The organism is Planobispora longispora, assembly GCF_016863135.1.
In the GTDB taxonomy this organism is placed as follows: domain Bacteria; phylum Actinomycetota; class Actinomycetes; order Streptosporangiales; family Streptosporangiaceae; genus Planobispora; species Planobispora longispora.
Genome location: NZ_BOOH01000064.1, coordinates 57,445 through 99,112 on the forward strand (window position 1 = coordinate 57,445; position 41,668 = coordinate 99,112).

20 protein-coding genes and 2 tRNA genes (1 of these 22 cut by a window edge) are annotated in these 41,668 nt (G+C 75.3%); 7 read left to right on the forward strand and 15 right to left on the reverse strand.

Going from position 1 to position 41,668, the window contains the following annotated elements:
* Window positions 1–103: the 5' portion of a TRAP transporter fused permease subunit gene (locus tag Plo01_RS35845; RefSeq protein WP_203895224.1), read on the reverse strand. It extends 1,973 nt beyond the left edge of the window; the window shows 103 of its 2,076 coding nt (coding positions 1–103); its start codon is at window positions 101–103; its stop codon lies off the left edge, out of view.
* Between the two features lie 167 nt (window positions 104–270).
* Window positions 271–1,395: a tRNA dihydrouridine synthase DusB gene (dusB, locus tag Plo01_RS35850; RefSeq protein ID WP_203895225.1), complete on the reverse strand. Its 1,125-nt coding sequence runs from the start codon at window positions 1,393–1,395 to the stop codon at window positions 271–273.
* A 159-nt stretch (window positions 1,396–1,554) separates the two neighbouring features.
* On the opposite strand from dusB, the gene Plo01_RS35855 reads away from it, so the two are divergent.
* Window positions 1,555–1,626, forward strand: a tRNA-Gly gene (locus tag Plo01_RS35855).
* Window positions 1,627–1,640: 14 nt separating this feature from the next.
* A tRNA-Val gene (locus Plo01_RS35860) sits at window positions 1,641–1,715 on the forward strand.
* 224 nt (window positions 1,716–1,939) lie between these two features.
* On the opposite strand, the gene Plo01_RS35865 is transcribed toward Plo01_RS35860, so the two are convergent.
* The gene (locus tag Plo01_RS35865; protein ID WP_203895226.1) at window positions 1,940–2,167 is read right to left on the reverse strand and encodes a hypothetical protein; all 228 of its coding nucleotides are present in this window, start codon (window positions 2,165–2,167) and stop codon (window positions 1,940–1,942) included.
* 282 nt (window positions 2,168–2,449) lie between these two features.
* Here Plo01_RS35865 and Plo01_RS35870 point away from each other — a divergent pair, with 282 nt between their 5' ends.
* On the forward strand, window positions 2,450–3,562 hold the full coding sequence (locus tag Plo01_RS35870; protein ID WP_203895227.1) for an ABC transporter substrate-binding protein: 1,113 nt from the start codon (window positions 2,450–2,452) through the stop codon (window positions 3,560–3,562).
* Window positions 3,563–3,681: 119 nt separating this feature from the next.
* On the forward strand, window positions 3,682–4,038 hold the full coding sequence (locus Plo01_RS35875) for a nuclear transport factor 2 family protein (RefSeq protein WP_203895228.1): 357 nt from the start codon (window positions 3,682–3,684) through the stop codon (window positions 4,036–4,038).
* Window positions 4,039–4,138: 100 nt separating this feature from the next.
* Here the strand turns inward: Plo01_RS35875 and Plo01_RS35880 are convergent, their stop codons facing one another.
* Window positions 4,139–4,801, reverse strand: coding sequence for a hypothetical protein (locus Plo01_RS35880; RefSeq protein ID WP_203895229.1), 663 nt, complete (start codon window positions 4,799–4,801; stop codon window positions 4,139–4,141).
* A gap of 191 nt (window positions 4,802–4,992) precedes the next feature.
* Between Plo01_RS35880 and Plo01_RS35885 the strand changes: the two genes are divergently transcribed.
* Window positions 4,993–5,778 carry an SDR family NAD(P)-dependent oxidoreductase gene (locus tag Plo01_RS35885; RefSeq protein WP_239317717.1) on the forward strand — a complete coding sequence of 262 codons (786 nt, stop codon included), beginning with the start codon at window positions 4,993–4,995 and terminating at the stop codon, window positions 5,776–5,778.
* 41 nt (window positions 5,779–5,819) lie between these two features.
* Here the strand turns inward: Plo01_RS35885 and Plo01_RS35890 are convergent, their stop codons facing one another.
* A complete protein-coding gene (locus Plo01_RS35890) occupies window positions 5,820–6,371 on the reverse strand; it encodes a DUF6886 family protein (RefSeq protein ID WP_203895230.1) in 552 nt (183 codons plus the stop codon).
* An 86-nt stretch (window positions 6,372–6,457) separates the two neighbouring features.
* Between Plo01_RS35890 and Plo01_RS35895 the strand changes: the two genes are divergently transcribed.
* Together Plo01_RS35895 and Plo01_RS35900 are read left to right on the forward strand one after the other, a co-directional pair.
* Window positions 6,458–7,063 carry a DUF4291 domain-containing protein gene (locus Plo01_RS35895; protein ID WP_203895231.1) on the forward strand — a complete coding sequence of 202 codons (606 nt, stop codon included), beginning with the start codon at window positions 6,458–6,460 and terminating at the stop codon, window positions 7,061–7,063.
* A gap of 70 nt (window positions 7,064–7,133) precedes the next feature.
* A complete protein-coding gene (locus Plo01_RS35900; RefSeq protein WP_203895232.1) occupies window positions 7,134–7,613 on the forward strand; it encodes an ATP-binding protein in 480 nt (159 codons plus the stop codon).
* Window positions 7,614–7,660: 47 nt separating this feature from the next.
* Here the strand turns inward: Plo01_RS35900 and Plo01_RS35905 are convergent, their stop codons facing one another.
* The 10 genes from Plo01_RS35905 to Plo01_RS35950 form a co-directional block, all read right to left on the reverse strand.
* Window positions 7,661–8,539 (reverse strand): ABC transporter permease, encoded by an 879-nt coding sequence (locus tag Plo01_RS35905; RefSeq protein WP_203895233.1) that lies wholly within the window; start codon window positions 8,537–8,539, stop codon window positions 7,661–7,663.
* Window positions 8,532–9,371, reverse strand: a complete 840-nt coding sequence (locus Plo01_RS35910) for an ABC transporter ATP-binding protein (RefSeq protein WP_203895234.1) — start codon at window positions 9,369–9,371, stop codon at window positions 8,532–8,534. The genes Plo01_RS35905 and Plo01_RS35910 overlap by 8 nt, the downstream gene beginning before the upstream one ends.
* Complete coding sequence (locus Plo01_RS35915; protein WP_203895235.1) at window positions 9,368–10,657, reverse strand: Zn-dependent hydrolase; 1,290 nt, start codon at window positions 10,655–10,657, stop codon at window positions 9,368–9,370. The genes Plo01_RS35910 and Plo01_RS35915 overlap by 4 nt, the downstream gene beginning before the upstream one ends.
* Window positions 10,654–11,646, reverse strand: coding sequence for an ornithine carbamoyltransferase (locus tag Plo01_RS35920; protein WP_203895236.1), 993 nt, complete (start codon window positions 11,644–11,646; stop codon window positions 10,654–10,656). Before Plo01_RS35920 ends, Plo01_RS35915 begins: the two co-directional genes overlap by 4 nt.
* Window positions 11,633–18,997, reverse strand: coding sequence for a non-ribosomal peptide synthetase (locus Plo01_RS35925; RefSeq protein WP_203895237.1), 7,365 nt, complete (start codon window positions 18,995–18,997; stop codon window positions 11,633–11,635). The genes Plo01_RS35920 and Plo01_RS35925 overlap by 14 nt, the downstream gene beginning before the upstream one ends.
* Window positions 18,994–22,281, reverse strand: coding sequence for a non-ribosomal peptide synthetase (locus Plo01_RS35930; protein WP_203895238.1), 3,288 nt, complete (start codon window positions 22,279–22,281; stop codon window positions 18,994–18,996). The genes Plo01_RS35925 and Plo01_RS35930 overlap by 4 nt, the downstream gene beginning before the upstream one ends.
* Window positions 22,278–32,204 (reverse strand): non-ribosomal peptide synthetase, encoded by a 9,927-nt coding sequence (locus tag Plo01_RS35935; protein WP_203895239.1) that lies wholly within the window; start codon window positions 32,202–32,204, stop codon window positions 22,278–22,280. Before Plo01_RS35935 ends, Plo01_RS35930 begins: the two co-directional genes overlap by 4 nt.
* On the reverse strand, window positions 32,194–38,631 hold the full coding sequence (locus Plo01_RS35940; protein ID WP_203895240.1) for a non-ribosomal peptide synthetase: 6,438 nt from the start codon (window positions 38,629–38,631) through the stop codon (window positions 32,194–32,196). The genes Plo01_RS35935 and Plo01_RS35940 overlap by 11 nt, the downstream gene beginning before the upstream one ends.
* Window positions 38,628–39,440, reverse strand: a complete 813-nt coding sequence (locus Plo01_RS35945) for a thioesterase II family protein (protein ID WP_203895241.1) — start codon at window positions 39,438–39,440, stop codon at window positions 38,628–38,630. Before Plo01_RS35945 ends, Plo01_RS35940 begins: the two co-directional genes overlap by 4 nt.
* Window positions 39,433–41,668: non-ribosomal peptide synthetase (locus Plo01_RS35950; protein ID WP_203895242.1), on the reverse strand; the 2,236-nt coding region annotated here is incomplete at its 5' end. The genes Plo01_RS35950 and Plo01_RS35945, both read right to left, overlap by 8 nt.

The window sequence follows — 41,668 nt, forward strand, 5'->3', positions numbered from 1 at the left end:
CCCTGGAGAGCGTGCCGGACAGGTGCCGGGCGGGCCGCTCGGCGTCGAACTCCGCGATGAGCGCCTCGGGTGAGGGCGGAGGTGCCGCTGTGGTGCCCGTCAAACGCCGCTCCCCGGATGAGCCGCCATGTCGTTGACGGCACCGTATCCGGGTGGTTGACGCGGCTTCGTCAGAAAAAGATCACAGTATCATCACTATGATCGTTTCCAGGCTCGCGGGGTCGCCGCCCGCGGCGTCTCCCGCCGCGTCTCCCCGCCCGCGGCTTCCCGTCAGCCGCCCGAGGTGTCGAGCTCGGCGTCCGCGCAGGGCACGGCGAGGTCGTAGGGGTCGTCCAGCCAGCCGGCGGGCAGGTGCACGCGGTCCCGGGCGTGGGTCTTGCCGCGCGGGGTGTCCGTCACCCCGTCCGGCCAGGGCTGCGCGGCGTCCAGCTCGGCCAGGCCCCCGCGCAGCTCGGCGAGGGTGTTCGAGGTGGCCAGGCGGCGGCGCAGGTCGGCGCCGGCGACGAAGCCCTTGAGGTACCAGCCGACGTGCTTGCGGAAGTCGGCCACGGCGTGCTGCTCGCTGCCGAAGCTCTCGGCCAGCAGCGTGGCGTGCCGGTCCATGGTCGCGGCGACCTCGCCCAGCGACGGCCGGGCCCGCTCGGCGCTCCCCTCGCACACGGCGGCCAGGTCGCGGAAGAGCCAGGGGCGGCCCAGGCAGCCCCGGCCCACCACGACCCCGTCGCACCCGGTCGACTCCATCATCCGCAGCGCGTCGTCGGCGCTCCAGATGTCACCGTTGCCGAGCACCGGGATCTCGGTGACCGCCTCCTTCAGCCGCGCGATCGCCTCCCAGTCGGCCGTCCCGCCGTAGTGCTGGATCGCGGTGCGGCCGTGCAGCGCGACCGCGGCGATCCCCTCCTCCACGGCGATCCGCCCGGCGTCCAGGTAGGTCAGGTGGTCGTCGTCGATGCCCTTGCGCATCTTCATGGTCACCGGGAGCGTCCCGGCGTTGCGCACGGCCTCGCGCAGGATGGCGCGGAGCAGGTTCCGCTTGTACGGCAGCGCGGACCCGCCGCCGCGCCGGGTCACCTTGGGCACCGGGCAGCCGAAGTTGAGGTCGACGTGGTCGGCCAGGCCCTCCTCGGCGACCATCCGCACGGCCCGGCCGACGGTGACCGGGTCGACCCCGTACAGCTGGATGCTCCGGAACTTCTCCTCCGGCGCGAAGCGGATCATCTTGAGGGTCTTGGCGTTCCGCTCCACCAGCGCCCGCGTCGTGATCATCTCGCAGACGAACAGCCCGCCGCCCTGCTCCCGGCAGAGCGTGCGGAAGGGCGCGTTGGTGATCCCCGCCATGGGCGCGAGGACGACCGGCGGCCAGACCTCCAGCGAACCCAGCTTCAACGACTCCACCCGGAGTTTCTACCGCACCCGGCCGAGTGGGACGAACCGGTTCCCGGTGACGGGACCGGCGCGGGGAGACGCGCAGGGGAAGGCGCGGTTACACACCTGGCCGGAAAACCCGCTAGAGTTCTCTCGTCGCCGCGGGGCGGAAACGCCCGGCGGAAACACGCGGAAGTGGCTCAGGGGTAGAGCATCACCTTGCCAAGGTGAGGGTCGCGGGTTCGAATCCCGTCTTCCGCTCTGGATTCACCCGAGGACGATTAGCTCAGCGGGAGAGCGCTTCCCTGACACGGAAGAGGTCACAGGTTCAATCCCTGTATCGTCCACCACGCTCCAGGACAGGCCAGGCCCGACCTGGTCGGACAGGAGACGAAGCCCCAGCTCGCGGTCTTGATCGTGAGACTGGGGCTTTTGTTGTTCCTGATCGTTCCGGGGTGCCGCCGGCACCGGTGCCGGCGTCGCGCCGGCCCGGAACGCATTCGGCGCGGCGGCCCGGCTGCTGCGACCCGCCGAGTCCGAACCGCTCCCGTGGGAGCGGGCGATCGTGCGCGCCTCATCGCCCTTGTAGTCCCTGCTTCCCGCGCGCCTGCGTCCCGGGTGGCAGGGGGACGCCCTCCGGCACGGGCTCGGCGGGCGTCGCGGGAACCGTGGCCCGCTCGGCGGACAGCCGCACGCGGCCGGCGGAGTAGGTCCCGCCCGGCGCGGTCCCCGTCTTCTGGACCCCTGTGCTGCCGCACGCCGCGAGCATCAACACCAGAGCGACGACCCAACTCCGTCTCATACCCCTGAAACGATCACCTTCGGCGCGCGGTTCAGGCGGTGGGGAAGAACTTGAGACGGGCGGGTGGCGCCGCGACGGTGTCCGGCGGGGCATCGCGCATAGGTTCGGCGCCGCGACGGTGTCCGGCAGGGCGTCACGCACGGGCTCGGCGCCGCGGTCAGCGATCATGGGACGGGGCGCCGGAGGCAGCCGTTCCCGGCTCGGCTACTCTCGGCGCCACCGACGTTCATTCTGTGATTCGGGCGAGCCGCGGCCGAATCGTCACCCGGGAGACGCCACCGCATGAGTACGCCGCCATCGCCGTCCGGAGCGGAGCGGACCGACGGACCGTCCGTCCGGATCGGCGCTCTCGTTCCGCTGACCCGGCCCGGCTGGGTCCAGGCGGGCCGGCACCTGCTCGCCGGACTCGAGCTGGCCGTCCGCGAGGTCAACGACGCCGGCGGGATCGCCGGAAGGCCGCTCGAACTGGTGGTCCGGGACACCGCGGCCGATCCGCAGCGGGCCGTGGCGGCCGTGGACGAATTGGCCCGCCTGGGCGTGGCCGCCTTGGCCGGGGAGTATCACAGCGTCGTCGCCCGCGCCGCCGCCGCCCGGGCCGACGCCCTCGGCCTGCCGTTCCTGTGCTCGTCGGCGGTTCTCGACGCCCTCACCGAACAGCCGACGGAATGGGTCGCGCGCCTCGCCCCGGCGCAGTCCCACGGCTGGCGGATCTACGCCGACTTCCTCCTCGGCGCCGGTCACAGCCGAATCGCCGTGGCGACCGCGCCGAGTGTCTACTGGGCCTCCGGAGCCGGCATCCTGCGGGACCGCCTCGCTCCGCACGGCGGCGTCGTCATCGAACTCGACACGAGCACGCTCACCCCCGCGGCCGTGTGCGACGAACTCGCGGGAAACGGCGCGACGGCCCTCCTCCTCCTGGTCGGCCACCCGGAGCCGGCGGTGTCGATCGTCGAGTCCGTCCGCCGCGACCGGCGCCTCGCCGAGATCATGATCGGCGCTCCGGCCGGGCAGCCGGAGCTGGCCGAATGGGCGACGTCACTGGGCGCCGACGGCGCCGCGATCCCGTTCCTGCGCTACCTGCCCGAGCGCCTGAGCCCACTCGGCGCGCGAGTCGGGACGGCCCTGCGTGAGCGGCTGGCCGAAGCGCCCTCCTTCGTCGCCTTCGAGGGCTACGACACGATCGCCGTCCTGGCCGACGTGCTGCGCTCTCACGGCATGGACCGGGCGCGCACGGCCGGATCCTGGCCGCGCGTCGCGGTCGAGGGCACCCGCGGGCGGATCCGGTTCTCCCGCGTGCCGGGCGTCGGCGTCTGGCAATGGGCCTGGCCCCCGGTCCAGGTCGTCGACCGGGATCCGGCGGAACATGATCGTTTCCGGGTCCTGCACGCCGGCTGAGGGAGCGCGGGGGCCGTGGCGATCGTGACCGCCCGGCTTGCGCCGTACGGGCCTCCTGCCGGGTCCTGTTACGCCGTACGGACTTCCTTCCGGGGCCCGTTTCGGATAAACCGGGTCCCATGACGGATCACAACCGTGTGAGCGCGTGGATCGACGGATACGTCAAAGCGTGGAACTCCAACGATCCGGAGCACATCGGCGACCTGTTCACCGAGGACGCCGAGTACTACACCGCCCCCTTCGACCCGCCGTGGCGCGGCCGCGACCAGATCGTCTCCCACTGGCTGGAGCGGAAGGACGAGCCCGGCGAGACCGCCTTCGAGTGGTCGCCGGTGAGCGTCACCGCCGAGGTGGCGATCATCCAGGGGACCACCGCCTATCCGGACCTCACCTACAGCAACCTGTGGGTGATCCGGCTCGGCTCCGACGGCCGCTGCCGCGAGTTCACCGAGTGGTGGATGCAGCACCCCTCGTAGGGCCGCATGCGACCGGCCCCCTTCGCCCGCTCCCCGAACCCCGCCGGAACCGTTCCGGACGGGCGGGCACGTCGTCGGGCCCGCCCGTCCGGCCGGTGGCTCAGTCGGCGATGTAGCTGATGGAGTGGACCTCGTAACCGGTGGTCTTCGACCCGCGGACGTGCATGAACATGGCGCCGCCCTCGTAGGAGTAGGCGCAGGAGTAGCCCTTGGGCTCCTTCGAGCAGCCCTGGAAGGTGTAGGCCACGCCCTTCGGGTCGAACTTCACCTGGAACAGCTTGTTCACCACGCCCGTGCGGGCGACCTCCAGGCCCTGGTAGCGGTCGTTGCGCGTCCAGGCCGAGAACAGGTGCGCGGCGACGGAGGACGGCTTGGTGAGGTGGCGCGACCGGTAGACCTTGGTCACCTTCGACCCGGACACGACCATCGCGAAGCCGTCGAGCCCGCCGGGCACGTTCACGCTCGTGTGCACGAACCGGCAGACGTTGCCGGAGCATCCGGCGAACTTGTCCGGAGCGCGGTAGACGTAGGCGAAGACGGCCTTCACCGCGGACGGGGTCGCCACCTTGGCGGCGGCGTGACGGTCTCCCCGCACCCACGCGCCGAACAGCTTCTTGGACACCTTGGCCGGCGTCGGCGCGGCGGCGGCGAGGTCCTGCGCCTGGGCCGGGGCGGCCGTCTGGGCGGAGGCGGGGAGGGACGGGAACATCAGCGCGGCGCTCGCCGCGACCGCGGCACCACCGAGAACAAGTCGTCTGGTCACGTCTGGAACGTTAGAGGCCGCGGCTTGCACACGGGTTATCCCCCGCTTGCAGCGCCGTACGGCCCCGCCTCGCCGGGCTCGCCGCCCCGGCCGCGGGACGGCGGAGACGAGGCCGCGGCCGCTCCCGTCCGCCGCCGCGCGCCCGTAGGTTGTAACGGCGACGAAGACGATCATCCGGCGTGGAGGTGACCGTGGGCCGTTCCTACGTGGTGACGGGCGGAGGACGAGGCATCGGCAGGGCGGTGGCGGAGCGGCTGCTCGGCGACGCCGGGACCGGCGGCGTGGTCGCGATCGAACGCGACCCGGACGCCTTGGCCTGGGTGAGGGACCATCCCGCGGGGTCCCGCGTCAGGACCGTGATCGGTGACGCCTCGGACGAGGCCGTCGCCGAACGCGCCGCCGACGCCGCGCAGGAGGCGGGCGTCCTCACCGGCTGGGTCAACAACGCCGCGGTGTTCCGGGACGCCTCGGTCCACTCGGACTCCACGCGCGTTCTGCTCGACCTCGTCTCGGCCAATCTCGCCCCCGCCCTCACCGGCTGCGCGACGGCGGTCCGCCGTTTCCTGGCGGCGGGGACGGGCGGGGCGATCGTCAACGTGTCCTCGCACCAGGCCCGCCGGGCGGTTCCGGGCTGCACGCCGTACGTGACGGCCAAGGCCGCGATCGAGGGGCTGACCCGCGCGCTCGCCGTCGAGTACGGTCCCCGCGGCGTCCGCGTCAACGCGGTCGCTCCGGGCTCGGTCCGCACCGAACGCTACGACGAGTTCCTGGCCGGGCAGGACGCCGGCACCGCCGCGCGGATCGAGCGGGAGATGAGCCTGCTGCACCCGCTCGGCCGGGTGGCCCGCGCCGACGAGGTCGCCGCCGCGATCGTCCACCTGCTCTCCGAGGACGCGGGCTTCATCAACGGCGCGACCGTCCCGGTCGACGGCGGCCGTTCGGTGCTCGCCCGCGATCCCGAGGCCCACGACTCATGACCCGGTGAGACTCATGACCCCGGTGAGGAGGCGTCGGCCCCTCACCGGCGGGCCGTCTCCCGTCTCGGGAGGGCGTTGCGCAGGCGGATGCCGCTCCAGCCCAGGGAGCTCGCGGTCACCGCGTCCCAGAACTCCCACAGGTTGTCCAGGAGCCTCAGCTGGATCCCGGCCCGCTCGTGCAGCCCGAGCAGGTCGCCGACCGGTTCGGCGGGGCCGAGCGGCTCGACGGGCTCGGTGGCGACCATGGCGTGCGGCACCGGCTCGCCGATGGGGGCGAACTTCTCCGCGGGCAGGCGGTAGGCGTACAGGCGCACGTTCAGGAACGCCTCCAGCCAGCCGTACTCGATCGCGTGGACCCGCCGCCCGCAGCCGGGCCCGATGATCCGTTCCCGGTCGGCGTCCGTCGTCTCCGGGACGGTCCAGGCCATGGCGCGCGGGCACTGACGGGGGAACCAGTAGTCGGGGCAGCGGCCGGCGTCCACCGCCCACACGTACGCCTCGGAGCGCTGCGCCGTGGCCGCCACGTGCGGGACGAACCGGGTGATCGTCGCGTCCTCGGAGAAGTGCAGCACCTGGCCGGGTTCGGGTCGCATGGTCCCGTGTCTACCACCTTCCCCCGGCTTCCCCCGGCGCGTTAATCCGTTGCCCGGCCGCAGGCCCGTTCGCCACGCTGGCTGCCATGAACGTGCCCTACCGGCAGATCCGCGCCGCCTACACGGAGAACTCGATCACCGTCTACCAGGCCTACGATCCGGCCATCGCCGGACCGGCCGCCGCGGCCCAGCGGTTCGTCCCGCCGTTCAAGCGGGAGCGGATGACCTGGATCAAGCCGTCGTTCCTGTGGATGATGTACCGCTGCGGCTGGGCTGCCAAGCCCGGCCAGGAGCGCGTGCTGGCCGTCGAGATCACCCGGGAGGGCTTCGAGTGGGCCCTGGCCCGCTCCTGCCTGAGCCACCACGGCGGCGACGGCGGCGACCGGGACGAATGGGCGCGGCGGCTGCGGCGGAGCCCGGTCCGCGTCCAGTGGGACCCGGAGCGCGACCTGGGCCTGAACGCCCTGCCCCACCGGTCCGTCCAGATCGGGCTGTCGGGCGAGGCCGTCGACCGCTACGTCGGCGACTGGATCGTCTCGATCACCGACGTCACCGCCCTGGCGCACGAGGTCCATGCGGCCGTCCGGGCTCGTGACCGCGAGCGCGCACGAGATCTGCTCCCGGTCGAGCGGCCCTATCCCCTCCCCGTTCCCGTCGCCCGGACCGTCCAGGCCACCGTCGACGCCCCCTGACGTGCGCGCCCCGCCCGGGAAGGAGGGCCCTCCTCTCCGGACGGCCGGCCCCGCCTGCTGGAATGACGGGATGGGAGTCCTGGAGGTGGCGGTCCTCATCGGGCTGCAGGGATCGGGTAAGAGCACCTTCTACCACCGGGTGCTCGCGGCGACGCACGTCCATGTCAGCAAGGACGACTTCCCCAGGGCGCGCCGGCGCCAGGAACGCCAGCTCCGCCTGATCCACGAGGCGCTGGACGAGGGCCTCGACGTCGCGGTGGACAACACCAACCCGTCGGCCGAGGAGTGGCGGCCGCTCATCGAGGCCGCCAGGGGGCACGGGGCACGGGTGATCGCCTACTGGTTCCCGCCGGACGTGCCCGGCTCGCTGGAGCGCAACGCCGCGCGGCAGGGCCGGGCCCGGGTGCCCGAGGTGGGCGTCTTCGCCACCCTCGGACGCCTGTGCCGCCCGCTCCTGGCCGACGGCTTCGACGTGCTGTTCAGCGTCGGCTTCGACGGCCGCGGCGGCTTCGCGGTACGGCGGGAGGCGGAACGGCCCTCGGCGCGCTGAGGGATGCCCAGCCGGCGGTCCTGCCCCGGCGTCCGCCGGAGAGCGGATCACTTCGTGCGGTTGTCCTTCCAGCGGAAGGTGAGCAGGCACAGGACCAGGCCTCCGACGGTCCAGGCGGCGAGGACGAGGGCGACCCTGCCGAGTTCGTAGCCGCCGGTGAGTTCCAGGACGGCGGCCTCCTCGCCGAGGAAGATCGAGCGCATGCCCTGGCAGAGCCACTTGAGGGGGAAGACGGCCGAGAGGTTGAGCAGCCAGTCGGGCAGGTCGGTGTGCGGGATGAACGCCCCGGAGATGAACTGCAGCACCACGAACGGCAGCGTGATGACGGCGGTCGCGCTGCGCGCCGAGCGGGGCACGCTGCTGGCGGCGATGCCCAGCATCGTCATGGAGGCCAGGCCCAGGACGAAGACCCAGATGAAGGTCAGCCACGGGCCGATCGCGGAGGGCAGCTCCAGGTCGAAGAAGGCGACGCCGATGCCGAGCAGGATGGCGATCTGGATGACGGCCACGATGAACACGCTGCCCACCTTGCCGATGAAGTACGCGCTCGGCGGCATCGGGGTGGAGACCAGCCGCCGCAGGCCGCCCAGGTCACGCTCGACGGCGATCGAGATGCCGAGGTTCTGGAAGCTGACGGCCATGATGCCGGTGCCGATCAGCCCGGCCGCGTAGACCTGGGAGACCGTCACGTCGAGCCCGCGGTACCGGGTGGTGAAGATCGAGGCCAGGATGACCAGCATCACGACGGCGATGGAGAAGACGAAGGCGATCTGGTCCTTCTCGCGGAAGAACATCCGCGTCTCCAGGCCGGTGCGCACCAGCCCGAGCCGCAGGGCCCGGCCCGGTTCGGCACGGGCGAACCGGGCGGGCGCGGGCCGCGGCGGGGGCTCCTCCGTCACGGAGGGCAGGGTGACGTTCTCACTCATCGTCGGCTCCGATCAGCTTCAGGTAGACGTCTTCGAGGGTGGGCCGGGTGACGGTGAGCCCGGAGACCTCCCCCGACTTCGCGTACAGGTCGGCGACGGCCTTGGCCGGGGTGTCGGTCTCGATCGTGTGCAGGCCGTCCTCGCCCACCCACTGGACGGTGCTGACCGCGGTGGCCCGGCCGCCGAGCGTCTTGGGCGAGCCCTCAGCGACGATCTTCCCTCGGGCGATGACGGCGATCCGCCCGGCGAGCGTCTCGACCTCGTCCAGGTAGTGGCTGGTGAGCAGGATCGTGGTGCCCTCGGCGGCGAGGCCGCGGATGAGGTCGGCGAACCTGCGCCGGGCCTCGGGGTCGAGGCCCGTGGTCGGCTCGTCGAGGAACAGCAGGTCGGGATCTCCGATGATGCCGAGCGCGACGTCGAGCCTGCGGCGCTGTCCGCCGGACAGGGCGTGCACCCGCTTGCCCGCCTGCTCGGTCAGCTCGACCTGCTCGATGACCTGGCCGGGATCGCGCGGGCGCCGGTAGTAGCGTGCGAAGTTCCCGATGATCTCGGCGACGGTCAGCTCGGGGGTGTCGGCGGTGCTCTGCCACACGACGCCGATCCGGTCCCGCCACGAGTTGGGAGCCTTCCCCGGGTCCATGCCGAGCACGTCGACCTCGCCCGAGTCGCGGCCGCGGTAGCCTTCCAGGATCTCCACGGTCGTCGTCTTGCCGGCGCCGTTCGGTCCCAGCAGGCCGAACACCTCGCCCCGCTGGATGTCGAGGTCGATGCCGTCGACGGCGACGACGTCGCCGTAGCGCTTGTGCAGTCCCCTCACCCGCACAGCCGTCATGATCGTTCTCCTCTCGCTAGGTCGGATGTCACGAGCCGTGTGCCTCCGCCGTACCACCAGGCGACCACCGCGTCGAGCAGCGCCTGGCAGCCCAGGACGAGCTGGCGGTCGGGGGTGTGCTCGGCCGGGGCGTGGCTGATCCCGCCCGTGCTCGGCACGAAGAGCATGGCGGTGGGGACGTGCCCGCTGAGCACCCCGGCGTCGTGGCCGGCGAGGCTCACCAGGTTCGTCACCGGTACGCCGAGGCCGCGGCACGCCCCGTCGAGCAGCTCGCGCAGGCCGGGGTCGAACCGGGATTCCGGCTTGCGCGACAGCGGCGCCACGGCGGCCGCGCACCGCTCGTCCCGCGCGGCGGCCTCGGCGTGCCCGGCCAGTCGCGCGGCGGCCAGGTCGAGGGCGGCGCGGGTGGCCGCGCGGAACTCGACGACCAGCCGCGCCTCGCCGGGCACGACGTTCGGGGCGCCGGGCAGCACGTCGACGCAGCCCACGTTGGCCACCATGCCGGGATCGGTCGCGGCGGCGATGTCCCGGACGGCGACCAGGACGCGGGCGGCGGCCCGGGCGGCGTCGGCGCGCCGGGCCATCGGAGTCGTGCCCGCGTGGTTGGTCTCACCGGTGAGGACGACGGTGTGCCGGTCGATGCCGACGATTCCGTCGACCACGGCCAGGTCGATGCCGGCCTGCTCCATCCGGGGGCCCTGCTCGATGTGCGGTTCGAGGAAGGCGGCGATGTCGGCGATGTGGTCGCCGGCGCAGAACGCGGTGGAGCCGACGAGTCCTCCGTCGGAGGTGGGTGAGGCGCCCTCCTCGTCCCAGAAGCTGACGATCTCCAGCGCGCGGGCGGCCGGGTGGTCGTTCTCGCGCAGGGTGCGCAGCACTTCCAGTGCGGCCAGCACGCCGTACGCGCCGTCGAGGCGGCCTCCGCCGGGGACGGTGTCGGTGTGCGACCCGGCGAGCAGCCACGGGCCCGTGCCGCCGGGAGCCCGGCCGAAGACGTTGCCGACGGTGTCGCGCCAGGTGAAGCAGCCCGCCCCGGCGATGCGCGCGCCCAGCCAGTCGCGGGCGGCCAGGTCGGCGGGTGACCCGGCCACCCGGTCGACGCCGCCGTCCGGCCGGCCGCCGATCGCCGCCAGCCGCGCGATGTCGGCGAGCAGCCGCTCGCCGCGCACGGCCACACCGGGACCGGCGCGGCCGTCGGGGCGGTCCGGGCGGTCCGGGCGGTCCGGGCGGTCCGGGCGGTCCGGGCGGTCCGGGTGGCCGGGGCGACCGCCACCGCCCGCGGTCACCACCGGGCACCGCCCGCCGCCCACTCCAGCACGGCCATGGCGCTGTACAGCTTGTTCTCCGCCTGCTCGAAGGCGACGCTGCGGGGGCCGTCCAGCACCCCGGCGGTCACCTCCTCCCCCCTGTGGGCCGGCAGGTCGTGCAGGAAGAGGGCGTCCGGGTAGCGGTCCATCAGCGTCTCGTTCACCTGGAAGGGCGCGAACGCCGCACGCCAGTCGGGGTCGGGCTTGGTGGTCCCGGTGGTCTGCCAGCGGGTGGTGTAGACGACGTCGACCCGCTGCGGGAGCCGGGCCATGTCGTGCCGTTCGACGAGCAGGGCTCCGCCGGCGGCGCCGTACTCCTCGGCCTTGAGCGCGGTGGCGGGCGGCAGGCCGTAGCCGGGGGGTGTGCGCAGGTGCAGCTCGGTGCCCGGGTAGCGGGTGAGCGCGAGGGACAGCGCGGCGGCGGTGTTGTTGCCCTCGCCGACGTACAGGACGCGCAGGCCCGGGAGCGCGCCGAACCTGGCGCGCATGGTGGTGAGGTCGGCGAGCGCCTGGGTGGGATGCTCCTCGGCGCTCATCGCGTTGACGACCGCCATCCGCCGCTGCGCGGCCAGCGCCGCCATCTCGGCGACGGGTCCGGCCGTCCGGACGACGAGGACGTCCAGCATGCCGCTGAGCACGCGGCCGGTGTCCTCGATCGTCTCGCCGGTGTTCAGCTGCAGGTCCCCGGGGCCGTAGGCGATGAGGCCGGCGCCGAGCCGGAGGGCGGCGCTGGAGAACGCCGTCCGGGTCCGGGTCGAGGTGCGGGTGAAGTAGACACCCGCGACCCGGCCGTGCAGGGTGCCGGCGAGCGCCGGGTCACCGGCCCTCACCTGGGCGGCGATGGCGCAGCCGCGCTCCACGAGGCGGTCGAGGTCGGCGGCGGTGAGATCGGCGAGGGTCAGCAGGTGCCGGGCGGTCCCGGAATCGTGCCGCGCGGCACGTGCCGCGACGCCGTCAGCGGACGTCATGGGTGATCACCTCGTTGGCGATTCGGGCGAGCGTGTCGACGTAGGGGGGGTTGAACACCCCGCGATGGGTGCAGCCGAGGCGTCTGACGGTGAGCCCGCCGCCCGCCAGCTCCCGCCAGCGGTCGAGGTAGACCGGGTACGGCTGGTGACCGGTGACGCTGTGCCGTCCCCCGGCGCAGTCGTCGCTGGCCACCAGGACGACGGGCACGGGCAGGGGGGCGAACCGGTAGGCGGCGGTCGCCCGGTCGAGTGTCCGCCACAGGCTGAGCTCGGCGCCGAGCGCCGCGAAGTCGTCCTGGGAGGCCGTGACGCCGAGGTCGGACAGCAGCCGCCTGGCGCGGTAGCCGGTCATCGCGCGCGCCAGCCGGTTCCCTCCCGGCTCGCGCAGCAGCTCTTCGAGCAGGTCGAAGGTCTCCTCACCGACGTCGCTGCCGGGGATGTCGGACATCGGGTCGGCCAGCGTGAGCCGGGCGGGCGGGCGGCCGAGCGCGGTCAGGCGGGCGGCCATCTCCCACGCGATCACACTGCCCGACGACCAGGCGAACAGGTGGTGGCGCCGCGCGGGGGGCAGCTGCGCGACGTAGTGCCCGGCCAGCGTCCCGATGTCGGCTGCCGCTTCCAGGCCCGGTACGGCGAACGCCGCCACCGGCGTCTCCATCCGTTCGGCCAGCGGCAGGTACCAGTGTGAGCTGCCCCCGGCCGGGTGGACGGCGATCAGCGGCTCACGGGCGCCGCCGCGCAGCCAGAACAGCGATGCCTGATCGGCGCCCGCGGTGTCGATGCGGTGGCCGATCGCGCGCACGGTGCGGAGTTCGAGGATGTCGGCGGCGCGCAGCGGGAGGCCGCGTTCGGCGGCCAGGCCCACCACGCGGAGCATGAGCAGCGAGTGGCCGCCCAGGTCGAAGAAGTCGTCCTCGGCGTCGATCTCCTCCCGGCCGAACGCCGAGCGCCAGATCTCGGCGATGCCGATCTCGGTCGGGGTGGCGGGCGGGCTGGGCTCGCGGGTGCGGGCGGGCGGCTCCGGCGCGGGCAGCGCGGCCCGGTCGAGTTTGCCCCCCGCGGTCACCGGCACGGCGGCGATCTCCACGATCCGCCACGGCACCAGCGGCGCGGGCAGCCGTTCACGCAACCACGCGAGCAGGCCGTCCTCGGCGAACGGCTGTTCTCCCGGTACGGCGTACGCCACCAGGCGGCCGTCCGAGGGGATCACCACGGCGTCGAGGACGGCCGGGTGGGCGGCCAGGACGGCGGCGGTCTCGCCGGGCTCCACGCGGTGGCCACGGATCTTGACCTGGTCGTCGAGCCGGCCCAGGAGGTCGAGGTCGCCGGAGTCCAGGACGCGGCCCGCGTCGCCGGAGCGGTACATGCGCGAGCCGGGCGGGCCGTAGGGGTCGGGGACGAACCGCTCGGCGGTGAGCGCGGGGCGGCCGCGGTAGCCGCGGGCCACGCCGGTTCCGGCGATCATGACCTCGCCGGGCACGCCGGCCGGCCTCGGTTCGAACCACCGGTCCAGGACGCGGACCTCGGCTCCGGGCATCGCCCGGCCGACCGGCACCCGCTCCCCCGGCGGGTCGCCCTGCGGGTCCACCGGGTGGACCGCGCAGGCGACGGTGGCCTCCGTGGGGCCGTACTCGTTGACGACCGTCGTGCCCGGGGCGGCGGCCAGCCAGCGGCGGGCCAGCGCGGCCGTCAGGGTCTCGCCGCCGACGATCCAGGTTCCCGCCACGTCCCGGGCGGGCGGCGCGGCCTCCCGCGGCCAGGTGCGGGAGAGCGCATCCAGGTGGGACGGGGTCAGCTTGACGAAGCCGTACGGGCCGCCGTCGGCGATCAGGCGGCCGAGGTCGGCCAGGTCGGCGTGCTCGGGCAGCAGATGGACGCGGTCTCCGGTCATCAGCGGCGCGAACAGCGCGGTGACCGCGAGGTCGTAGGCGGACGAGGCGAGCAGCGGCGAACTGCCGCGCCCCGCGGCGTGCCGGAGATATCCGGACAGGTTGCGGTGGGTGACCTCCACCCCCTTGGGGCGGCCGGTCGATCCCGATGTGTAGACGACGTAGGCGAGGGTGTCGGGATCGACCGCGGCGGGCCGGACGGCGGGCGCGTCCGTCCAGTCGGCCGGGGTGATCACGGTGACGTCCGGCGGCGCCGTGCCGGGGATCCCGGGGAGGACGGGGCTGTCGGTGACGAGGATCGCGGCGCGGGCGTCGGCCAGCAGATCGGTGATCCGGCGATCCGGCCAGGAAGGATCCAGCGGGAGGTAGGCGGCGCCGCTGTACCAGACGCCGAGCAGCGCGACGATCAGATCCGGCCCCCGGGCCAGCCGTACCCCGACGACGTGCTCCGGCCCCGCCCCCGCCTCGGCCAGCCGCCCGGCCGCCTGCCGCGCCAGCCGGTCGAGCCCGCCGAAGGTGAGGGGCGGACCGGCGCCGGTCACGGCGACGGCGCTCGGCGCCTCCCCGGCCCGGGCCGCGATCGTCCCGGGCGCCGAGAGCCGTTCCGGGTGGGCGGCGGCCGGGTGGGCGGCGCCCCCGGGAGGCTTCGCGGCGGCGGGCGGGGCGAAGGCGCCGCCGGCGGGCAGGGCGAGGGCGTCACCGGCGGGGTCGGCCGCCATGGAGTCGATGACCAGGCGGTACATCTCGGCCAGGCGGGCGGCCGAGCGCCGGCTGATGGCGCGGCGGTGGGTGGTCAGGGTGAGGGTGCCGCCGAGGGTGACGACCACCAGCGGGAACTCGTTGTCCCCCTCGCCGACGTTCTCCGTGACGTCCACGACCTCGGTGTCCACGATGTGGAAGTCGAGGTAGTTGAAGAACGCGGGCAGCAGGTCTCCCCCGCCGCCCCAGCGCCGGCGCATCTCGGGCAGCGGGAAGCGCCGGTGCGGCCACAGCGCGACCTCGGTGGCGAAGACCTCCCGGACGAGGTCGCGCCAGGTGCTCGCGCGCAGCTCGAACGGGAACGGCACCATGTTCAGGAACATCCCGGTCACCCGGTCGGCCCCGGCGGCCTCCGGGCGGGCGTCGCACAGCAGCCCGGTGTGGAAGGCCTCGTCTCCGGTGAACGTGCTGAGCACCTTCAGATGCGCCGCGAGCAGCACGCTCTTGAGCGGCACCCCGGCAGCCGAGGCCAGCCGCAGCAGCCCCTCGTACGCGCCGAGGAGGTCGATGTGGATCCTGTCGACCTCGCCGGTCGCGGCGGGGTCGCCCCAGTCGTCCGGCACGGCCCAGCGCTCGTGCCGGCCGAGCACGTCCGCCCAGTACGCCCGGTCCTCCGGCGAGTCGAGCGCGGCCAGTTCGGCGGCCACGAAGTCGGCGTGCCGTACGGCGGCCGGAGCGGGGGCGGGGGCGGGGGCGGGCGGGAGTCCCCGGACGGCGGCGCGGTAGTCGTCGAGCAGCTCCATCAGGAGCCGGTGGTGGCTCCAGCCTTCGATGATGACGTGGTGGAGGGTCGTCCACAGCCGCCAGCGGTCGTCCGCCTCGATCTGGACGTGCAGCCGCATCAGCGGAGCCGCGGCCAGGTCGAAGAACCGGTCGCGCTCGGCGGCCACCCGGCGCTCGACCGCCGCCGCGATCTCCTCCGGGGTGCGTCCCCGGAGGTCCTCGACCTCGATCGGGAGCTCGGCGTCGTTCAGGACGATCTGGATCGGGACGGAGTAGGCGGCCAGGTCGACGCAGGTGCGCAGGTTCTCGTGCCGCCGGACGGCCGCCGCGGCGGCCGCACGCAGGGCGTCCTCGTCGAAGGGCCGGTCGTCCCGGACGACGAACCCGAAGACGTCGTGGTAGTACCCCCGCTCCGGATGCAGGAGCGTCTGGTAGACCATTCCCGCCTGGATCTGCGACAGCGGGTAGGCGTCGGCCGTGCCGGCCGGGAGCCCGGCCACGTCGGCGGCGGGCAGCAGCGCGAACGGCGCGACCGGCGGGGCCTGCTCGGCGGCCGGGCGCTCGTCGGCGAGCGCCGCCAGCCGGGCCGGTGTCCGGCGTTCGAACAGGTCCCGCACGCTCACGTCGAACCCGGCCGCCCGGAGATCCCCCACGAGCGCGACGGCGCGCAGCGAGTCTCCGCCCATCTCGAAGAAGTCCTCGTCGACGCCGACGCCCGCGCCGGATCCGGCGCGCCCCAGGGCCCGGGACCAGCCCTCGATCATCAGCGCCTCGGTCCGCGTCCGGGGGGCGCCCCGGGGCCCGGCCGGCGCCTCCGCGGGGGCCGCGTCGGGCAGGGCCCGCCGGTCGAGCTTGCCGTTCGGCGTGAGGGGCAGCCCGTCCACCCGGACCCAGAGGCCGGGGACCATGTACGCGGGCAGCGTCCCGGCGCAGTGCGCCCGCAGCCCGGCGGTGTCGAGCACGGCGCCGGCGCCGTCCGCGGCCACGTACGCCACCAGGCGGCCGTCGCGGACGGCGACCGCCGCCTCGCGGACGGCGGGGTGGCGGTTCAGGACGGATTCGACCTCGCCGGGCTCGACGCGGTGGCCGCGCAGGGTGATCTGATCGTCGAGCCGGCCGAGGAACTCCAGGGTGCCGTCGGCACGGGTCCTGGCCCGGTCGCCGGAGCGGTACATGCGCGAGCCGGGCGGGCCGTACGGGTCGGGGACGAACCGCTCGGCGGTCAGGGCGGGACGGCCGAGATAACCGCGGGCGACGCCCCCGCCGCCGACGTGGATCTCCCCCGCGACGCCGGGCGGGGCCGGGTCGCCGTAGCAGTCGAGGACGACCACGCCGAGGTCGTCCAGCGGGCGGCCGATGCGGCTGCCCTCCCCGTCCTCGGCCGCTCCGACGCGGTGGGCCGTGACGTGGACGGTGGTCTCGGTGATGCCGTACATGTTGACGAGTTCGGGACCGTCCGGGCCGAACCGGTCGAACCACGGCGCGAGCGAGGCGGTGACGAGGCGTTCGCCGCCGAAGACGACGAGGCGGAGCGCGAGCCCGGCCAGCCGGGGGTCGTCCCGCCCCGCGGCGGCCACCAGCCCGGAGAAGGCGGACGGCGTCTGGTTGAGCACGGTGACGCGTTCGGCGCACAGCAGGTCGAGGAACTCCTCCGGCGAGCGCGAGACGTCGTGGGGGACGACGACGACCCGGCCTCCGGCCGCCAGCGCGCCCCAGATCTCCCACACCGAGAAGTCGAACGCCGCCGAGTGGAAGCACGTCCACACGTCGTCCGCGCCGAACCGGAACCCCTGCTCGGTCGCCGCGAGCAGCCGGGCCAGGTTCCGGTGCGTGACCGCGACCCCCTTCGGCCGCCCGGTCGACCCCGACGTGTAGATCACGTACGCGAGCCCGTCCAGGTCGGTGTCCCGGGGCGGCGGCCCGGCCCGGCCCGTCGCCCGCCCTCCCGCCCCTTCCTCCGGCCCGCTCACCCTTTCCTCCGGCCCGCCGGTCAGCAGCAGCCGTACGCCGCCGGGACCGCCGGCCGGGTCCGCGGCCACCCCCTCGAATCGCCCGGCCAGGCCGGCGTCCGTGATGAGGGCGGTCGCGCCGGAGTCCGAGAGGATGTCGTGGAGGCGGGCGTCCGGGTGGGCCGGGTCGAGGGGGACGTAGGCGCCGCCCGCCTTCCAGACGGCCAGGTGCGCGGGCACGAGGCCGGGGCCGCGCGGCAGGCAGACGGCCACCCGCTGTTCGGGTCCCACCCCGGCGTCCCGCAGCCGCCACGCGAGCCGGTCGGCCTCCCGGTCGAGATCGGCGTATGTCAGCGCGACCCGGCCGTCGCCCGCGCCGGACGCGGAGGAGGCCGGGGGTCCGGCCCCCGCCCCGTGCCCGGCCGCCGGTCCCGCGGGGACTCCGTCGGTCCACGCGGTCAGGGCGATGTCGGCGGGGTGCGACCGGGCCCGGCGCTCCACCCGGTCGACGACCGGTTCCACCCCCGCCCACGCCTCCGGGGGGACGATCACCGGATCGTCCGGGCCGGTGAGGGCGAGCGCCGAGATCGGGCGGGCGGGGCCGGCGGCCACCGCGTCCAGGACGCGGCGCAGGTGGACGACGAGACGTTCGGCCGTCTCGCGGTCGAACAGCGCGGTCGCGTAGTCGAGCACGCCGGACAGGCCGCCGGCCGCGGTCTCCTCGAAGTGCAGGTTGAGGTCGAATTTGGCGACCGCGCTGCGCGTCGTCAGCGTCTCGGCGGTCAGCACGCCGTAGTCGCCCTCGCCGGACTCCTCGTTGTGCAGGCCGAACATCACCTGGAAGAGCGGGTTGCGCGACATGTCGCGGTCGGGCTCGAGGTCGTCGACGAGCCGTTCGAACGGCAGTTCCTGGTGGTCGAGCGCGTCGAGGACGGCCGTCCTGGTCTGGCCGAGCAGCGCGGCGAACGACGGGTCGCCGCGCCAGGTCCCGCGGATGACCAGCGTGTTCACCGTGAACCCGATCATCCTTTCCAGCTCGGGCAGGGTGCGGCCGGCGACCGGGGTGCCGACCGCGATGTCCCGCTGGCCGGTGTATCGCGACAGCAGCACCTGGAACGCGGTGAGCAGCACCATGAACAGGGTCGCCTGGTGGTCGCGGCCGGCCTGGCGCAGCCGTTCGGTGAGGCCGGGCGGCACGGTGAACTCCACCTTCGCGCCGGCCCAATCCCGGACGGCGGGCCGCGGCCGGTCGGTGGGCAGGTCGAGGGCGGGCAGCCCGGCCAGCCGGGTGTGCCAGTAGGCCAGCTCGCGGTCGAGCAGCGGCCCGCCCGCCAGGCGTTCGCGCTGCCAGACGGCGTAGTCGCCGTACTGGACGGGCAGCGGCGGCAGGGCGGCGGCCGGGTCGGGCTCGCCGAGGGCGTACCCCAGGTAGAGGGCGGGCCACTCCGCGTCGATGACGCCGAGCGACCAGCCGTCGAAGGCGATGTGGTGGTAGACGGTGATCATGACGTGGTCGCCGGGGCCGAGGGTGCCGAGCCAGACGCGCACCGGCCACTCCCGGTCGAGCGCGAACGGCGTGCCCGCCTCGCGCTCGAAGACCTCCAGGGCCGCCGCGAGCCGCCCGTCCCGGGGCAGTCCGGTCAGGTCGGCCTCCCGTACGGCCAGGGGCGCCGCCTCGTCGACGACCTGAGCGGGGGTGCCGTCCACGACGACGTAGCGGGTCCGCAGGATCTCGTGCCGGGCCACCGTGGCGTCCCAGGCGCGCCGGACGGCGGCGGTGTCCAGGGTGCCGCGCAGCCGCATGGCCATCGGCACGAGGTACTCGGGGCTGTCCGGGTCGAGCTGGTGCAGCAGCCACAGCCGGAGCTGCCCGAAGGACAGCGGCAGCGGGCCCGACCGGTCGGCGGCGGGGATTCCCCGCCGTCGCCGCCTGGCGCCGGCGAGCCGCCGCCTGATCAGGTCCTCCCGCAACGCGGCGGTGTCCCGCGCGGGACTCTCCGCGGCGGTGTGACCGGAATCGGGGACGCTCATGCCTGCTCCTCGCCGTAGGCGAGCAGCTCGGCGCGGGTCATCTCCTGGATCTCGGCGCGCACGGCGGCCTCGACCGCGGCGGCGAGGGCGGCGACCGTCGGTCCGGCGAAGAACGTGCGGAAGGGGACGTCGACGTCGAAGCTGTCGCGGATGCCGCCGATCATCCGGATGGCGCTGACCGAGTCGCCTCCCGCGGCGAAGAAGTCGTCGTGCGCGCCGGGCGGGTCTCCGCCCAGGATCTCGGTCCACAGTTCGGCGACGATCTCCTCGGTCTCCGTGTCCGGGGCCCGGTACTCGGCGGCCCGGACGGGGTCGGGGTCGGGCAGCGCGGCCGTGTCGAGCTTGCCGTGCGGGGTCAGCGGGAGGGCCTCCAGCGTGACGAACGCGGCGGGGACCATGTACTCGGGCAGTTTCCCCCTGCAGTGCGCGAGCAGTTCCTCGAAGGTCGTCTCCCCCACCGCGTACGCGACCAGCCGGACCCCGCCGGGCTGCTCGCGCGGCACGACGGCGGCGTCCCGGACCCGCGGGTGGCCGCGGAGCACCGCGGCGATCTCGCCCGGCTCGATGCGGTAGCCGCGGATCTTGACCTGGTCGTCGATCCGGCCGCGGAACTCCAGCACGCCGCCGGAGAGCACGGCGAGGTCGCCCGTCCGGTAGAGGCGTCCGCCGCCGGGCGCGGGCACGAAGCGTTCGGCGGTCAGTCCCGGGCTGCCCAGGTAGCCGCGGGCGAGGTACGGCCCGGCGACGCACAGTTCGCCCTCGATCCCCGGAGGGACCGGCTGCAGTTCCTCGTCCACGACGTGGACGACGACCCCGGGGATCGGCGTCCCCACCGGGACGACGCCGTCGGCCGGATCCGGGGGGTCGTCCACGGGGTGGCGCAGGCAGCCGACGGTCGCCTCGGTCGGACCGTACTCGTTCACGATCGGCGTGCTCGTGTCGAGCTCCCACCACGACCGCACGTGCGCGTACGGCAGCGCCTGGCCGCCCGCGACGAACAGCCCGGTCAGCCGCGCGGCGTCGGCGGGACCGAGCTGGTGGCAGAGCAGCTCCAGGTGGGAAGGGGTGAGGTCGATGAACGCGTGCGGCGCGGTGTCGGCGAGCGCCCGGCCGAGGGCGGCCAGGTCGAGGTCGTCGGGCAGCATCGTGACCTGCCTGCCGGTGACGAGCGGCGGGTACAGCGCCGGCACCGAGATGTCGAACGCGACCGACAGGAACAGCGGCACGCCCCCGTCGCCCCGCAGGTAGGCCGCCGCGTGCTCGGTGTACCCGGCGAGCGACCCGTGGCTGACCATGACCCCCTTGGGCCGCCCGGTCGAACCGGACGTGTAGATCACGTATGCGAGGGAGTCGGGGTCGAGCGGCCTCCGGCCGCCGGTGGCCGGATTCCCGGCGCCGGTCTCCGGCCCCGCGTCCCGCCCGGCGTCCGCCGCCGAAGCCGTTTCCGCACCCTCCTCCGTGCCCTCATCCGCGCCCGCCATGACGCCGGGCATCGAGACGACGTCCAGGCCGGGCGTGCCCGTGAGGTCGTCGGTGATCGGCTCGGCCAGGACGACGGCCGCGCCCGCGTCGGCGAGCATCAGCCTCCGGCGCTCGACCGGGAAGGCCGGATCGAGCGGCACGTACGCGGCCCCCGCCTTCCAGCAGCCGAGCATGGCGGGCAGCAGGTGCTCGTGCCGCAGCAGGTTGACGCCGACGACGCTCTCCGGCCCGGCCCCGCGCCCGCGCAGCACGCGGGCGACCCGCTCGGCGCGGGCGTCCAGCTCGGCGTAGGTGGTCGTGCCGCCGCTGAAGGCGACGGCGGTGGCGGCCGGCGTCGCGCGCGCCTGGGCCTCGAAGGCGTCGAGCACGAGCGGCGCGTCCGGCGCGGGCCGTCCCTCGACCACGCTGGCCTCGTCGAAGACGTCCGCCAGGGCGACCTTCGTCGCGGGGTCGGCGGCGACGAGTTCGAGCAGGCGGACGTAGCGGGCGGCCATCCCGGCGACGGTCGCGCGGTCGAAGATCTGGGTGGCGAACTCCAGACGGCCGAGCAGCGTCCCGTCGGCCACGTCCTCCACGTAGCCGCTGAGGTCGAACTTGGCGACCGGCGAGTCCGGCACGACCTGGGTGGCGGCCAGCTCGTCCAGGCCGACCCTGAGCGAGTCGTCGGTCTGGGAGCCGAACATGACGTCGAACAGGGGCATCCTGGACGGGTCGCGTTCGGGCTGCAGCTCCTCGACGAGCTGCTCGAACGGCAGGTCCTGGTTGTCCAGCGCGCCCAGCACCGCCGTCCTGGTCAGGCCGACGAGCGCGTGGAAGTCGGCGTCCGGCCGCCAGTTCGTCCGGACGACGAGGGTGTTGACGAGGAAGCCGACCATCCGGTCGACCTCGGGCCGCGTGCGCCCGCAGACGACCGTGCCGACGACCACGTCGCGGGTGCCGCAGTAGCGGCCGATCAGCGCCTGGAAGGCGGCCAGCAGCACCATGTACAGGGTGGCGTCGTGCTCCTCGGCGATCGCCCGGAGGCGTTCGGCGACATCGGCCCGGACATGGAACGGGACCGTGCCGCCGGTGCCGCCGCGCATCGGCGGCCGCGGCCGGTCCAGCGGCAACCGCAGCCGGGGCAGGCCGTCGAGCCGGTCCCGCCAGTAGCCGAGGATCTGCTCGCGCAGCTCGCCGGTGAGCCGCTCGCGCTGCCAGACGGCGTAGTCGGCGTACTGGACGGGCAGCTCGGGCAGGTCGGCGGGGACCCCGGCCGCGAGGGCGGTGTAGACGGTGCCGAACTCCTCGCCCAGGACCCCGTTGGACCAGGCGTCGCAGGCGATGTGGTGCAGCACGACGACGAGCAGGTGGTCGCCCGCGGGGAGGCGGGCCAGCCGGACGCGCACCGGCCACTCGCGGTCGAGCGCGAACGGCTCCCCGGACGCCTCCTCCGCCCACCGCAGGGCGGCGTCCTCGGTCAGCTCGCGGAACTCGAAGTCGATCGCGCCGGTGTCGTCGATGACCTGCATCGGCTCGTCGCCGACCACGACGTACCGGGTCCGCAGGGCCTCGTGCCGGTCGACGAGGGCCTGCCACGCGCCGCGCACCAGCTCGGGGTCGAGTGACGGCGGCATCCGCATCACAGTGGGCACCAGGTACTCGCCGCCGTCGGGGTCGAGCCGCTCCAGCACCCACAGCCTGCGCTGCCCGAACGACGGCGGCAGCGGGCCGCCGCGCGGCGCGCGCGGGATCGTCGCCCGGCGTCCCGACCGGATGCCGGCGAGTCTGGCCTGGACCAGTTCCTCACGGAGGATGTCTGTCATGAGGACCTGCCTCTCTGCCGCCGCGCCTCGTCCGCGACCTCGGTGTCGGTGAGCCCGGCGACCTCCGCGCGGATCGCCTCCTCCACCGTGCGGGCGAGCCCGGCGACGGTGGGATGTTCGAACACGGTCCGGAACGTCAGTTCCACCTCGAAGACCTCCTGCAGCCTGGCCAGCAGCCGGACCGCGAGGATGGAGTGGCCGCCGAGCCGGAAGAAGTCGTCGTGCACCCCGAACTCGTCGGTGCCGAGCAGCTCGGTCCAGACCTCGGCGAGCAGGCGCTCCGCGGCGGTGGCCGGGGGCGTGCGGACCGCGGCGGCGGCCGGCGCCGGCAACGCCCTCTTGTCGACCTTCCCGTTGGCGGTCAGCGGGACGGCGCCGATCGTCACCACCCGCCAGGGCACGAGCTGTCCCGGCAGCCTCTCCCGCAGCCACCCGATCAGCTCGTCCTCGTCCACCGCCCGCCCGCCCGCCCCGTCGGCTGCGCCGTGAGCGGCCGGACCGCCGGCGTCCGCCCCGTCCGCCTCCGCCGCCGGCACGGCGTAGCCCACGAGGCGGCCGTCGGCGGGGACGACGACGGCTTCGGCCACCGCCGGGTGGGCGGCCAGGACGGCGGCGACCTCGCCGGGCTCCACGCGATGGCCGCGGATCTTCACCTGGTCGTCCACCCGGCCGAGCAGGTCCAGGTCGCCGGAGTCCAGGACGCGGCCGAGGTCGCCGCTGCGGTACATGCGCGACCCGGGCGGGCCGAAGGGGTCGGGGACGAAGCGCTCGGCGGTCGGCCCCGGCCTGCCCCGGTAACCGCGGGCGACGCCCGCGCCACCGATCATGACCTCGCCCGGCGTGCCCGCCGGGCAGGGGTCGAGCCAGGGATCGAGGACGTACACGGCCGCTCCCGCGACCGTCCGTCCGGCCGGGACGCGCGTCTCCGCGGCCGTCCCGGCGGCCGGCGCCCGGGAGGACTCGGTCCGGCCGGCCGCGTCCCGGGAGCCGGGATCCCCGCCTCCGGCGATGTGGGCGGTGCAGGCGACGGTCGTCTCGGTCGGGCCGTACTCGTTGACGATCCGGGCCCGCCCGCCCGCGTCCGGCCAGCGCGCGGCGAGCGACGCCCGCAGGGCCTCGCCGCCGACCACCAGGTGCGCCGCCTCCGGAACCGCGCCCGGGAGGGAGGAGAGCATCGCCTCCAGATGTCCCGGCGTCATCTTCACGAACCCGTACGGCCCCGACTGCGCCAGCAGCCGTCCGAGCCCGGCCAGGTCGAGGTCGGGCGGGAGCACGCGCACCCGCCCCCCGGCCACGAGCGGCGCGAACAGCGCGGTGACCGTCATGTCGTAGGCCGCCGACGAGAACACCGCCGACCCGCGGGAGGCGTCGTATCGCCGCGCCGCGTCCAGCAGGTAGGCCCCCAGCGCCCGGTGCGGCACCTCCACCCCCTTCGGCGCCCCGGTCGAGCCCGACGTGTAGATCACATACGCGACGGAGTCGGGATCGACGGCGACCGGTTCGGCCTCCGCCGCGTGCGCGCAGTCGGCCGGGGTGAGGACGGTGACGCCGGGCGGGCCGTCCGCGCCGGAGTCGGTGAGCAGGACGCGGCTCCCGGCGTCGGCCAGGAGGGCGGCCCGGCGCGGCGCGGGCCAGCCGGGTTCGAGCGGGAGGTAGGCCGCTCCCGCGTACCAGACGCCGAGGAGCGCGGACAGCAGCCCGGGACCGCGCTCGACGCACACGCCGACGACGTCCTCCGGCCCGGCCCCCGACTCCCGCAGCCGCGCGGCGATCCGCCGGGCGGCCCGGTCGAGCTCGCCGTACGTGAGACGCCCGGTGACCGGTCCGGCCGCCGGGCCCGACACGGCCACGGCGTCGGGTGTCCGGCGGGCGTGCGCGGCGATCGCCTCCGGGGCGGAGGTCCAGGGATCCGGGAGCGCGTCCGCGAGGGCCGGCGGTCCGGCGGCGAGGACCGCGGGCGTCTCCGCCGGGACCGCGAGCCGGGAGAGCGGGGCGGCCGGGTCGGCGGCGATCTCCTCCAGCAGTCCCAGGAACCTGCCGGTCAGCCGCTCGATCGTCCTCCGGTCGAAGATCGCGGTGCCGTACTCGAAGATCCCGGTCAGCGTGTCGCCGTACTCGTCGAGGTGCAGGCTCAGATCGAACTTGGCGACCTCGCCGTCCAGCACGACAGGCGCGGCGGAGAGCGAGGGCCCGGAGCCGTCCTGCCGGGGGTCGCCCGGGCCGGTGGGCGCCGCCCCCGGATCCGGCGGGCCGCCGTCCGCGGTGGAGGTCCACATCGCGCGGGTGGAGGCGTGGTCGAGGGCGTACATGACCTCGAAGAGGGGGGTGCGGGACAGGTCTCGGTCGGGCGACAGGTCCTCGACGAGGGTCTCGAAGGGCACGTCCTGGTGGGCCAGCGCCTCGGTGACCGTCCGGCGGGCGGCCTCCAGGACGTCGGTGAAGGCGGGGTCGCCGCGCAGGTCGCCGCGGAGGACGAGGGTGTTGACGGTGCAGCCGACGAGGTTCGCCAGGGCGGGGTGGTCACGCCCGGCGACGGGGGTGCCGAGCGGGATGTCGCGGGCGCCGGTGTGGCGGGCCAGCAGCACCTGGAAGGCGGCCAGCAGGGTGACGAACATCGTCGTCCCGTGCTCGCGGGCGATCCCGCGCAGGGCGGCGGCCGTGCGGCCGGGCACCGCGAACGGCACGGCGTCGCCCGCCCAGTCACGCGTCCCGGGCCGCGGCCGGTCCCCGGCCAGCGGCAGCGGTTCCATCCCCGCGAGCCGCCCGCGCCAGTAGCCGAGCGACTCCTCCCGGACCCGGCCGTCCTGCCAGGCGGCGTAGTCGGCGTACTGGAGCGGCTCGGGCAGGCCGTCTCCGGAGCCGCCCGCGGAGAAGGCGGCGAACTCGGTCTCCAGGAGCCGGGCGGACCAGCCGTCGCAGGCGATGTGGTGGAGGACGGCGACCATCAGATGGTCGTCCTCGGCGATCCGGATCAGCCGCACCCGGAGCGGCCATTCCCGGGCCAGGTCGAACGGCCGCCGCGCGGCCTCCAGCGCGGCGGGCGGCCACCCCTCCTCCCCCACCGGTCCCTCGACGAGGTCGAACGCGATCGGACCGGGCGGATCGACGACCTGGCGGGGTTCGCCGCCGGCGACCGTGTAGCGGGTGCGGAGGATCTCGTGGCGGGCGGTGATCCGCCGCCACGCGTCGTGCACGCCCTCCGGCCGGAGCGGGCCGCGGAGCCGCACCGCGATGGGGACGAGGTATTCGGGGCTCGCCGGGTTGAGCCGGTCGAGGAGCCACAGACGGCGCTGGGCGGCCGACAACGGGAGCGGGCCGTCGCGGCGGACGGCCGGGACGGGGCCGGGCACGACGCCCTCGGCGGTCATCCCATCCACCAGGCGGGCGACGCCCTCGACGGTCGGCCGGTCGAAGACCTCGCGCATCGGCAGCACGACTCCGAAGACCTCGCGCAGCCGCGCGACCATCCGGACGACCATGATCGAATGGCCGCCGAGCGTGAAGAAGTCGTCGGCGACGCCGGGCTCGGCGCCGAGCATGGCCGCCCACACCTCGGCGATCCGCCGCTCGGTCTCCGTCCTCGGCGGCACGCGCACCCGCCCCGCCGCGGAGCCCGGATCGGGCAGCGCGCCGCGGTCGACCTTGCCGTTGGCGTTCAGCGGGATCGCCGGAACCGGTACGGCGTGCGCGGGCACCATGTGGTCCGGCAGCCGCTCCCGGCACCAGCCCGCCAGGTCGGCGTCCGCGTCGCCGCCGGCCACCGGCACCCAGTACGCGACGAGCCGCTCGTCGCGAGCCAGGACGAGGGCCTCGTGGACGGCCGGGTGACCGGTCAGGACGGCCTGGACCTCGCCCGGCTCGATCCGGTAACCGCGGATCTTGATCTGGTCGTCGGCCCGGCCGAGGAAGTCGACGTCACCGCTCTCGCGCACGGACGCGAGGTCGCCCGTGCGATAGAGGCGGGCGCCGGGCCGGCCGTACGGATCCGGGACGAACCGCTCGGCGGTGCGGGCGGGCATCGCGTTGTAGCCCCTGGCCACTCCGGCGCCGCCGATGTAGATCTCTCCGACGACCCCGGCGGGGACGGGTTCGAGCTGCCGGTCCAGGACGTACATGGTGGTGTTCGGGATCGGCACGCCGATGGGCACGATCTCGCCGTCGACCGGGCCGTCGACGGCGTAGGTGCTGTTGGCGACGGAGATCTCGGTCGGGCCGTACTCGTTGAGCGCCCGGACGCCGCCGCCCACCGCGAGCAGGCGGTCGAGGATCCCGGCCGGGAACGCGTCCGCGCCGATCGCGAGCAGCTCGGCGAGCCCCGCGGCGCGGCCGGGGTCGAGCTGGTGGACGAGCAGTTCGACGTGCCCGGGGGTGAGCTTGATGAAGCTGTAGGGACCGCCGTCCGCGAGCAGGCCGCCCAGCTCGCCCGGCTCGGGCCGCGGCGGCAGCAGGTGCACGCGCTGCCCGATCATGAGCGGCGTGAAGATGTTGGGCACCACCATGTCGAACGCGATCGACGAGAACAGCGGAGCCCCGCCGCACCCGTGCGCCGCGTAGCGTTCGACGGCCCACCACAGGTAGTTGGCCAGGCCCCGGTGCCCGATCAGCACGCCCTTCGGACGGCCGGTCGACCCGGAGGTGTACATGATGTAGGCCAGCCCGTCGAGGTCGGCGGTCCCGGGCGGCCGGCTCACCGGCCGGTCCGCCCACATGCCGGGGGTGACGACCGGGCCGGCGTGGACCTCGCGGATCCGGTCCGCGTACGCGGGGTCGGCGACGACGACCAGGGCGCCCGCGTCGGCGAGGACGCCTGCCCAGCGCTCGGCCGGGTACGCCGGCTCCAGCGGCGTGTACGCCGCCCGCGCCTTCCACACGCCCAGCAGCGCCGGGATCAGGTCGGGCCCGCGGTCCATGCAGACCCCGACGACGGTCTCCGGCCCGGCCCCCCGCCCGCGCAGCTCCCAGGCGACCTGGTTGGCGCGGGCGTCGAGCTCGGCGTAGGTGAGCGCGCCGCCGTCCCAGGTCGTGACCGCGACCGCGTCCGGCAGCAGCCTGGCGGTCTCCTCGAACACCTCCAGCGCGGTCACCGGCGGCCGGGGCAGCTCGGGCGGGCCCTGCAGCAGCCGCTCGCGCTCGCCGGGGACGAGACGGGCGGCCAGCGCGTCGCCGTACGGGTCGGCGGCCATGGCGTCGAGGACCGCGCGGTACCGCTCGGCCAGCCGTGCGGCCTGCTCCGCGGCCAGGACCTCCGGCCGCGAGGTGAGCGTCAGCAGCCCGCCGAGCACGGTGACCGACAGCGGGAACTCGTTCGGGCTGATGTCCACGCTGTCGGGCAGGTCGACCAGCCCGGTGTCGACCACGGTGAAGTCGAGGTAGTTGAAGTAGACCTCGACGAGCTGCCGCCCGCCCGCCAGCTCCCGCTGCACGGCGGGCAGCGGGAAGCGGCGGTGCGGCCACATCCGGGTCTCGGCGGCGAAGACGTCCCGGACGAGGTCGCGCCAGGTGCTCGCGCGCTGCTCGTGCGGGAACGGCACGGTGTTGATGAACATGCCCAGCACGCGGTCGGCGCCGAGCACCTCGGGCCGGGTGTCGCAGACGAGCCCGGTGTGGAAGGCGCGCTCGTGGGTCAGCCCCGACATGACCTTCAGATGGGCGGCGAGCAGCACGCTCTTCAGCGGCGTCCCGGCCTCCGCCGCCAGCCGCCGCAGCCCCGCGTCCTGGTCGAACAGCGGGATCTGGATCCGGTACGGCTCCCGCCCGCCCCGCGGGTCCTTCCAGGCCGCGGGCAGCGTGAGCTTCGCGTGGCCGGTGACCACGTCCCTCCAGTACGCCGACGAGTCCTCGTCCGCGAGGGTCTCCAGCTCGGCGGCGACGAAGTCCGCGTACCGGACCGGCGGCGGGTCGGAGGCGGGCGGGGTCTCGCCGTCGCGGATCGCGCGGTAGCAGGTCAGCAGCTCCATGAGCAGCGAGTGGTAGCTCCAGCCTTCGAGGATCGCGTGGCACTCGGTGAGCGAGAGCCGCCAGGTGCGCTCCCCGGTCCGGTGCGCCGACAGCCTCAGCAGCGGCGGGACGGCCAGGTCGAACGGCGACTCCCGCTCCCCGGCGAGGAACGCCTCCAGCCCGCCGGAGCCCGGGGGCGTGCCCGCCCCGGCGGCCGCCGTGCCGCCGGCCCCGGATTCGCGCAGGTCGCCGACGCGCACGGGCATGACGGCCGCGGCGTGGACGAGCTGGAGAGGCCGGTCGTGGGTGGTGAGGTCGATGGAGGTGCGCAGGATCTCGTGCCGGTCGACGACGACCGCCGCGGCCGCGCGGAGGGCGTCCGCGTCCAGGGGCGCGTCGTCGGTGATGCTGAAGCTGGTGACGTTGTGGTAGCTGCCGCGCCCGGTGTCGGCGAGCATCTCGTACACCATCCCGGCCTGGACCCGGGAGAGCGGATAGGCGTCGACCAGGCCGTCCGGCAGCGCGGCGCGCTCGGCGGGGCCGAGCAGCGCGAACGGCGCGACGGCGGTGTACGGCGCGGCCGTCAGCCGGGCGTCCGCGCGTGCGGCGAGCGCCGCGATCGTCCGGTCCTCGAACACGTCCCGCACGGCGACGTCGAACCCCTCGGCCCGCAACGCGCCGACCAGCGCGACCGCGCGGATCGAGTCGCCGCCCAGGTCGAAGAAGTCGTCGCGGACGCCGACCGGGGCGTGCCCGAGCACGCCCTCCCAGACGTCGGTCATCCGCCGCTCGGCGGCCGTCGAGGGGGGCGCGTACCCGCGCCCGGGGCCGCCGTCCGGCCGCGGCAGGGCCGCGGCGTCCAGTTTGCCGGTGGGCGTCAGCGGCAGCCCGGCCACCGCGACGACCGCCGACGGGACCATGTGGGGCGGCAGCAGCCCGCGCAGGAAGTCGCGCAGTCCGTCCTCCCAGCCGGGCACGACCCGCGCGTCCGGCGCGGGGACCGCGTAGGCGACGAGCCTGCGGTGCCCGGGGACGTCCTCGCGGGCGACGACGGCCGCGTCCGCCACGGCGGCGTGGCCGACGAGCGCCGCGCGCACCTCGCCCGGCTCGATCCGGTATCCCCGGATCTTCACCTGCTGATCGGCCCGCCCGAGGAATTCCAGTTCCCCGGAGGCCGTCCACCGGCCGAGATCTCCCGAGCGGTAGAGGCGCTCTCCCCCCGTCCCGTACGGATCGGGCACGAACCGCTCGGCGGTGAGCGCGGGCCTGCCGAGGTAGCCCCGGGCGACGCCGGCGCCGCCGACGTACAGCTCGCCGACGACCCCGGCGGGCGCGAGGTCCCCGAACACGTCCACCACGTAGGTCCGCATGTCTCCCAGCGGCCGTCCGATCGGGCTCCCGCCGGTCGCCCCGGGCGCGCCCGGGTGCGTTCCGGCCGCCCCGCCCCGGTCGTCCCGCCGCCGGCTCCCGGACACGTCCCCCCGTGTGACGTGGACGGTCGTCTCGGTGATCCCGTACATGTTGACCAGTTCGACGCCGGGCCAGTCCGGCAGCCCGGCCGCGTCGAGACGCTCACCCCCGAAGACGACCATGCGCAGCGCGGCGGGCGGCGCCGGGACGGCGGCCGCGAATCCGGCGAAGGCCGACGGCGTCTGGTTGAGGATCGTGACCCCTTCGGCCGCCACGAGCGCGGCGAGCGCCTCCGGGTCCCGCGCGGTCTCGTGCGGCACGACCACCAGCCGTCCGCCGTGTCCGAGCGCCCCCCACATCTCCCAGACGGAGAAGTCGAACGCGGGCGAGTGGCACATCGCCCACACGTCGTCCGGCCCGAACCCGAAGCGCCCCCGGTCCACCGTGATCAACCGCCCGAGGTTCCGATGGCTGACCGCCACCCCCTTGGGCCGTCCCGTGGATCCCGACGTGTAGATCACATACGCGAGCCTCCCGATGGGATCCCCGCCCCGGGCTTCGGCGTCGGCGTCGGCGTCGGCGTCGGCGTCGGCGTCGGCGATCAGGATCACCGGACCGGGGAGGGCGCCGGCGTGCCGCGGTTCGGTGACGGTCAGTTCGACTCCCGCGTCGGCGGCGACGTAGGCCAGCCGCCCGGCGGGATGGGAGGGGTCGAGCGGCACGTACGCCGCGCCCGCCTTCGCCACGCCGAGCAGCGCGACCAGGAGTCCCGTCCCGCGGTCCAGGCACACGCCCACCCTCGACTCCGGCCCGGCCCCCGACGCCCGCAGCCGCCGGGCGAGGCGGCCGGCCCGTGCGTCCAGCTCGCCGTAGGTCAGCCGCCCGTCCCCCGCGACGACGGCGATCCGCCCGGGCTCGGCCCGTGCCCGCCTCTCGAAGCGCGCGACGACGTCATCGGCGTCGTCGGCGTCAGTGTCGGCGTCGGTGCGGGACGTGCGGGCGTCCCCGGCGTCGGCGTCGGCGGGATCCGTCGGCGTGCCGCCGGTGCTCCAGGCCAGAAGAGTGGCGCGCTCGGCGGAGTCGAGCACGGACAGGTCGGCGACCGCGGCCTCGGGGTCGGCGGCGATCGCGGTCAGCAGGCGCACGAAGCGCGCCGCCATCGTCTCGACGGTGGCGGCGTCGAACAGGTCGGTGGCGTACTCCATGGCGCCGACGAGCGACCCGTCGCCCCGCCGCCGCACGGTGAGCTGGAGATCGAACTTGGCGGTGACCGAGACCACCGGCACGACCTCGGCCGCCGCGCCGGAGGCCGCCGCCCGCGAGACCGCGGCGCCGGAGCCCCCGGCCGCGGGCGCCGTCGCGTCCGGGGTCCCGGTCTCGGGTGCCGGGCCGGTCTCCGGGTCCTCCTCGTAGGCGAAGACATGCTGGAAGAGGGGATTGCGGGTGAGGTCGCGATCAGGATGGAGGGCGGCGGCCAGACGCTCGAAGGGGACGTCCTGGTGGGCGAACGCGTCCAGCGCGGTCTGGCGCGCCCGGTCGACGAGGTCGCCGAAGGCCGGATCCCCGGCCAGGTTCAGCCGCATGACCAGCATGTTCACGAAGAAGCCGACGACACCGTCCAGCTCGGGCCCGGGCCGCCCGGCCACGGGGCTGCCGACCGCGACGTCGGACCGCCCGCCGTACCGGCCGAGCAGCAGGCAGAACGCCGCCAGCAAGGTCATGTACGGCGTCGCGCCCCGGCGCCGGCCGTAGGCGACGAGCGCGTCGGCGGTCTCGGCGGGGACGCCGAAGACGGTCATCGCGCCGCCGGTCCCCCGGGTGGCGGGACGCGGCCGGTCGGTGGGCAGCTCGAGGGGCGTCAGGTCGGCGAGCCGGTCCCGCCAGTGATCGAACTCCGGTCCCGCGACCGGTCGCCCCGCCTGCCAGGCGGCGAAGTCGGCGTACTGGACGCGCGGCGGCGCGGGCAGCTCGGCGCCGTCGTAGAGGGCGGCCAGCTCCCGCCGGAGGATCTCCAGCGAGAGCCCGTCGCACACGATGTGGTGGACGGTGAGGACCAGCACGTGGTCGCCGGGCGCCACCCGGACCAGCAACGCCCGCCAGACCGGCCCGGCCGCCAGGTCGAACGGCCGCCACACCTCCTCGGCGACGACGCGCCGGAGGGCCTCGGCCGTGCCCGCCGCATCGTCTCCGCCGGTCTCCTCCGGCCGCGGGAGGGTCACGACGGGGAGCCGGGCGGCGGCGGGAGGGTCGACCACCTGGCGGGGCTCGCCGTCGCCGGAGACGAAGCGGGTGCGCAGGGACTCGTGCCTGGCGGCCAGTTCGGACAGGCAGTCGCGCAGTCGCGCCGGATCGACCGCGCCGCCGAACCTCAGCACGAGCGGCACGACGTACGCCGTGCCGCCCGGGTCCAGCCGGTCCAGGAACCACAGCCGCCGCTGGCCGGGCGAGAGGGGCAGCGGACCGGACCGGTCGGCGGCCGGCAGCCGGCCGCCCCGCCCGCGCGCCCCGGCGAGCCGCCGCTCCAGCAGCTCCCGCCGCATCGCCGCCGACCTGTCATGCGTCGTGTCATGCGTCACGGCGGCCTCCCCCGGCGAGCAGGTTTTCGACTTCGGCGTCCGTCAGTCCGGCGATCTGCGCGGCCAGTTCGGTCTCCACCGCGACGGCCAGGGCCGCCACCGTGGTCGCCTCGAAGAAGATGCGCAGGGGCAGGTCGACGTCGAACTCCTCGGCCAGGCGGTGCTGGGCTCGCACGGCCAGCAGGGAGTGGCCGCCCAGGGCGAAGAAGTCCTGGTGGGCGCCGGGGTCGACGCCCAGGAGCTCGGCCCAGACCGCGGCGATGCGCCGTTCGGCGGCCCCCTCGGGCGGGCGGTCGTCCTCGACGGGGGCGGGGCCCGGAACGGGCAGGGCCGCCCGGTCGAGTTTTCCGTTCCGGCCGGTCGGCAGGCGGTCGAGACGGACCCAGATGCCGGGGACCATGGCGGCGGGCAGGCGGCGCGCGCAGTGGGCGGTGAGGTCGCCGTCGCGCGGCGGCTCCCCGGCGGCGACGTAGTAGCCGACCAGCCGCTCGCCGACGACCGTCACCACGGCCTCCCTGACCGCCGGGAAGGTGGCCGCGACGGCGGCGATCTCCCCCGGCTCGATCCGCACGCCCCGGAGCTTCACCTGGTCGTCGGCGCGGCCGAGGAAGTCGAGGGTGCCCGCCCCGGTCCAGCGCGCGAGGTCGCCGGTCCGGTACAGGCGTTCCCCCGGCCGGTCGGGGTCGGGCACGAACCGGTCGGCGGTCAGTCCCGGCCGGTTCACATAGCCGCGCGCGGTCCCGATCCCGCCCGCGAGGAGCCGGCCGGGCACGCCGATGGGCGCGCGCTGCCCGGCGTCGTCGAGCACGAGCACGCGCATGCCGTCGATGGGCCCGCCGATCGGCACGGGATCGGCCTGGGCCGGTTCCACCTCGTGGAAGGTGACGTCGACGGACAGCTCGGTCGGGCCGTACAGATTGTGCAGGCGGGAGCTGCCGGCGGCGGCGCGGAACGCGCGGACGGTGGCGGCGGTGAGCGTTTCACCGCTGCAGAACACCTCCCGCACCGAGCCGGGGAAGCGCGGCACGACCGCGAGGAACGCCTCCAGCATCGACGGCACGAAGTGCAGGTGGGTCACCCGTTCGCGCTCGGCCAGCTCGGCGAGCGCGCGGGCGTCGCGGTGCTCCCCGGGCGGCGCCACGACGAGCGTGGCGCCGGCCGCCAGCGGCCAGAAGAACTCCCAGACGGACACGTCGAACGTGTACGGCGTCTTCTGCAGCACCCGGTCCCCCGGACGCAGCCCGTACTGCCGCTGCATCCATCGCACGCGGTTGACGATCCCGGCGTGCTCGATCATCACGCCCTTGGGCGTGCCGGTGGATCCGGACGTGTAGATCACGTAGGCGAGGTCCCCCGGCCCCGCGCCGGTCGCGTCCTGCGCCCCGGCCGGTCGGCCCGGGGGGTCGTCGGACCGGGCCTCGGACCAGGTCTCGGGCCGGGCGTCGGGCCCGGTGCCGGGCGGGAAGGAGGGCGACGCGACCGGGACGACCGACGGGAACCGGTCGGAGAGGTCGGTGACCACGACGGCGGCGTCGGTGTCGGCGACCAGCCAGGCGAGCCGCTCCCTGGGGTCGTCCGGGTCGAGCGGCAGGTAGGCGGCCCCCGTCCGGAGGGTCGCCAGCAGCGCGGTGACGAGTTCCGGCCCGCGTTCCAGGCAGATCCCGACGACGTCTCCGCGGCCCACCCCGGCCGCCCGCAGCCGCTCGGCCAGCCTTCCGGCCCGCTCGGTGAGCTCCCGGTACGTCAGGCTCACCTCGCCCTCGGCGGGGCTGCGCCCGACCACGGCGACCGCCTCCGGTGCGGCGGCGGCCCGGGCGGCCACCAGCCCGTGCAGCGACCCCGCCGTGAAGCCGGCCGCCTCCCCGCCCCCGTCGTCGGCGGCGTCCCTCCCGGCGCCGGTCTCGTAGGCGGCGAGCGCCGCGCGCTCCTCCTCTCCGAGGAGGGGGACGTCGGAGACCGGGCCCTCGTGGGCGGCCAGGGCGAGGAGGAGACGGGTGAAGCGGGAGGCGAAGCGTTCGACGGTCCGGGGGTCGAAGAGGGCGCTCGCGTACTCGAAGCGGCACGACAGGGTGCCGTCGCGGCGCAGGCGGGCCATCAGGGTGAGGTCGGCCTTGGCCGTGCGCCACGCGGAGAGTCCTTCGCCGCCGGTGTCGGCGCGCCCCCCGGCGTCACCCGTCTGCAGGTCGAACAGCACGTCGACGATCGGGTTGCGGGACATGTCGCGCGCCGGGCGGATCTCGTCGACGAGCAGCTCGAACGGCAGGTCGCGGTGGGCGAAGGCGGACAGCGCCGTCGCCCGCACGCGGTCGAGCAGGTCGTCGAACGTCGGGTCGCCGGACAGGTCGGCGCGCAGGACGAGCGTGTTGACGAAGAATCCCACGACGTCGTCGAGCTCGGGCCGGTCGCGTCCGTCCACGGGCACGCCCACGGGCAGGTCGGTCCGCCCGGTGTGCCGGGCGAGGAACACGCAGTAGGCCGCGAACAGCGTCATGAACGCCGTCGCGCCCGCCCGGCGGCCCCGGTCGAGCAGCCCGGCGACGGGCGCGTCGAAGGCGAGCATGGCCCCGCGGGGGTCCCGGACCCCGGGCCGCGGCCGGTCGGCGGGCAGGTCGAGCGGCGTCACCCCGTCGAGCCGCCGCGTCCAGAAGTCCAGCAGCCGGTCCCGGTGCTCCCCGGTGAGCGCGCGCCGCTGCCATGCGGCGAAGTCCGGGTATCCCAGTTCCGGGGCGGGCCCGGGACCGTCCGCGAAGGACCGGGCGAGGACGTCGAGGGAGCGGGCGTCGCACGCGATGTGGTGGACGGTGACGATCAGCAGGTCGTCGCCGCCGGGGACGCGGACGAGGAGCGCCCGCCACACCGGGCCGCGCTCCAGGTCGAAGCCGCGGCCGAGCTCGGCGGCGAGCAGGCCGGCGACCTCGGCGGAGGAGGCGGCGACGGTCTCCTCCAGCGGCACTACGGGCTCGTCGTCGACGATCCCGTAGGGGTCGCCCGCGCCCGGCGCGTATCGGGTCCGCAGCACGTCGTGGACGCGTGCGAGCTCCCGCAGCCGGTCGTGGATCTCCTCCCGCCCCCCGCGCACGGGCAGGACCAGCGGAACCGCGTACTCGGCGGAACCGGGACGGAGCCGGTCGAGGAACCACAGGCGGCGCTGCCCGAACGACAGCGGCACCCGGCCCGCACGGGGGATCCGGACGAGCGGCGGAGGCCCGTTGCGGGCGGGCCCGTCCACGTAGACCGCCTGGTCCCCGACGGTCGTCCGGATGAACAGCTCGGGCAGCGGGACGGTGCGGCCGGTCGCCTCCGTGAGCCGCGCGGCCAGCCGGGCGACGAGCAGCGAGTGGCCGCCGAGCCGGAAGAAGTCGTCCTCGGCGACGACCTGGTCCGGGTCGAGGCCGAGCAGCCCCGCCCAGACGCGGGCGACCGCCCGTTCGGTCGCGGTGCGCGGCGGCGTCCGCGAGCCGTTCCCCGCGGGCAGGGGCAGCGCCGCCAGCGCCTGCCGATCGACCTTCCCGCTGATCGTCCGCGGGAGCTCGGGCACCTCGACGACGACCGCCGGGACCATCGCCTCGGGCAGCCGTTCCCGGGCCGTCTCCCGCAGCCGCTCTGTCAGGGCGTGCCCGTGACCGGGGTGCGTCGTCACGTGCGCGACCAGCTGGACCCCGCCCGACGGCGTGCGGCGCGGGGTGACGGCGGCGGCGCGGACGGCGGGGTGCGAGGCGAGGGCGGCCTCGACCTCCGCCGGTTCCACCCGGACCCCGTTGACTTTGATCTGGTGGTCGGTGCGCCCCAGGAACTGCAGGACGCCCCCTTCGGTCCAGCGGCCCGCGTCGCCCGTGCGGTAGAGGCGCGATCCCGGCGGCCCGTGCGGGTCCGGGACGAAGCGCTCGGCCGTCAGGCCGGGACGGCCCAGATAGCCGCGGGCGACGCCGGCTCCGCCCGCGAGGATCTCACCGGCCACCCCCGTGGGGACGCGTCGCCCGCCGGAGAGCACCCGGACGTGCAGGCCGTCGATCGGCCGTCCGATCGGGATCGGGCCCGTCTCCCGGCCGACCTCGTGGAAGGTCACGTCGATCGAGCACTCGGTCGGGCCGTAGGTGTTGACGATCCGGGCCGCGCTCAGCGCGCGGACGCGGGCGCACAGGTCTCCGTGGAGAGGCTCTCCCGCGCAGAACAGCAGCCGCAGCGCGCGGCAGCGCTCCCAGCCCGGCTCCTCGACGAGCAGCCGCAGCAGCGCGGGCACCACCTGGAGCACGGTGACGTCGTGGTCCCCGGCCGCGGCGACGAGCGCGCCGGGGTCGCGTTCGGCGCCGTCGGGGGCGAGGACGACGGCGCCGCCGCTGACGAGCGGCGCGAAGAACTCCCAGCCCGCCGCGTCGAAGACCAGCGGTGTCTTCTGCAGTACCCGGTCGCCGGGGTGGAAGCCGTGCTCGGACACCGTCCACAGGACGCGGTTCGCGATGCCGCGGTGAGTGATCACGACCCCCTTGGGCCGCCCGGTGGACCCGGAGGTGTACATGATGTACGCCGCCCGGTCGGGGTCGGCGGGCACCGGTTCGAACACCCCGGGCGGGCCGGTCTCGTCGGCGTACACCAGCCGCAGGCCCTCCCGCGGCAGGGCGGCGGCGAGATCGGGGGTGGTCACGACGACCTCGATGCCGCAGTCGCCGAGCACCGTCTCCAGCCGGTCGCGCGGGTGCCCCGGATCGAGCGGCACGTACGCGCCGCCGGCCTTCCACACCCCGAGCAGCGCGGCGGGCATCGCCGGCGAGCGGCGCAGGAGGACGCCGACGGGCGTCTCGGGGCCGACGCCCCGCTCGCGCAGGCGACGGGCGACGGCGTCCGCGTCGGCGTCGAGTTCCGCGTACGTCCGCGACCGCCCGCCGTGGGCGACCGCGACCGCGTCCGGCGTCCGGCCGACCTGGTCGGCGACCAGCTCGTGCAGGGACCGGGCGGCATCGCCGTGCCCGGGGAAGGAACCGTACGTGGTGAGGGCGCCCCGCTCGTGGGAGGCGAGACGGCGGTCCTCGGCGGGACCGGTCATCGGCACCTGGCCGATCGGTCTTCCCGGTTCGGCGACCAGGCCGGCGAGGAGCGTGCGGAAGTGGCCGCTCATCCGGTCCACGGTGGCGGCGTCGAACAGATCGGTCGCGTACTCGAAGGTGAGCCGGATCGTGCCGGGCTCCTCGATCATGTGCAGGGTCAGGTCGAGCGGGGATCCGCGGTGGGTGAAGTCGAGCGGCAGCGACCGTCCGATCGGCGGCAGCGCCCCCGCCTCGGCCGGCATGTTGTACGCCACGCGGACCAGCGGCGGCGCCGACCGGTCCGGCCGGTTCTGCCCCAGCTCCGCGGCCAGGCGCTCGAACGGCACGTCCTGGTGGCCCATCGCGCCCAGCAGCGCGTGTTTGACCCGGTCGACGACCGTGCCGAACCCGGGCTCGCCCGACAGGTCGGCGCGGACGACGATCATGTTGCTGAACATGCCGATCAGGTGGTGCAGCTCCGGTTCCGTGCGGCCGGACACGAACGCGCCGAGCGACACGTCGGTGACCCCGGTGTAGCGGTGCAGCAGCACGCAGAACGCCGCCAGCACGGTCATGTACGGCGTCGCCCCCGCCGCGCGCCCGATCTCGCCGAGGTCGCGGACGAGGCCGGGGTCGAGCACGGCCTGGAGCGAGTCGCCCCGGTAGGTCGGCCACGCGGGCCGCGGCCGGTCGGCGGGCAGTTCGAGCGGGTCGAGCCCGGCCAGCCGGTCCTTCCAGTAGTCCAGCCCGGTGTCCCGGCCCTCCCCGGCCCGGCCGCGCTGCCAGGCGGCGAAGTCGGCGTATCCCACGGGCAGGTCGGGGGCGTCGAACCCGGCCAGCTCACGCAGGATGAGGGTGAGCGAGGTGCCGTCGACCGCGATGTGGTGGGCGGCGATCACCAGGACGTGGTCGGCCGGGCCGAGCCTGACCAGCTCGACCCGCCACAGCGGGGCCCGGTCGAGCCGGTAGGGGCGCGTCCCGGTCTCGTACGCGTGCCGGAAGGCCGTCCGCTCGGCCCGCTCCCGGTCGACGCCGGTCAGGTCGACGAGCGGGACGTCGACCGGGACGGAGTCGGCGACGCTCAGGAACGGCTCGCCCCCGACCTCGACGACCGACATGCGCATGGCGTCGTGCCGCCCGACGACGGCCGTGAGGCGGCGGCGCAGCTCGTCGAGATCGACGTCCATCGGCAGGCGGCCGGCGATGACCAGGTTGAACAGCGGCAGGTCCCCGGCCAGCCGGTCCATCAGCCAGACCCGCGCCTGCGCGTACGACAGCGGCACCGGCCCGGAGCCCGTACGGCGCGGCACCCTGGGCGGGGGCGGCCCGGCGGCTCCGGCGGCGAGCCGGGCGAGCAGCCGCCGCTTGACGTCGGACAGGGGAGGCACGGCGGCCGTCTCGCTCACCGGTGCACCGCCCCCGCGTATCCCGCGCCGCCGGCCGGGCCGGCGGGCTCGGGGAGGACGGCGATGTCGGCGGTGACGCCGCGGGCGATGTCGCGGCGGTCGGCGGTGAAGAAGCCGTGGTCGCCGGGGTAGACGCGGAGGGTGAAGCGACCGGTCGTGTCGGCCCGCCAGGCCCGCAGCTCCTCGACGGTCACGCTGGGGTCGGCGTCGGCGCCGATCACGGTGATCGGGACCGGCAGCGGCCCGCGCGGCCCGTGCCGCCAGGTCTCCATCACCTCGTAGTCGGCGCGCACGCCCGGTTCGAACATCGCGAACAGGTCGCGGTCGGCGAGGATGGCGTCCGGGATGATGCCCAGGCCGCGCAGGTGCCGGGCGAGCAGGTCGGAGGGCAGCCGGTGCACCTCGGTCGGCTCGACCAGCGCCGGGGCCGGGAACGCGCACACCGCCAGCAGCTCGGGCGGCCGCCGTCCGGCGGCGATCAGGTACGCGGCCAGCTCGTAGGCGACGAGCGCGCCCGAGCAGTAGCCGAGCAGCGCGTACGGCCGGTCGAACGCCCCGTCGGGTCCGTCGGCGAGTCCGTCGGCGAGGACGGGCACGAGGTCGGTCATCCTCGTGTACGGCGGCTCGCGCAGCCGGCTCTCCCGCGCCGGGAGGCGGACGGCGCACAGATCGACGCCGGGCGGCAGGTCGTCGGCCCACTCGCGGAAGGTCGCCGCGCCTCCGCCCGCGTGCGGCAGGCAGATCAACCGGACCGCCGCGTCACCGGACGGCCTCAGCCTGGCCAGCCACGGGTTCCTCCGATCACTCATGGATACCTCCCGTGACCTGCGGAGACGTGCTCATGGCGTGGACGGTCGGGTGCTCGAACAGCCAGCTCAGCGGCAGCTCGACCGAGAGCTCGGCGGCGAGCTTGCCGACCAGGACGGGTGCGAGCAGGCTGTGGCCGCCGACGTCGAAGAAGTCGTCGTGCGCGCCGACCTCGCGGCCGAGCTCCTCGGCCCAGACCGCGGCGATGCGGCGTTCCAGGGCGGTCATCGGCTCACCGGCGGAAGACGGCCGCTGGTCGCGGCCCCGGCCGTCCAGGAGCAGCGCCCGGCGGTCGATCTTGCCGGTGGCGGTCCGGGGCAGCGCGTCGCGCAGGAGGACCCGCTCCGGGACCAGGTGCGCGGGCAGCCGCCGGGCGAGCGCCCGCCGCAGATCGTCGCGTACGCCGGGGGCCACGACGTGCGCGGCGAGCCGTACGCCGTCCTCGGACGGGACGGCGACGACGGCGGCCTCGCGGACCCCGGGCAGTTCCCCCAGGACGGCCTCGATCTCGCCGGGCTCCACCCGGGCGCCGCGGACCTTGACCTGGCGGTCGGCCCGGCCGAGCAGCTCCACCTGCCCGTCCGCGCGTATCCGGGCCAGGTCGCCGGTGCGGTAGAGCCGTTCGCCCGGCGCCTGCGGGTCGGGCAGGAAACGCTCGGCGGTCATGCCCGGGCGGCCGAGATAGCCCCGCGCCAGGCAGCGCCCGCCGATGTGGAGCTCACCGGGCATCCCCCGGGGGACCGGCCGGAGCCGGTCGTCGAGGACGACCGCGCGTACTCCCGCGATCGGCCGCCCGACGGGAACGCCGGCGGACATGCCCGAGGGCGGTTCCTGGACGGCCGGGCCGCCGTCCGGGCAGAGCGAGTCCCAGGCCTCCGAGGAGCCGTACAGGTTGAGCAGCGCCCGGCCCGGCAGCCGCTCGGCGAACAGCCGGGCGACGTCGCGGGTGAGCGGCTCCCCGCTGCTCACCCAGGTCGTCAGGTCCGCGAGCCGCTCCCCCAGGCCGGGCACCGTCCGCAGCAGCACGCGCAGCAGCGACGGCACCACCAGCACGCGGGAGACGCCGTGCCGGGCGAGCTCGTCGACGAGCGCGTGCGGGTCGCGTCCGGCCTCCGGGCTGAGCACGACGGTCGTCATCCCGCCGAGCAGCGGCCCGAGCAGCTCCCAGAGACTGTCGACGAAGCTGATCGGCGTCTTCTGGCAGGACGCCTCCCCGGCCCGGAACGGCACCGCCTCCCGCATCCAGGCCAGCCGGTTGACCAGTGACCGCCCGGTGATCACAACCCCCTTGGGCCGTCCGGTCGACCCCGAGGTGTAGATCACGCACGCGGCCCCGTCCGGATCGGCTGCCGTGATCTCGCCCGCGGTTCCGTCCGGGTCCGCCGCCGCGGCCTCGCCCGCGGGCGGTCCGGCCGTCGGGCGCACGAGGTCCACCCCTTCCGGCAGCCAGTCGGCGTCGTCGGCGATGACGGCGCGCGCGCCCGCGTCGGCCGCCAGGCGGGCGCGGCGCCCGGCCGGGTGCGCCGGATCGAGGGGCAGGTAGGCGGCGCCGGCGTACAGGACGGCGACGAGCGCGACGGGCAGCGTGAGGCCGGGCGTCAGGCAGACCCCGACGACGTCCTCCGGGCCGATCCCCCGCTCGCGCAGCCGTCCGGCGAGGCAGCGCGCCCGGTGGTCCAGTTCCGCGTAGGTGATCGTCCGGTCCCCCGCGCCGGCCAGCCGGAACGCGGGCCGTCCGGGGGTCCGGGCGGCCTGCCGGGCGATCAGCTCGGCGATCGGCACGTCCGCCGCCCCGCGGGGGTCGACGGCCGGGCCGGTCAGGATCAGGGGGTCCGCGACCAGCGAGAGCGCGGACACCGGGCGGCCCGGGTCCGCGGCGCCCGCCAGGAGGACGCGCTCGAGGGCGGTGACGACGCCCTCGACGGTCGGCCGGTCGAACAGCTCGGTCGAGTACTCGGCGAAGCCCGTCATCGTGCCGTCGGCCTCCGGCCAGAGCTGGAAGGACAGGTCGAAGGCGGCCGTCGTCGGCGGCACCGGCACCGGCTCGATCCGCACGTGCTCGTCGAGCCGTCCCGGCGCCTCCGGTGTGTTCTGCACGACGACGGCGACCTGGACGAACGGCGTGACACCGGGGGTGCGCGGCGGCGCGGCCTCCTCCACCACGCGGTCGAACGGCACGTCCTGGTGCGCCAGCGCCGACAGCGTCACCGCCCGCGATCTGGCCAGCACC

Bases quoted from the DNA above. Each gene is read 5' to 3' on its own strand.
- Plo01_RS35945 (WP_203895241.1), bottom strand. From the start codon at position 39,440: ATGAGTGATCGGAGGAACCCGTGGCTGGCCAGGCTGAGGCCGTCCGGT.
- Plo01_RS35930 (WP_203895238.1), bottom strand. From the start codon at position 22,281: ATGACAGACATCCTCCGTGAGGAACTGGTCCAGGCCAGACTCGCCGGC.
- Plo01_RS35905 (WP_203895233.1), bottom strand. From the start codon at position 8,539: ATGAGTGAGAACGTCACCCTGCCCTCCGTGACGGAGGAGCCCCCGCCG.
- Plo01_RS35925 (WP_203895237.1), bottom strand. From the start codon at position 18,997: ATGAGCGTCCCCGATTCCGGTCACACCGCCGCGGAGAGTCCCGCGCGG.
- Plo01_RS35920 (WP_203895236.1), bottom strand. From the start codon at position 11,646: ATGACGTCCGCTGACGGCGTCGCGGCACGTGCCGCGCGGCACGATTCC.
- Plo01_RS35900 (WP_203895232.1), top strand. From the start codon at position 7,134: ATGGGAGTCCTGGAGGTGGCGGTCCTCATCGGGCTGCAGGGATCGGGT.
- Plo01_RS35890 (WP_203895230.1), bottom strand. From the start codon at position 6,371: ATGCGACCCGAACCCGGCCAGGTGCTGCACTTCTCCGAGGACGCGACG.
- Plo01_RS35895 (WP_203895231.1), top strand. From the start codon at position 6,458: ATGAACGTGCCCTACCGGCAGATCCGCGCCGCCTACACGGAGAACTCG.
- Plo01_RS35870 (WP_203895227.1), top strand. From the start codon at position 2,450: ATGAGTACGCCGCCATCGCCGTCCGGAGCGGAGCGGACCGACGGACCG.
- Plo01_RS35865 (WP_203895226.1), bottom strand. From the start codon at position 2,167: ATGAGACGGAGTTGGGTCGTCGCTCTGGTGTTGATGCTCGCGGCGTGC.
- Plo01_RS35875 (WP_203895228.1), top strand. From the start codon at position 3,682: ATGACGGATCACAACCGTGTGAGCGCGTGGATCGACGGATACGTCAAA.
- Plo01_RS35910 (WP_203895234.1), bottom strand. From the start codon at position 9,371: ATGACGGCTGTGCGGGTGAGGGGACTGCACAAGCGCTACGGCGACGTC.